Source organism: Streptomyces iranensis, assembly GCF_017874715.1.
Taxonomy (GTDB): Bacteria; Actinomycetota; Actinomycetes; order Streptomycetales; family Streptomycetaceae; genus Streptomyces; species Streptomyces iranensis.
The window spans coordinates 287,036-341,242 of record NZ_JAGGLR010000011.1 but is presented as its reverse complement, the minus strand read 5'-3'; the positions used below and the strand labels follow the sequence as shown (position 1 = coordinate 341,242).

Below are 54,207 nucleotides of genomic sequence, written 5' to 3'. Positions count from 1 at the left end.
TGCTCTACCGGGACAAGGAAGTCTCGCTGAGTGATATCCAGGCGATCAAGGACGGATGCCCGTCCGACTTCTCCTTCTACGTGGAGTTCGCGGACAGCGGGCCGCGCGTCCTCGGGCCCCATGAGTCGAACCCGCGCCTGAACGACGACGGGGACCAGACGGACGAGGGCAGGCCGCCCGTCCTGTCCTGGGAGCCTCCCTGCTCCTGGGACAACGAGGTGTTGGACTTCGACGACGTGCCCGTCACCAAGGTTGCCGCGGACGCCGGGGACCTCGACCAGGCGGGCTGCCAGGCCGCCGCACGGGCAGCGGTCGGCAACGGCACGCATGTCGACCGCTACAAGACCCGGGCCCTGGCGGTGGGAGACCGGTTCTGCGAGGACTTCGCCGCGGGCGGGCGCGTGGTCCTCCTGCGCGTGGTGAAGGTGAGCGGATCCCCCGTCGGGGAGCTGACATTGTCGGCGACCCTGTGGGCCGGGCCGGCGAAGACCGAGGGCGCGCCGCCGCAGCCCGGTGACAAGGTCTACGAGAACCAGCCCGTCACGGTGTCCGACGACGTGGCCAAGGCGCACGGCTGCGTCCTCGGCAGCGTTGGGCTCGGTTCGGACATGCCGGTCGCTACGTACAGGAGCAGACTGAACGGCGGCGGGGGAGACATCGAGTACTCCCCGAGCTGTCTGTCCGGAAGCCCGAAGATGCGGTTCCGCGGATACGTGGCCCGGGTGGAGGGCACCGCCGACCCGGACCTCACCGCTTGCCAGGACGCCGCGGCGCGCGGCGAGAGCAACGAACTCGAGGTACCGGTCTCCGAACTGCGGGCCGGGGACCGGTTCTGCAGGTTCGACAGTCTCGACAGGGACGTCGCTCTGCTGAAGGTGACCGCCGTAACCGCCAAGCGCCCCGCCTCGGTGACCTTCTCGGTCACCCGCTGGAAAGCTCCCGAACCGTCGTAGCAGCGGCCCAGGGCGGCCTGCCACCGGCAAGCCGCCCCCCGCTCACCCCCCCCAAAAAAAAGACACACACAGACGCGCTGTTCCAGCAGTGGATCGGGCATGGAGGCAGGGTTACGTCCATGGGTGGTTCCGCGAGAAGTAGCGCTTCGACCGGCGTTTGTTCCAGGGGCAGCGCTATGACGGGCCATGCCTCCCTTCGATGGTGAACGAACCACGGGTGCCGGACAGCCGCAGGATGCGGGCGAGGAAATGCGGGACGGCGCACAGCCGCAGCTCGACGTCACCGGCTTGAGCGGTGCGGGCGGCGGCCAGCAGCGCGCTCAGCCCCGTGCAGTCGCAGAACGTCAGCCCGCCGAGGTCGACGACCACCACACGGTTCTCCCCGACGGCGTTCTGGAGGGCCTGACGCACGTCGCCGGCGGTCACAAGGTCAAGCTCCCCCGACACCGCGACCCGGCAGCTGTCGGGCCCGGTGGCTTTCCGGTCCACCCTGATCGTCTCGTGCACCGGCCTGCCCCCTCGGCGCGAGGCAGTCTTCAAGGGCCTGCGTCCAGGAAACCCCCGGACCAGCGGCCCTGTCCACTTCCGCCGGGTACGTCAGCGGTCATACGGGGTCGGGGGCGCGCGTGCACGATCGGCCGCATCTGCGCAGAGCGGTGACCGACAGTGGTCCACTTTTTCCCGCTCTACCTCGTTCTGGACCGTCCGACGGCCGGCACTGGAGGGGGATCAGATGTCGCGCAGCTGCCAGCAGGCTGAAGTGGCGGCAATCGCTTCATTCCAGTGCCAGCGCCGCCAGCACCGTGGCGGCCAGCGCCGCACGTGTGACCATGCCCGACACCGAGGTGTTCTCCGAGCGGGCGTGTGCGCCCGAGCCCACCGCGCCGATACCGTCCAGGACCGGCGTGCCCTGGGCCACGACGAAGTTGCCGTCGCTGGCTCCGCCGACCGACGCCTCGGGCAGGTCGTGTCCGAGCAGCGCGGCGCAGCGCCGCGCCAGGTCGGCGAGTGCGGCGACGCTTTCCGTCCGTTCGAACACAGGGCGGTTCCAGCCCCCCGTGACCTCCACGCGGGTCCGCGGGTCGACGGGACGCAGAACGGCCAGGGCCTCTCCGACGCGTCGTTGTTCGGCGGCGGTGGCGACGCGGACGTCGATGCGGCCGACGGCGTGTCCCGCCGTGACGTTGCTGCGGGTGCCTCCCGCCACCACGCCCACGTTCAGCGACGTGCCCGCGTCCGGGGAGCGCAGGTCCGCCAGGCGCAGGATCTGGTGGGCGAGTTCGTCCACGGCGCTGGCTCCGGCGGTCGGGTCCAGTCCGGCGTGGGCCTCGCTGCCGGTGACCGTGACGGTGAAGAGTCCGACGCCCTTGCGGGCGGTCTTGATCGCGCCGTCGGCGGCGGCCTCGAAGACCATGGCGAGCCTGCTGTCGCGGGCCTCCTCCACGATGGCGTCGCGGGAGGCGAGGCTGCCGGTCTCCTCGTCGCCGTTCAGCATCACGGTGCAGGCCGGGCGGGGCAGGTCGAGGGCGTCGAGGGCGCGGAGTGCCCAGACCGCCTGGACGAGGCCGGCCTTCATGTCGAAGACGCCGGGTCCGCTGATGCGGTCGCCGTCCCGCTGGAAGGGCCAGGTGTCGAGGGTGCCGGTCGGCCATACGGTGTCGTAGTGCCCGAGGAGAAGTACCGGGCGGTCGTCCTGGGCGGTGGTGTCCCGGGCGGTGGTGTCCCGGGCGGAGTAGCGGCGGACGAGGATGTCTCCGGTTTCCTCGCGCGCGAGGGTCTCCTCGGCGTCCGGTTCGCCGAGGCGTCGGTCGAGCCAGCCGCGCAGCCAGCCGAGGCAGGTGTCCAGTGCGTCCAGGTCGTCGCTGGCGCTGCCCTGGGAGGTGTAGGCGGCGAGGTCGGCGACCATGTCCTCGCGGCGGGCGTCGAGCCATTGCCGGACCGCCTCGGCCTGTGCGGAATTGAGGGGAAGCGAGGGTGCGGGGGCCTGGGCCAGGCGGTCCAGTTCGTCCAGCCGTGCCTCCGACATGTCGTGCGCGGCGCCCTCCAGTTGGCGAAGGCCGTTCACGACCGTGCGCAACAGGGTCGTGGGCAGGCCTTCGCGTGCCGCGTGGTGGAAGACGTCGGTGTAGTGGGTGGGGGCTTCGACGGGCCGGTGGCGTACGGCGAGGTCACGCCAGATACCGCTGCGGTCCTTCGTCTGGGTGCGCAGCCATGCGGTGAGGCGGTCGAAGGCGGCGTTCCGGGCAGCGGGGTCCGCTCCTGGCCGGAAGGCGTGCGGCTCGAAGGCGTCGAACGCTTCCAGGGTGACGCCGAGGCGGTCGGATACGGCGAAGACCTCGCCCGTCAGGGCGGCCATGGCGGGGCGGTGCCGGTCGATGAGGTCGGCCATGGGGGCGTCCGCGAGGGCGGTGGCGGCGAGCATGGCGCCGAACCCGGCTTTGGCCCACAGGTATCCCTCGACGTTGTCACTGGTCACAGCCGGGCCCCAGCTCCGCAGGTCGGCCACCAGGGCCCGGACTCTCGGGCTGACCGGCGCGCCGTCGGGCTCGCCGATGACGAGGGCTCCGGCGCCGCCGTCCTGGATGACGCCCGGTTCGATGACGTCGGCGAAGATGTTCACGAAGGCCGCGACGGTGCGGGCGGCGCCCACACGCTGGGCGATCGAAGCCTCGTTGAAGCCGTTCTGCAGGGAAACGACGTAGCCGTCCGGGGCCAGGCGGGGCGCGATCCAGTCGAGCGCGGTACCGGTGGCCTGTGCCTTCACGGCCAGCAGTACGCGTCCGAGGGGGCCGGCGAACTCGTCCGGGGTGGTGGCGGTGACCGGCACGCTCTCGCGGGTGCCGCCGCGGGCGACGACGAGTCCGTGGCGGCGGATGGCGTCCACGTGGGTGTGGTCGGCGTCGACGAGGGTGACCGGGTGGCCGGCGCGGGCGAGGGCGAAGGCGAGGGTGCCGCCGATCGCTCCCGCGCCGACGACGGTGTATCCGGGCCTCTTCGGGTGGGTGTCGTTCACCGGGTGGGTGTCGTTCATCGGGTGTGTCCTTCCGCGGTCGCGGTCGCGGCCGCCGGCACGGGGCCGGACAAGGTGGCGCGGGTGTCGTCGGGCTGCCAGATCCGGGGCAGGTGCAGGGCGCCCGTGCTGGATCCACCGTCCACCCGCAGGATCTCGCCGGTGATCCAGGAGGCGTCGGGACCGGCGAGCCAGCACACCGCCCGCGCGATGTCCCGCGGCGTTCCCGGGCGGCCCAGTGGGTTGGTGCCGATGGCCTCGGCGTACTGGGCCGATACGGGGTTGCAGTCGCTGGCCACCAGGACGAAGCCGGGGCTGACCGCGTTGACGCGGATGCCGTGCGCGCCGAGTTCCAGGGCCGCGGCGCGGGTGGCCATCTCCAGGGCGGCTTTGGAGCTGGCGTAGGGGCCCCCGCCGGGGCGGGCGCGCTGCGCGGCACCCGAGGAGATGTTGATGACCGAACCGGACCGTCCATGCCCGCTGGCGAGCCGGGCGAAAGCGGCGGTCGCCAGGACCGGGGCGCGCAGGTTGACGGCGAACAGCCGGTCCCAGGCCTGCGCGTCCACGTCGGCCATGTCGAGGGAGGGGTAGACGCCCGCCGCGTTGACGAGGATGTCCACGGGGCCGTGCTCCGCCCAGGCCGCCTCGACGACGGCGGTCGGCGCGTCGGGGTCGGTCAGGTCCGCGTCCCGTGTCGCGGTACGGGTTCCCAGACGTGCCCTGGTCCGCTGGAGCGCGGCGGGGTCGCGGTCGACGAGGGTGAGGAACGCGCCCTGGGCGGCGAACTCCTCGGCGATCGCCCCGCCGATACCGCCCGCGGCGCCGGTGACGAGGATGTGGGTCATCAGCTGAACTCCTTGTCCTTGGTCTCCGGCATCGTGAGGTAGACCACGAGGGAGATCAGCGAGGCCGCCGATACGTAGACCCACAGCAGGTCGCTGTGGCCGCTCTCGTGCAGCCAGGTCGTCAGATAGGGCGCCGTGCCGCCGAAGAGCGCGACTGCCAGGGCGTACGGCAGGGCGATACCGGTGGCGCGTACCTCCGGCGGGAACTGCTCGGCCATGATGACGGCGCAGTTGGCGGAGTAGCCGAGGATCAGCAGCATGCCGATGAGCTGGACCAGGAACAGGCTGAGAAAGCTGTTGCCGAGCAGGTGCAGCAGAGGCCAGGCCAGGACGGTGAAGCCGCCGGCGAACGCGGCCATGGTCGGCTTGCGTCCCACGCGGTCCGAGACCACGCCCATGAGGGGCAACGCGATGACGAAGACGACCAGGCAGAGGGTCTGTGACAGCAGCGCGGTCTTCAGTGGGATGCCGGTGGTCAGATTCGCGTACGTAGGAAGGTAGTTGACCCAGATGTAGTAGGTGAGGGTGCCCGCCACGGTGATGCCGGCGACGCGCAGGGCGGCCGCGGGGTGCTCCACGAACATGGCCTTGACGGGATTGGCGCGGGTGCGGCCGGCGTCCTGGACCTGGGCGAAGGAGTCGGTGTCCGCCACGGAGATCCGCAGCCACAGGCCGACCAGTCCGAGCAGGCCGCCGAGGATGAACGCGACGCGCCAGCCCCAGGAGTGCAGGGCGTCGTCGCTCAGTGTCGAGGTGGCGAGCGTGCCCAGGAGGGAGGCCACGAGCACGCCGCCGGCGACCGACACCTGCTGCCAGGACCCGGCGAACGCGCGCCTGCCGCGAGCCGCCGACTCCACGAGGAACGCGGAGGAGGAGCCGAACTCGCCGCCTGCGGAGAAACCCTGCACGAGCCGGGAGGCCAGCAGGATCAGCGGCGAGGCGATGCCGATGCTTTCGTAGGACGGGGTGACCGCGATGACGAAGCCGGCGCCCGCCATCAGGCCGACCGTGAGGGTCATGCCCTTCTTGCGTCCGTGGCGGTCGGCGTAGGCGCCGAGCACGGCCGCACCGACCGGACGCATCACGAATCCGACGGCGAAGACGGCGAGCGTGGACAGCAGGGCCACCGCGCCGTGGCTCTTGGAGAAGAACTCATCTGCGATGATCTTGGCGAAGATGGAGTACAGCGCCCAGTCGACCCATTCGACGGTGTTGCCTATGGTGCCGGCGACGATGGCCTTGCGCTGGGCGCGGCTCAGCCGGAGCGTGGCGGGGGCGGCGCCGTTTTCGCGCAGGGGGCCGGTGGGCGTGGCGGATCCGGTGTTCATGGTGTGTGCTCCGGGGTGTCGGCGGCGGAACCGGCCGCGGTCCGGCCGTGCAGCACGCCACGGGCCGTGTCGGCGAGCTGGGCGTGCGTCGCGTACCAGACGCCGGGGTGAGCGGCGATGTGGTCGAGAAGTTCCCGCAGTGCCACGAGGCGCGAGCGGTGACCGATGACGTGCGGGTGCAGGGTGAGCTGGAAGACGCCGCCGTCCCGGTACGCGGCGTCGAATTCGTCGGTCCAGATCTCCCGTACGTCGCGCGGGCGGCTGTGCGGGCGGACGGACCCGTAGCGGTCCATCGTGAAGTACGGGGCGTCGTCCCGGATCCAGTCGACGGGGATCTCCACCAGGCCGGTGGGCCGGCCCTCGGCGACGATCTCGTAGGGCTCGTCGTCGGCCATGAGCGAGGAGTCGTAGGCAAAGCCCAGCTCGAGCATGATGTCGAGGGTCGAGTCCGAGAAGTCCCAGGACGGGGTGCGGATGCCGACGGGGCGCCGGCCGGTCAGCGTGGTGAGGGTGTCGAGGGCGCGCACCGTGAGTTCCTTCTCATCCTCGCGGTCCAGCAGCATGTTGCGCTCGTGGATCCATCCGTGGACGGCCAGTTCGTGGCCGTCACGGGTATAGGCGCGGGCCTCCTCGGGGTGGACGAGGGCGGAGACGGCCGGCATGAAGAAGGTCGCCGGGACGCCGTAGCGGGCCAGGAGGTCCAGGATCCGTGGAGCGCCGGCACGGGCGCCGTACTCGCCCTGGGCGAGTCGGCCGGGGCTGGTCTCGCCATCGCGCAGCGGGATCGTCTCGTGGTCGGAGTCGAAGGAGAGGGCGACCGCGACCCGGGCACCGCCGGGCCAGCGGTCGGGGACCAGCCGCCGTCCGGCGCGAACCGCGTCGATATGGCCGCGCCAGGTGCGCTCGGGCCAGCGCCAGCTCTCCGAGGGCAGGCCGAAGTCGTCTGTGGGCATGGTGGTCTCCACAAGGATCGGGGGGCGAGAAGGATCGGGGAACGGGAAAAGGACCGGGGAACGGGAAGAGGGCGGATGGCGGTACGGCGGGGCCGCCACCGGGCGGTGTGCCCGACAACCGGCCGGGGGCTCAGGCGGCGCGGACCATCCGGTGCCAGGAGTACTTCAGGGTGGCCAGGTGCAACGTCACGTCGGAGGCGATCAGTCCGGGCAGTGCCCCGATGATGTCGCTGGTGTAGCGCAACAGATCGGTGCGGCGGGGCAGAACCATGTGTCCGACGAGGTTGAAGCGCCCGGTCGCCGCGCACAGGAACTTGGTTCCCGGATGCCGCGCGAGCTGCCGCCCCGCGGCGTCGAGCCGGTCGGGCTCGATCGACAGCCACACCATGAACTCCGCGTCGTACCCGAGCAGGGTCGGTTCGACGAGAGTCCGGAACTGCAGGATGCCGCGGGAGATGAGCCGGTCCATGGCCCGTGCGACACCGGACTCGGTGTGGCCCAGGCTCCGGGCCAGGGTGCTGACCTGGGCGCGGCCGTCCTCCTTGAGGGCCGCGGCAACCTCCTGCTCCAGACCGGTCAGCGCTTTTGGCGCCTCGTCCCAGTCGGCGCGGTCACACGACGACGCGAGGGTGGCGGGCCGCAGGTCCGCGGCCGCCTCAACGGGCAGCAGCCCGGTGTCCCACATCGACGCGGAGGTGAACGCACGGATGACGGCGACCGCCTCGGTGCTGGTGATCAGGTCGGCCCCGGGCAGGTCGGTGAAGAGCATCCGCATCATCTCCTCGTTGTCGCGGGCAACGAAATCGACGATGAGATCGGCGGCACCGGTGACGACGGCCAGGAAGCGCACGTCCGGGCTGACCGCGAGCCGGTCCGCGAGGTCCAGCCCGCGGCCGGGCCTGGCCTGCACCCGGACCAGCATGGAAGAGCCCTCCCGCGTGCGGTCCAGCTCCAGACTGCCGACGACCCGCAGCACTCCCCGCTCGCGCAGGGCCTTGTAGCGCCGCTGGGCGGTCGTCTCGCTCGTACCCACCCAACGAGCCACCGCGCCCCACGGAGCGCGACCGTTGAGCTGGAGCGCCGCGATGACACGGCGGTCCAGGTCGTCGATGGTGTCCACGGGGGCTCGGTGGGTCATGGGGCGGACGCTAATCAGCGCTTTTCCGCTCGTCAATGACGGAATCCTGCATCACTCCAGGTCACAGCCGGGTGATCCAGCACCACCCGGGGTTACGAAGGTGTAACGCCCGCAGTTCCGGTACGCACGTACGGATGACGTCGAGCGTGACGGATTACGTCACACGAGAATCCGAAAAAGTTCACCCTCACGGTTCCGGCCCAACGCGTTGGCGTGCTCCAACGGTGCGGGCACCGGATCGGGTCGGCCCAGAAGGCGTAGACCGGGGCCAGCCGGTGAGGCGAGCGATGTTCCGGAACCCGGGCTTGACGCCGGTCGACAGTGCCCGGTCTCCTCCCGCTCCACAAGAAGTCTACAGTTGTATACTTACGTGAGAGTTACTTCGCGTTACCGCAGAGTGCGGACGTGTGAAGCGGGCCCATGAGAGGGAAATACGAGATGAACCTCAACCTGACCGGTAAGCGCGCGCTCGTCACAGGTTCGAGTGCGGGGCTCGGGGAGGCCACCGCGAAGCTGCTGGCGGCCGAGGGTGCCACGATCGTGGTCCACGGCCGGGACGAGAACCGCACGGAGAAGGTCGCGCGGGAGATCCGCGAGGGTGGCGGGACGGCCGGCGCGGTCGTCGGTGACCTTGCCGACGACCGCGCTGCCGCCGACGTCGCCCGTGCCGCCACCGCGGACGGCCCCGTCGACATCCTGGTCAACAACGCCGGCTTCTACCGACACCTGTCCTGGGCCGAAGCCACCCCCGAGGAGTGGCGCGACACCTACAACGTCAACGTGGTCTCAGGCGTCCGCATGATCCAGCACCTGGTCCCCACCATGCGCGAACGCGGCTGGGGCCGTGTCGTCACCATCGGCGGCGGACTCGCCTCCCAGCCGATGAACACCCACCCCCAGTACAACGCCACCCTGGCCGCCCGGCACAACCTCGCCGTCTCCCTCGCCCGCGAACTCAAGGGCACCGGCGTCACATCCAACGTCGTCTCGCCCGGAGCGATCCTCGTCGAAGCCACCAAGGATCTCGTCATCGGCATCGCGCCCGCCCGCGGCTGGGGCCGGACCTGGGACGAGATCCAGCCCAACGCCGTCCAGGCCCTCATCCCCAACGACCAGGAACGCTTCGGCGAACCCGATGAGATCGCCGCAGCCGTCGCCTACCTCTGCAGCGACTACGCCCAGTACGTCAGCGGAGCCACCATCCGCGTCGACGGCGGGCTCATCCGCTCCGCCTTCTGAGCGCACACCCCGCCATCCCGCGTGCCGGTGACGGATGGCTACCCGTCGGTGCCGTCGAGACCGGTTCCGGGCACAGACGTGCCGCCCGCCTCGTGGATGACCGGTTCGAGCATATCGGCGAGGAGGGCTGCGAGGCGGCCGTCGTCGGCCGTGACGAGCGGGGTGGTACCGACGACGCTGCGCAGCAGCCATGTTCCGGCGACCAGCGCGAGGGCGAGCTGCGCGCGGAGGTCGGCGTCCGATCCGTCGAGCAGCCCCGCGAGGCGGGCGCCCACATGGGTTTCCACGCCCTGCCGGACGATGTCCGCCGCCTCCGGATCCGGTGCCGAGCGCAGCAGCAGGAGAAACGGGTCGAGCCGCTCGGCGCCGGACGCGGTGCGCTCGGCGAGCGTGTGGGCGATGGCCCCCGCCAACCCGGTGCGTTCGTCGCCGACGACGGTCGGCGGTGCGAAGGCACGATCGACGGCCTGCGCGAACAGGCCCTCTTTCGAGCCGAAGTAGCGGTTGATCATCATCGCCGTCACGCCCGCCCGCTCGGCGATCTGACGCACCCCGGCCCCGGCGTATCCGTGCTCGGTGAACTCCACGACCGCGGCGGCGAGAATCGCCTCGCGTGTCGCGGCGCCGTCGCGCCTGCGGGCAGGATGTGCGGTGCTCATGGGCAGGAGCATACGGGGCGCTGACGCACGGACTTCGGGACGGTGGAGCCGCGAACGGCCCGCTGAACGAGGAAGACCGATCGCAAGACGAGGCGACCCACCGGCGGTGATGCCTGTGTCGGCGTCTCATCCGGGTCGAACCGCTGGCGGCGGAGTCCGGGAAAACTGGTTGACCGGCTGCCGGCGGGTCCGGCGAGAATGGCGCGGTGATAGCCACGTCGCCTCAAGGACCGGTCGAGCTTCCACGGATCGTCACCGAGTTCGCGGCGGGGCGGCCGGTGCGGGCCGTGTGGAAGAACGAGCTCGGCGGCCTGACGTTTCGGATCGGTCTGGGAGATGCGCAGCAGTTTGTGAAGTGGACGCCACCCGACAGTGGTATCGACCTCTCGGCCGAGGTGGTGCGCTTGCGCTGGGCAGCGGCGTTCACTGTTGTGCCGCGCGTAGTCGACGAGGAGGCGGACGAAACAGGGTCCTGGATCGTCACAGCCGGCTTGCCCGGACGCATGGCGGTGGACGACTACTGGAAGCGCGACCCCCGGACCGCAGTACGCGCCATCGGCACTGGGCTGCGCGCCCTGCATGAGGAACTGCCCGTTGCGGACTGCCCGTTCGACTGGTCGGCCGAACAGCGGCTGGAGACGGTTCGGCCACGAGCGGCGGCGGGCCGGATCAATCCGGCGGACTGGCATGAAGACCTTCAGCACATCGGGACCGTGGAGCGTGCGCTCGGCGTGCTCGCCGACATCCCGCCGGTCGACGAGATGGTCGTCTGCCATGGCGATGCCTGCGCCCCGAACACCCTCATCGGCGACGACGGCACGTGCAGCGGCCATGTCGACCTCGGTGCGCTCGGTGTCGCCGACCGCTGGGCCGACCTCGCCATCGCCACATGGAGTACGCAGTGGAACTACGGTCCCGGTTGGGAGGAGTCGCTACTCGAAGCCTACGGGGTGGTACCGGACCCGGAGCGGATCATGTATTACCGGCTGCTGTGGGAACTGTCGGACTGAGCCGCTGGACCTGCTCGGTGCGGTGAAGCGGTTTCAGCTGTCGCAGCGGCGGCGACCTTTGGTGTGTCCGCACCCGGCGCGCATCCCACCGTGCTCAGATCGTGGGTTCGGGCCGGACCGCACCGCCGACCGTGTGCATGTGCCGCAGCCCTTGCCGGTACGAGTCGAGCAGCCCGGTCTCGGTGTACAAGAGCCCGAGGTCGCGGCAGTGCTCCCGGACCAGGGGCTGTACGAGCCTGAGGTGGGGCCTGGGCATGTTCGGGAAGAGGTGGTGTTCGATCTGGTAGTTCAGCCCGCCGAGGAGCCAGTCCGTGACCGGCCCGCCCCGGACGTTCCGCGAGGTCAGGACCTGGCGGCGCAGATGGCCCCAGCGCTCGCCCGCCGGGTCGGGCATGTCCATGCCCTTGTGGTTGGGTGCGAAGGCCATTCCCAGGTGGAGCCCGAAGAGCGCCTGATGGAGCAGGGCGAACGCGACGGCCTTGCCCACCGGCAGGCAGGTGAGCAGCAGGGCGCCGTAACCGACCGTGTGCAGTGCCAGCAGCGCGCCCTCGACGGCCCGCTCGCGCATCGGCTGCCGCCGCAGGTCCTGGACGCTGCTCACCTTCAGGGCGATGCCTTCGAGCAGCAGCATCGGGAAGAACAGCCAGGCCTGGTGGCGGGTGACCCATCGGGCGAATCCGCGGCGCACAGCGGCCTGCTCCGCGGTCCACACGAGTGCGCCGGCGCCGACGTCGGGGTCCTTCTCGATGTGGTTGGGGTTGGCGTGGTGCCGGTTGTGCTTGTCGTTCCACCACGCGTAGCTCATGCCCAGGAGCAGATTGCCGTGCAGCAGTCCGATGGCGCGGTTCGCCCGGCGGCCGACGGCGATCTGGGCGTGCCCGGCGTCGTGGCCGACGTAGGCGGTGCGGGCGGACAGGATGGCGAGCGGCGCGGCGAGCAGCAGCGTCCACCAGGTGTCCCCGGCCAGGACGAACCCCGTCACCACGGCGGCCAGGGCGAGGAGGTTCACGGCGATCATCCGCGCGTACCAGCCCTTGCGGCGCTCCAGCAGCCCCTGTCCCCTGACCTTCCGCAGCAGGGGAGTGAACTCACTCCCCTGCTGCGTGGTGGCGCCGACGGGTGCGGCGGATGTAGACGGCGCGGTGGTCTGAGGCATGGAGGACTCCGGTCCTGAATCGGCCAGCAAGGCTCTGACCTGCTTAAACGTACGGACCGGGGACCATGCGGCACCATGGCGTCAACACCCCGGCCGCACGGGGGCCAGCCCCAGGGCCCCGAAGGGGGTTAGCGACACCCCCACCCGGCATCCAGACGACCACCACGTGCCGGGGGGGGCGAAGAGGCGGCCGAGGAGGAAGCTGCGGACGCCGTGCTTGAACAGTTCCGGCCGGGGGTCGGGTTTGCCGGTACGCGGATCGCGCGCGGGCGATCAGGACGTGCTCGTGCCGCCCGCCAGCGTGCGGTACGCCTCGAGGACGAGGCCGTGGAAGTGGTGCACACCGTGCTCGGAGAGCCCCGGTGCCCGCTCGGGGTCGTAGACGATCCGGCCCTGGTCGAAGGCGGGCGTGCCCATGCCGCGCTGGACGCTCTCGACCAGACCGATGTCCTGCACTTGCAGCACCTCGTCGATGTACCGCACCGACTGCTCCTCCGCCTCGTTGAGCTCCGGGCTCTCCAGGAAGAAGTCCCAGGTCTCCACGGTTCGGTCGGGCCCGGCCGGCAGCACCTGGAAGATCATGAAGTTGCCCCGCCCGGGGTAGCGCAGCAGGCACGTGTTGGGCCACAGCCACCACACCGCGTGCTCCTTGACGGTCGCGCCGGACACGTCGTATGCGATGTTCTCGGACGTGCCCGCGTCCGCGAAGTGGCTCGACCAGATGCCGTGGGTCTGCACGTCGTAGGTGTCCATGTCCACGAGCGACACGAACTCCCTGTGCGCGATGTGGCAGTGGTAGCACTCCAGGAAGTTGTCGATGACGTTCTTCCAGTTGGTCTTGACGTCGTAGTTCAGACGCCTCGCATGGGTGAGCCCGGCGATGTCCGGTGCCCGCTGGGTGATCTCGGCGGCGAGGTCGGGAGCCTGCTCCGCCAGGGGCCGGGCCGCCGGGTCGAGGTTGACGTAGACGAAGCCGCAGAACTCCTCGACCTGGATCCGGTCGAGGCAGATCCCCGACCTGTCGAAGGTGTCCATCCTGGCCGTCTGCCGTGCCCCCACCAAGGCGCCGCCCAGGTCGTACGTCCACGCGTGGTACGGGCACACGATGGTGCGCGTCGTTCCCTCGCCCGACAGGAGTTCGTGCGCCCGGTGCTTGCAGACGTTGTAGAAGGCGCGCAGCCGCTTCGACCGGTCGCGGATCACGACCACCGGCAGCTCGGCGACGGTCGTGGTCACGTAGCTGCCCGGCCGCGTCAGCTTCTCCACATGACAGACCCACTGCCACGTGCGGCCGAGAATGGCCTCGAGGTCCACTGTGTGCCACTTCGGGTCGGTGTAGGCCTCAGACCGGAGGGACATGGAGTTCGCGGGATCCTGGTCATAGCCGGAGGCGATCGTCTCGGCCTCTTCCGCGGTGAGAGTAGCCATGTCCCGGAAGATAGGCCGGATTGGACGACCGTTCAATCCTTCGGTCGGTGGTCGTCGGAGGTCGTACCGCGCCCCGCCCGGGTCAGCGGCCGCATGGGATCGCCCTGAGCAGGGAAAACGACTGTTGGATGGGCGCCGGTTCACACGCGTCGAAAGTCCGGCTTAGCTATCCGCAGCGCCACCCCAGAAACTGGACAATCGTTCAATGAAGCGCGTCATTCCTCGGCCGGGGCGGGGGCTTGGGGAAGGCATAGCCGGAAGCATGCTCCGAGGGTCCGAGGGGTGAGGGTGAGGGTGCCTCGGTGGCGGTGGGCCAGGTCGCGGGCGATGGCGAGGCCCAGGCCGGTGCCGCCGTGGTCGCGGGAGCGGGCGTCGTCGAGCCGGACGAAGCGTTCGAAGATGCGCTCGGCGTCCTCGGTGGGCACGCCCGGTCCGTCGTCGTGCACCGTGAGGACGACCCAGGCGTCCTGGTTTCGGATGGTGATCTGGATGCGGTGTGCGGCGTGGCGGGCGGCGTTGTCGATGAGGTTGCGCAGCAGCCGTTCGTATTCGTCGGGGTTTCCGTGTGCGTGTGCGGGGGCGGTGCTGTCGCAGGTGAGGGTCAACGGTCGTTCGGTGAGGGGGTATTGCTCGGTCAGCCGGGAGGCGAGGGCCGTCAGGTCGACGGTTTCGGGGTCGGCTGTGGGGGTGCGGGTGTCGAGGCGGGCGAGGAGCAGCAGGTCTTCGGCGAGGGCGTGGAGGCGGCGGGTCTGTCGTGCGGCGGTGGTGGCCGTGGCGGGCCAGTCGGTGCGTTCCGGGTAGGCGAGCGCGACTTCCAGGCTGGCGAGCAGTGTGGTGAGGGGGCTGCGCAGTTCATGGGCGGCGTCCGCGACGAAGCGGCGTTGCTGGGCGGCGGCGGTGTCGAGGCGTTGGAGGGTTGAGTTGATGGTGGTGGCCAGGGCGGTGATCTCGTGTCCCGTGGCGGGGACGGTGACGCGTTCGCGAGGGTCGTTCGGGGTGACCGAGGCGGTGAGGACGCGGATGGCTTCGACCGGCCGCAGCGCGATGCGGACGGTGAAGTAGGCGGCGGCGGCGATCAGTACGAGGCTGACGAGCCCGGCCCGCAGCAGCAGGCCGTCCGTGGTCTTGGTGATTGCCTCGGCGGTGTCCGGAAGCACCACCACGTAGGCCCGCAGCGTGGCGTCGGCGGTGACGCCCAGAGCGGCGGCTTTGTCACTGCTCAGTTCACCGGCCCAGATATCGGCGTACAAGACCGGGTAGGTCCCGCCGGCCACGTCGAATCCGTTCCCGGGGTCGTAGTCGCGGCGCAACGGTATGCGGATGGGCCGGACCGTATAGGACCAGGCCGCATTGTCATCCGGTGGGGCGGCGGAGAGCGCGGATGGGGCGGGCAGCACATGGCGGGTGCCGGGATCGAAGTTGTCCATGCCTCCGCCGCGGGCGACAGCGGAGCGTCGGCCGGTCGCGACGACCTCGTACGGCACCGCGCTTCTGCGAACGGGAACCACCCCCTCGTTCAACTGATCGACGAGAGCGAGGAGATGCTTCCGGGCTTGTTCTTCGGCGATCTGCGTGCTCTGGCGGTAGACCTCGCGGTGTACCCACCAGCCGATGCCGACCAGGATCACGGCGGCGGTGACGGCGGCGGCCAGGGCCGCGCGGGCTCGTACCGAACGCGGCCACCAGCGGCGTCGCGGCTCAGCCGCGTTCACGGTCGTCCACCAGCCGGTAGCCGGTACCCCGTACGGTCTGCAGGGACTTCCGGTGGAACGCGGCGTCCACCTTCTTGCGGAGGGCGCTGACGCGCGCCTCCACCAGGTTGGGATCCTGGGCTTCGTCGGGCCACGCGTGATAGAGCAGATCCGTTTTGGAGACCGCCTGGCCCGCCCGGCGGGCCAGCAGCTCCAGCACGGCGAACTCCCGGGGTGTGAGTTCCACCCGGGCCCCGGCCCGGCGGCAGACCCGGCCGGCGACGTCCAACGAGAGGTCGCCCACGGCAAGGACGGGCGGGGCGACCGTGGCGGCTCGTCTGACCAGGGCCCGCAGCCGTGCGACGAGCACCATGTAGGAGAAGGGTTTGGCCAGGTAGTCATCGGCCCCCGTGTCCAGGGCCTCTGCCTGATCCCACTCCCCGTCCTTGGCGGTGAGTACCAGGATGGGGGTCGCGTTGCCCTCCCGGCGCAGCTGGGCACAGACCTTGTAGCCGTTGAGTCCGGGCAGCATCAAGTCCAGTACGACAAGGGCGTATTCGCCGGTCCGGGCCATCCACAGTCCATGCCGGCCGTCATGGGCGAGGTCGACGCTGTAGCCCTCGGCGGTCAGACCGGTGTGCAGGGTGTGGGCAAGGTCAACCTCGTCTTCGACCACCAGGATGCGCATGTGGTGCAGCCTCGCACAGTGCCGGCCCGCCTTCCTGATCGGCCGGTCAGGTTGGGTCAGCATCCCGTCAATGAGGTCCGGGCACGCTGGCGCGGTGTCTTCGCCACTGCTGAAAGGCCCTGTCGCCGATGTCCGTTGCTGAACGTGGCCCCGCCGTGGCCAGGACGGTTTCCCCTCCCGTACTCGCCCGTCGACAATCACCGAGCCCGGCCAAAGCCGTTGTCGTCATCGCGCCCTCGTCGCTGACCATCGCTCTGGGGCTCTGGGGTATCCGCAGGAAGAACACCATGTGGGGGGACGAGTCCGTCACCTATCAGCTCGCGCACCGCGATCTTTCGCAGATATGGCACACCGCCCACCATGTTGATCTGGTCCATGCCCTCTACTACGCCGTGATGCATGAGATCTTCGGTCTCTTCGGCGGAGGGCTGCTGACGTTGCGGCTGCCGTCTGTGCTGGCGATGTCCGCGGCGGCGAGCGGAGTCGGGCTTCTGGCACTACGCCTGGCGGGACCCCGTGCCGGGCTGCTGGCCGGGCTGGTGTTTTCGCTCCTTCCCCAGGTACAGAAATACGCCCAGGAAGGCCGCTCGTATGCCATGGTCTGTGCCCTGGTCACCTGGGCCACCTATGCGCTCGTGGTCAGCGTCCCGCATCGCGCCCGGTGGCGGTGGGCGGTCTATGGCTCCACCATGCTGCTGGCCTGTCTGCTCCATGAGTTCGCGGTCCTCGCCCTGGTCGCACACGGCGTCACGCTGGTCGTCTCCCGTGTTCCACGAGCGGTGCTGAGGGCGTGGAGTGCGGCTGCCGCGGGCATTGTGGCCGGGCTGTTGCCGCTGGCGATCTGGAGTGCGGGGCAGTCGGGGCAGGTGTCCTGGATCGGCGGACCGGTGCGGCTTCGTGGTGTCCTGGTGGTGGCGGTCCTGGGCGTGGCGTGTGCCCGAGCGCCCCTGGGGGTGAGGGGGCCCGTGCGGCTTTCCGTGCTGGCTGTGCCGATTCTTGTGCTTCCGACCTTTCTGCTGCTGATCGCTTCACCGGTCAAGCCCATTTTCGTCGACCGGTACGTGCTCTACAGCAGTATCGGAGGTGCGTTGCTGCTGGGCGCCTGGATGGACTACTTCCACCGGCGGCAGCAGTCTCGCCGCAACGTGTGGATCGCGGCGGTTGCCGTACTGGCCGCGCTCGTCCAGCCGAGCATATCGCTGAGGACTCCCCAGAGCCGGAGCAATGACGTCACCGCCATCGGCGCCGCCGTACGCAAGGAAGGCCGTCCCGGCGACGGACTGCTCTATCTCTCCGGCCAGCACCGGATCTTGACCGCGGCCGACCCCGAGGACACCCGTTTCCTGACGGATCTGGCCCTGGCGCAGGATCCCGTTTCGTCGAACACACTCGCAGGTGTCGAGCTTCCCGCCCGGGACATTGCGGCACGCATGCTGGAATTCGACCGGATCGTCACGGTCCGCGACCCAGCGGGTGCGCACTCGCCGGCCAACCCGCGGGAGCAAGCGAAAACCAGCACCCTGCGGCGCCACTTCCGCGAGTACGGAACAACCCATGTCAACGGGGCGCGAGTCACCGTCTATGTCCGAGACCACGACCCATCTCCGAAGGCCGGTCTGGATCCAGCAGACCGGGAGCGAGCGGTTGGGTGACGAGGTGACCGCAGGTGGTGCCGACCCCGCCAGCACCACCGCCGGCACACTGTCTCGACCCGGAGCCACGCCCGCCACTGGCCATGGACGGAAGAGATCACCGACACGATCAGTCGGCTCGGCACCTTCCCGGACCCCAGGCTGACCGACAACGGCCCGGGGAAGATCGGGGATGTCGGGGATGCCGGCGATGTCGATCTCCTCGAACCCCGACGAGCAGCAGAGCCACCGACCGGACCGTGGCAACCGGCGCCCACCCGATGCGACGAGCGGGCCGCCTGCGTGCCCGCACACGCAGCGCGACGACGGATGGGGCGGCCCGTGGCTGTCGCCGAGCGCGTACCTCGGACCGGCCGCCGGTGCGTGGACACGAGGTCGACGCGGGGTGGTCCATGCGTGGTCTGGTCCAGTAGCGGCTAGTCTCATGCGGGTGGGCGACACGACTGCGGAGCATGAGAAGAAGCTCGACCGGGAGGAGCAGATCCTCGACGCCGTTCTCACCCTCTTGTCACAGCAGGGAATCTCGGGTGTCAGCATGCGTGCGGTGTCGCGGCAAGCCGGCGTCTCACTGGGGCTGGTCAACTACTACTACGGCGACAAGGACACTCTCATCTGCGCAGCCCTGCGCCGCATCGAGAGACAGGACATGGCCATGGTCGCCCCGGATCCGGCCAAGACCCCGGAGGACAACCTCCGGGCGGTCCTCCGTCGTGTTGCCAGGTCCGAATTCCTGACGACGGAGTATCTCTCCCTGCGCCTGCAGCTGTGGTCGCTCGCCCAGGTTCACCCGGTCTTCGGAGAGATCAACACAGCCGCCCAGAGGCGCTACCGAAAGGCCCTGGCGACGCTGATCCGTACCGCCCGGCCGGAGCTGCCGAGGACCGAGGCGAACAAGCGGGCCGCCGACATCGACATCGTTCAAAACGGCATGTGGCTCACGGCGCTACTCGGCCTCGACCGCGCTTCGATCCGCCGAAGCGTCGCCCGATGCGAAGAGATCGCCTTCCGATGACCAGCGAGATCGTTTCAGGACCCCTCCCCCAATTCAGCCGGGCCACCGAGCGGGTGCCTACGCCGAGGGCGCGCGGCTCGGTGCGCCCACCGTGATCCAGGTCGCCGACCGGTTCTCCCTGTGGCAGGGGCAGGACACTCTCCGGGAGAACCAGCCCCGGCCCAGCCGACTGGCCCCCTACAAGCCCTACAGGCGTCCTCGGCTCGATGCGAGTACCTGAACGGTGCCTGCGACAGCCGCGAGAGCAGCAGAGCAGTGTTGCCATCGCCTCCAAGAAAAGCCTTTGCGCATGCCGGCGTCCGGATGTTGGGTGGCACGGTGACCAACCACGATGAGGCGGCGGCCGTCCGACCGTTGACCCTGGCTTGGGTGAACCGGCACCTGAAGACCGGCGAACGGATCGTCAAAACAGAGGCACTGCACGGCGGCATCACCGCCGAAATGCGGAGGCTGACCATCAGCACACGGGATGGAGGTACCCGTGACCTGGTGCTGCGGGCCTTCGTCGACCCGTTCTACAGGGAGCGCGCCGAGGACTTGCTGAGCAGGGAGGCCCACGCTCTGACCCTGCTCACGGGGACCAGCGTGTCGGCTCCTGGACTGGTCGCGGCTGATCCGACCGCCGCGCATTGCGAGTATCCGTCGCTCCTGATGACACATCTGGCGGGCCGGACGGTCCTCGACGATGAGGGATTGGAGACGCGCGTCCCTCTACTGGCCCGTCAACTCGTGGCGATCCACGCATTGCGACCCACCGAGCGGCCCCGGGGATATGTGGCGTTGACGACCGCCGACACCGTCGTCACTCCGAAGGGCGCCGACGCGGCCGCATGGGCTGCGGCGATCGACGTGATCCGCAGGCCCGCACCGCCCTATGAAGGGCGATTCCTGCACCGGGACTTCCAGCCCGGCAACGTGCTGTTCGACGTGGAGCCCTCAGGGCCGGCAGGTGCCCGGATCACCGGCGTCGTCGACTGGGCAGCGACCTCCTGGGGCCCGGCGGATCTCGATGTGGCGCACTGCTCCACCAATCTCGCGGTACTGCACGGCCCGGCGTGGGGTCTGCGGTTCGCTGAGGCGTATGAGGAGGCCGGCGGGGTGCTGGCCGCGACCGCGAGCGAGCGGCTGTACTGGCAGGTGCGGGACGGGCTGGCGTTCTCGGAAGAAGTGCGGTTGGTGTCGCGGCCATGGCGGGAAGCAGGGAGGACAGAGCTGACGACGCGAGCCGTGGAGGAGCGCCTGGATGCCTATGTCACCGCCCTGATGGACGCGCTGGGCTGAACCGGAGCAGCCCGGGGTGCGGGCACGGTGGCGAGCGCCGGGCCAGGCTGCCACGTCCGGACATCGGCGCCGAGCGGCCAATGCCGTCCAGGAGCGCTGGAAGCGCGGGCTATCCCTCCAGCGCTGCCAGCGCCTCCTCGTCGAGCATGACGTCGCCGACAGCGAGGTTCTCCTCGAGGTGGTCGATGCTGCGGGTGCCGGGGATGAGAAGTGTCTGCGGCCCCCGGGTGAGCACCCATGCCAGCCCGACCTGGGACGGGGTTGCGCCCAGCCGCGTCGCTACCTCCCGCACGGCAGGCTGGTCGGCGACCTTCGGCAGCTCCGGGAACCCCGATCCGAGTGGGAAGTACGGCGCCCAGGCGATGCCGTGCTCGCGGCAGAGGGCGAGAACGGGCTCGGACGAACGGTCGACGAGGCTGTAGGCGTTCTGTACGCAGACGACACCGGCCGGCAGGGCGTGCCGTAGCTGGTCGGCGTCGACGTGGCTGAGGCCGATTCCGCCGAGCAGCCCGGCGTCGCGCAGGGCGATCAGCTCGGCGAGCTGATCGTCGAAGTCGACCCGCTGGCCGGCGGGGATTCCTTGCGTCCGGTACATCGGGTAGATGTTGACCACGTCGAGGCGCTCGGCGCCCAGCGTGCGCAGGTTCGCCTCCAGCTCGGAGCGCAGTTCGGCGGGCTTTTGCGCCGGGCGTAGACCGTACTGGCCGTTCGGGTCGCTGGTGGCACCGACCTTGCTGGCCAGCACCAGGTGCTCGGGGTAGGGGTGCAGGGCGGCTCGGATGCGCGCGTTGACGCGGCCCGCTCCGTAGAACTCGGCGGTGTCGATGTGGTCGACGCCCAGCTCGACGGCCCGGCGCAGCACGGCGAGGGCGCGCTCGTCGTCGCCGTGCTCGAGCTGCATCGCGCCGTAGCCGATGCGGGAGACGGGACGTCCGGCGAGAGACGTGAGCCCGCCGGGGTGTGGGCGTGCGTCCGAAGTGGTGCGGGTGGTGGTCATGGTGGGACTCCCGTGGGACGGTAGGCTCACGATTAAGCGGAGGGACCTCCGCAACGTATCACAATCGGAGGTGCCTCCGTTTCATGGCTGCTGTCGACCGTGAACCACGCCTGCGGGCCGACGCCCAGCGCAACCGGGACCGCCTCCTCGAGGTGGCCCGCGGCGCCTTCACCGCCGGACAGACGCCGACCCTGGAGGCCGTCGCCCGCGAGGCCGGCGTCGGGATCGGCACGCTCTACCGGCATTACCCGACCCGCGAGGCGCTGATCGAGGCGGTCTATCGCGCCGAGCGCGCGCAGTTGTGCTCCCGCGTGGAGCCGCTGCTCGCCGAGCACGAGCCCGTCACCGCACTGCGCACATGGATGGACGACTACGCCGACTTCATCGCCACCAAGCGCGGCATGGCCGAGACGCTCAAGGCGATCACCGCCGAGGGCACGGCTGCCTCCGCCCGCGCGCGGGCGAACATCAACGGCGCCGTCGGAGCACTGATCGCCGCCGGGGCGCGGGAGGGCACGCTCCGGGCAGACGTGCGTCCCGACGACGTCGTCAGCACCCTGGTAGGGATCTTCCTCGCGACCGAAGACCGTGAGCAGGCCGGGCGGATGCTCGACCTGCTCGTCGACGGCTTGCGAGTCGGGGCATCAGCGAAGCGCGACTGACGGGGCCGGGCACCTCTCCCACGTCCCGGGTTGCAGGGGCCGTCGCCGCGACGATCGCCCCGAAGACCTCACCCGGCAGGGACAAGTCGGCCGGCAGCGGCGCCCTGATCGGCCGCTCCGCCTTCGTCGGCGTCGACAACGGCGGGCATTACGTCTACGACGCGGGTTCCGCCTGCGCCGACAAGGCCACCGTTGGCTTCCTGGCCATCGGCCGCCTGCCGGGCAAGGATGTCTACTGCACCGACGCCGCGCGGAAGCGACCCGCGCCGGTGAGCGGAACGACGCCACAACATGTGGTGGTCCGAGGTCACGGTCGGTCCTCTCCACGGCGAGTGGACGACCTGGGGCCGAGACCAACCCGACCACCACACGCCCTCTGGCGCTCGAGCTCACGATGGCCGCGGGATCCGGCGGCGCCCTACACAGTCGGCACCCATGGCCCGCAACGAATGCTCGGAGCCTCACAAAACGCCATATGCGTTGCGGAAGCTCGGCCTGAATTCCGAAGCGGCCAGGAAGGCATTGCCAATAGGCTGATCGCATGTTCACAGTTCGTCGCGCTGGCCAGTACGACGGGGACGTCCTCGGCGAGATCCACGCCGCTGCCTGGGAGGCGGCTTATGCCCCCTTCTTCGCTCCGGAGTTCGCCGCACGTGCGGTCCAGAGCAGACGAACACGATGGCACAAAAGGCTCGCACAGGGAGCAGGGACGATCCTGCTAGCCGAACACGACAGTCGTCCACTGGCGATGTCCGCCTTCGGCCCATCCTCAGCTCGGCCCGGTCTTGCCGAGATCCTCACCTTTTACAGCCACCCCGACAGCTGGGGCAGCGGTGTCGCCGCCGCGTTGATGACCGAGACACTGCGCCATCTACGCAACGACAAGTTCGCCCAGGTGCACCTGTGGACGCTGCGCGACACCCCGCGATCCCGTCACTTCTACGCCAAGTGCGGCTTCACCGAGCGCGGCACCGCACGCACCCATGACTTTGGCGATGGGACCCCCCTTGACCAGGTCGAATACGAGCGGGTGTGCTGATACTCGCAGAGGGACTCTCGCCGTCTCCGGACCTGCCGAAGCTCCAGCGATATTTCATGATCTGCGTGCGGGCTGCATCGGCCGGCCAGCGCATGGTGGGGCGGGATTGCGGCAAACCTGGGGCATTCTCTACATTCAGCCCGCTGTTGGGGATACCTACTGGGTCTCCGGCCCTCTTCGAAGCCGGACAGTCGGCCCGGCAGCTACAGCACAGGAGGCCATCGCCATGGTGGTCCAGCGCCTTCCGGCTGACTGCGGTCCTGCCTTCCTGGGCAACCCGGAGGAACTCGCGGCTCATGAAGCCACAGCGGAGTGGCACCAGACCGACGAAGGTTAAATGACACGTTGAGGGCCTGTTGCGAAAGTGCCGACCGTGATGTCTGATCCCCGCCAGCACGGTGAGCCTTCGCCGGTCATGCTGGCGACATGACGATGCCATCCACTACAGACTCCGTAACCGTCCTCACCGGTATGTATGCGGCTGAGGCGGAGTACCTGGCGACCGGAGGCCCCGGCGAGGCTTCATTCGACTTGCTCGCCCCCTTCTTCGCACCGAATGTCGAGCTGCATCAGGCAGATGCTCTGCCATACGGAGGCACCTGGCGTGGGCACAACGGAATGACGCAGTTCTTCCTCGCGATGGGACAGGCCTGGGAAACGTTCGACATGGTGGAGCAGGAGTTTCTTGCCACCGGTGAGACCGCGGTCGTGCTCACTCAGGTCCGTGCTCGCGCTCGTGCGACCGGCCGTCAACTCAGCTTCCCAATCCTGCAAACGATCACAGTCAAGGACGGGCAGATCACTGAGGTCCGTCCGTTCTACTGGGATACTCAGGCCATCGCCGACGCCTGCGCCGGGTCCGCGCCAACAAGCTGAGGCCGACCGCGAATCCACTCGCGGTCACACCGGCCGTGATCACCACCGCCAGCGGCCTCTGCCCCTGCTCGACTGCCAGGTGGATCTTGCGGGTCAGCCGACCGCGAGACCGACCGAGTCCGTGGTCGGTCGGCTCGACACCAGTGCCGCCAGGTGCTCAACGGCCCTCCGAGGCCGGTCCTCCGTCACCGCCAGGGCCTTAGCGCCTGCTCCGGCACGGCGAGCGCGGATGTCCTCGGCCGTCGGTCGACCGGGGGACAGGTGTACCGCGAGTCCGAGCCCCTATCCAGGAGTGAGGTTCTCACTCATCGGACCGCGCCCTCGGGGCGGTCGATGATCGGAAGGGAGAAGGGCATGGCCACGTTCAACACGGAGATCTTCACCGGCGGAGGGGGCTGGCAGCAGGACGAGCCCCTCAGCATCAGCATCGGCAACCGCGAGGAGGTCGTCCCGCAGAACGGCGGCCCCGCGACGGGGACCAGCGTCACCTGGCACAGCCCCAACGCCGGGTCGGGCAGCGTCACCTTCTTCGACGACGGCAGCCGCTTCGAGGGCACCGCTCAGTTCCCGAACGAAGGGCCTGTCGGCTACCGGGGAACCCTGAGCGACTGACCAGCCGCCTTCCGGCGGGGCCGCCGTTCTCGATAGCGCCTTCTTCGTGGGCGGGTCATCGGCCGAAGGGGCCTGAGCTGCCGGAGCCGATGGCTCCGAGTCCGCCGGGCCCCTTCTCCGGAGCAGCGCGCCTGGACGGTAGTCCGCCGGATCGTGGGGCGGCGGCTGGAGGCCGAGGACCGGCCGCCGGCGTTCGTCATTGCCCAGGCGCTCGGCTTCCACGGCAAGAGCACCACCCATGTCGCCACCGCCGCCGGAGCCCCTGGAAGAACTACGCACCCGGCGACCACAAACGACGATGTCCACGGCTCCGGTGAGGCACCGGTGAGGCACCGGTGAGGCACCTGCCAGGTGGACCGGCCTTGGGGTTACGCCTGCAGGCGCTTGATCCAGGGATGAGGTCCGTACGTCTTGGAGATCGCGTCGACGAGCCAGCGTCGCTGCCGATCCGTGAGCACGGGCAGCACGGCGTCGAAGTCCTCTTCGTCCTTGGGCCGAGGTGTCTTGGCTTTGTAGTAGAGCTGCACGTCCGGGGCGAGAAAGGGAACACCGTCAGCCGAGGTCATCCCCAGCGTGCTGATCGGCCTACGCACCCGAGGGTCACGCCGTGACACCCACTCCTGGCCGCGGGACTCGTCGATCATGATCTGGATGCGCCATGGATCGTCGGCCCCGGCTCGGCACCAGATGTCATGAACCCCCAGGGACAGGATCTCGTCCGGCGCCCACGGACGCAGGCTTCCCGGCGGATCGGCGGCCCACCATTGCCAGCCCGGCAGAGCCTGCTGGACCACGAGCTGGTCACGCCGCAGCAGCAGGACATCGAAGTCTCCATGGCTCCGGATCCGGCGGCCCACCGCGAGCTCGATCGCGAAACCCCCAGCTACCCACCAGCAGGACTCCAAGCCGGAGAACCTCGCGACGACCTCGCTCAGAGATGCGGGATCCCATCTGCCGAACGGACCCCGGAGACGTGTCATGCCGCTCATTCTTCCCTGGCTGTCCTTGAGCCGACGCACACCACCATTGATCACGAGCAGTATCGGACACGGGAGCCGAGAGGCCGTCAGGAGCGCGGAACCGACCTCCCGCTCCCCCGCCCTCGCCGGTGTCTGTCAGCGGCCAGTCCGGAATGGCTCTGTCGCGATTTCCGTGATCCCTCTTGTTGATCTTCATCGGGTGAGGAGTACGCGTTTGCGGAGGAGGTCGTGCTTCGCGCGGCCGAACATCTGCCGTTTCAGCATCTTGATGCGGTTGACGTGGCCTTCGACGGCGCCAGAGTTCCAGTGCAGGGTGAGGCCGGCCATGACCGCGTCCCAATCCTTGCGGAGCCCAGAAGCGAAGCCTCGCAGCTCAGGGTGCTGGCTCTGCTCGGCATCGTCGGTCCACTGCTTGAGCTTTTCCCGGCCCTGACGGTGGACGAGGATCTCGGCGAACCGCGCGACGAGCTGACAGGCGGCGTCCAAGTCGCTGCTGCGGTCGCGGAGTTCCTTGAGGACGACGCGGTCGGATTCGGGCCGGTTGTCGGGGTGGGTGAGGATCAGGGTGGTCACCTCCCGGACCTTCGGGACCGGCGGCCAGGTGGTGGGTTTGGCGTTCTCCTGGAGCCGCAGGAGGAAGCGGCGGACGGTCCGTTCGCTGACGGTCAGTCCGCGGTCGGCGAGTTCGCGGTGGAGGCGGCTGGTGCTGGTGCAGCCCTCGGCCCAGCGGGCGGCGAGGTAGGCGGCATGACCGTCGAGGCTGCTCTGCCTGCCGGTGGGGCTGGCACCGATCAGCTCGTCCGCCGTGGCTGCGCGCATGTTCTTGCGGACGGTCTTCGGGTCGAGACGGAGTTCGGCCACGATGCCGCCGATGCTCATCCCCTTGTCCATCAGCGCGTGCACCGCGGCGTGACGTTCGCGGATGCGCTGGGCCCGCAGTCCCTCGGGCTTCTCCGGCACGGTGACCTCGGGTTTCTCCGGCGGGGACGGGACCCACTGCGGCCGGAGCCGGGCGACGAGCCGCTCGGCGGCGTCGCCCAGGTTCTGCCACAAATGAAAGCGATCAGCGACCTGGACCGCGTCGGCAGCGCCCTGATCGGCGCCTTCGGCGTAGTAGCGGGCCCGGTCACGGCAGATGACCTCGACGCCCGGGTGGCGGGTGAGCCAGTCGGCCAGCGCGTCGGCGGAGCGTTCGGGTAGCAGGCCCACTGGCCTGCGGTTTTCCATGTCGATCAGAACAGTGCCGTAGTGGTGGCCGCGCTTGAGTGCGAAGTCGTCGACGCCCAAGACCCGCACCCGGCCGACCTCGGGGTCGGGCAAGGCACGGATGAGCCGCAGCATCGCGTCCTTGCCGACGGCGATCTCCTGGAGCTCGGCGAGGCGGGCGCCGGCCCGGCCTCCGAGGGCCAGCGCGATGGCCTCCCGGACGGTGCGTAACAGCGTAGTGCACCGGCCGTGCCGGAAGGTCAGCCCCGGGATCTGCTCGGCGAACGTCTTCTTCGGGCAGTTCGAGCTGCCGCAGAAGAACCGGCGAACCCGCAGGTGAAGGACGGTCTGCTGGTTCGATATCGCGGTGTCGGACATCTTCCGCTCGTAGCCGCTGTGCACCCGCTCCGACACCGTGCCGCAGCCGGGACAGACCGCCGACGGCTCCCGCCCTCGCGCCTGGATCCGGACGGTACGGCCCGTCGCCCGGATCAACTCGACGTGCAAGAGGGCGAAGTGCGGGAAGAGGACGGCGAACAGATCATCAACGAACACCTGGAATGATCACGAGCCGCCAAGATCGACATCTCAAGTTTCACGAAAATCGCGACAGAGCCTCCGGAATCCCCATGTACGGCCAGTTGAGATGTCACTCTCGGTTTCGGATTGACCGGTTCCTGATGTGGCCGGTCACGTACAGGTGGACGCGATGGGATGCCGGCCAGGTCGGTACCGGGCACAGGCGATCAACTGTCTGCGCAGGCGTCTTGGCCGACGAGTTGTGCCACGCGCTCCATGCAGCGCAGCCGGGCAGGAGAGAAGTCGTAGGGCATCTTGGTGATCGCCTCCGCGGCGCCCATCCGCGTGTCCTCCTCCTCTGCCAGGTCGGCGTCGTAGGTCTCGAAGAGCTCGTCATCGGCGGTGTCCAGCCCGGCTGCCGTGATGGCCTGCATGAGGGCCATGTGGTGGGTGTATCGCTGTACGGCGATTTCCTCGACGCGCGGGTCATCGGGGTCGACGCCGTCGTCGAGGGCGGCCTCGGCCTCGTCGAGACGGTCCTCCTCGGCCCGTAGATCGGGATGGGTGGCCAGCACGATGTACACGCTGGCCTGTATTGCGGAGCCGAGCGGACCGAAGATCCGTTCCGTGACCAGCAGGGACTCCAGGTCGGAGGTGCGCAATGCGCCAGGGGGCAGGTGGCTGAGCCGATCCGTCACCAGCTCGGAGAGCAGGCCCTGCGGGCTGCCCACAGCCCGCAGGCGCCCGACGGCCGCGCGCTGACGTTTGATGTCGGCCTCCTGGGTAGCCAGGGATTCCTCCAGCCGGCCCAGGGTCTCCTCGATGTCCCCGGATTCGTCGAAGGCAGCTCGCATGTCGTCCAGACTGATGCCGACCTCCGCCATCCTGCGGATCCACAACAGACGGATCATGTCGTCGTAGCCGTAGCGGCGGCGGCCGTCTCCACCGCGCTCGGGTTCCGGCAGCAGACCGATCTGGTGGTAGTGGCGGATAGCGCGTGGGGTGGTCCCGGCGAAGGCGGCAGCAGCGCCGATCATGACCTGGCGGGGCGGTGTGATGGAGGGGTACATCGCAGACGGAGCCTTTCGTGCTGTGGTACCTCGACGACACCACATGCCGCTACGGCAGGTGCAACAACACACCACCCGGGGGACCGACCGCGAGGCCTTACACGCAGAGTGACATCGGCGGCCAGAAAACTCCCCACCAAGTGGCCGCCGCCGGGGGGGAATTCCAACTGGCCGCCGACAGGTGTCCCGGGCGGCGACCTCGTCCGCCTTCATCGCGGCAATGCACACCGTCTCGTAGAGGCCGTCGGCGGATCTTGCGCGGGCCGGGCCCGGTAGGTTGCCCGCATGCCTTCTGTACTTGTTGTTGGTTACGATCCACAAGCGATACCCGGCCTCGACGGGGACGCTCTTCGCGCCGCTCTTGACGCGGAGCTGGCCCGGTTCGGCGACCACGGCATCGACGCGTCCGCGACGGTGGTCGTGTTCGACGACTCGGCCGAGTCCACCCTCGTCGAATCGCTGACGAGGCACCCGTGGGACGTCGTGGTCGTCGGTGGCGGGATCCGCAAGGCCGAGCCATTGCTTCCGCTCTTCGAACAGGTCGTGAACCTGATCCGCCGCCATGCGCCCCAGGCCGCCGTCGCGTTCAACACAAGTATCGGGGACAGCTTCGAAGCCGCACAGCGGTGGCTGTGAATTCCGTCCGCCGTGGACCACGCGCCTGACCTCGTGCACCGCTACCGAGCAGCGGCCGAGAGGACACTCTCAGTCGCTATGGGCGACCGGCTCGGGACCCGCGTCGAGCGCGTCGAGCACCGCGTCGCCGTTCGCCCTCGCCCACTCGGTCAGCATGTGGATCGGATCGATCAGCGTCGCCCCGAGCGGGGTGAGCTCGTACTCGACGCGGGGCGGCACCTCGGCATAGGCGTGGCGGCGGATGAGTCCGTGCGCCTCGAGCCGTCGGAGCGTCTGGGTGAGCATCTTGCGGGAGATGCCGCCGATCAGCTCGATCAGCTCGCCATGGCGCACCGGGCCCTGGCTGAGGCCGTAGAGCACGACCACCGTCCACTTGTCGGCGATCAGCTCGACCGCCAGACGCGCCGGACAGTCGGCGAGAAAGGCATCACCGGGACCGAAACCGCTCATGGCGCCAAAGGTACCTGTGCCAGAGGTACCTGCTGGTTCCTATCGGAAACCTAGCCTGGGTTCTCTCCCCCTCCAAAGCCAGGAGAGTCATGCGAGTCATCAGCCAGCAGACGCTCGGCGGTCCCGACGTGCTCACCATCGTGGACGCGCCCGAGCCCCAGCCCCTCCCGACCGAGGTTCTGGTCCGCGTCAAGGCGATCGGGCTGAACCCGCTGGAGGCGCGTCTGCGCGCCGGCGAGTTCCCGCTGATCGGCCGGCCGCCGTTCATCCTCGGCTGGGACATCAGCGGCGTGGTCGAGGAGGCGCCGCAGACGTGGCGGTTCAGGCCCGGCGACGAGGTGTTCGGGATGCCGCTGTTCCCACGGGCGGCGAGCGCGTACGCCGAGGTCGTGTCGGCGCCGGCGTTGCATCTGGCACCCAAGCCGGCGTCGCTCTCGCACGTCGAGGCATCGGCGCTGCCGGTCGTCGGGCTTACGGCGTGGCAGGGCCTCGTCGACCTCGGCGGCGTGACCGAGGGCGATCGCGTCCTGGTCCACGGCGGTGGTGGCGGGGTCGGCCATGTCGCGGTCCAGATCGCGAAAGCGCTCGGCGCGCACGTGATCGCGACCGCCGGCGGGAGCAAGCGGAAGTTCGTCGAGGGGTTCGGCGCCGACGAGGTGATCGACTACACGGCGGTCGACTTCACCGAGTCGGTCCGCGACATCGACGTCGTGCTCGACACGATCGGCGGCGACACCGTCGAGCGGTCGCTCGGAGTGCTCCGCCCAGGCGGTCACCTGGTGACGGCGGTCGCCGAGGAGGATTCGGAGCTCATCGCCAAGTACGAGGCGGCCGGCATGCGCTTCAGCGGTATCGCGGTCGACCCCGATCCGGTCGCCCTGCGAGGTCTCGTCGAACTCGTCGAACAGGGCAGGCTCCGGGTTCACGTGCAGGAGACGTTCCCGTTCGAGCGCGTCGCCGACGCGCACCGGCTGCTCGACGGCGGTCACCTCCAGGGCAAGCTCGTCCTCACCGTCTGATCCCGTCGTGGGGCCTCGTGCGAGCGAGGCCCCACTGATGAACGGCTGGTCACCTCCCGCGCCTGGGGCGAACCCGGCAAGCGTTGATGAGACGAGAGATCCGCGACGCAGCGGCCCGACTCTTCACGCAGCGAGGGATATCCGCGGTCGGCTCAAGGACGTGGCGGCATAGGTTGGCATCTCCAAGGCCGCGATCTGCCACTACATCGAGGACATCTCATTTGGCGTATTCGGCAGTTCTCGCTGGCGGGGTCGAGGTCGAAGCGTGCGACCGGGGCGTCTTCGACGCCGCCGACGCATTCGTTGAACAATCGCTCGGCTTCAGGCAAGAGCCGTGCGCGCGCGGCGATCTGGTCGTGGTCGCGATGTTGCATGCCCCGCTGCTCGCTGTGGCGGCGTGAAAACTCGACTGCGGGTGGCCCCCGCCTCCCCTTAGGCTTCCGCTCACGGGGCCGAAGTGCCTTGCCGACAGTGGTCGGTCAGTGGATCGGAGATGCACGGGGCCATGACTTCTCAAGTGTTCGCGGTCTGCTTCGGCGCGAGCCAACCGCTGCGTCTGGCGCAGTTCTGGTCCGGGGTTCTGGGTTGGGAGCCAGCCGACGATCCCCACGGTGGCATCGCGCTGTTGCCCAGTGATGACACCGGGTTCCGAATCCGTGTTGTTCCGAGCCAGAAGCAGAAGGTGGGACAGAACCGGATGCACTTCGATCTGACGAGTGCGTCCCTGGAGGACCAGCAGCAGACGGTGGCCAGGGCGCTGGCGCTCGGCGGACGCCACATCGACGTCGGCCAACGCCCGGAGGACGGGCACGTGGTACTGGCCGACCCTGAGGGCAACGAGTTCTGCGTCATCGAGCCGGGCAACGAATTCCTTGCCGACTGCGGCTTCATCGGAGCGCTGGCCTGCGATGGTTCGCAGGCGGTCGGGTACTTCTGGAGCGAAGCGCTGGGGTGGCCGTTGGTCTGGGATCAGGACCAGGAGACCGCGATCCGCTCGCCGCACGGCGGTCCGAAGTTCACATGGGGCGGTCCGCCGGTAGCGCCGAAGAAGGGCGAAAACCGGCTGCATTTTGACCTCGCCCCACCTGCCCACGCTGACCTGCAGGCAGAGGTCGAGCGCCTGCTCTCCCTGGGGGCGACTCGAAGCGACACCGGCCAGGGCGAGGCCGGCGGCCGGGTGGCGATGGCTGATCCCGACGGCAACGAGTTCTGCGTGCTGACGCCCAGGTAGCGCGGCAACGGACTTCGGTCATGACGGACCGTGTTCGAGAAGTTGGGCCGGGCGGTGGTACTCACCTCTGAGTCCGGCAGCGCTTCGCGGTGGACCTTGCCCCGCTCGTCGCCGTGAAACCGTACGAGCCCACCCCGTAAGCGGGATGGGCTCGCCTTCTGAGCGCCGGGCAGACCTTGCACCCGCATCTCCCCGCGGGAAGCGGGGCGTCTTTCCTTGGACCACCAACGCGCGTTCGGCTACCTGGAGTTCGGGCGACCGCGACAAGATCGGGGTATAGCGCACGGCACCTGTCGGGACGGTCTCCGGACCCGGGCCCGGGACAGCACCGCGCGCGTCGGACTACCGGCGCCGCAGCAGCCGGTGCATGGCCTCCGCGGACTCGGTCATGGCGGCCAGCGAGCAGGATTCATCGGTGACATGGGCCTGTTCCGGGTCACCCGGTCCGTACACCACCACCGCCGGATCGCCGAGCCGGCCGGTCAGCACCGAGGCGTCGGTGAAGTAGGTCGCGTACTCGGCCGGGCGGGCCGAGGAGCCGGGGGCCAGGATCTCCCGCGCGGCGGCGGCAGCCGACGGGTCGGTGGCGACGCCGGGCAGGTCCAGCAGCTGTTCGAGGGCGATGCCGTCGCCGCACAGCCGGGCGATCTCCGCGACCGCCTCGTCCCGTCCGAAGCCGGGAACGGTGCGCACGTCCAGCCGCATCTCGGCGTGGTCCGGCACCAGGTTGGGCTGCTCGCCCGCGTGGAACGTGCCGATGTTGACCGTGGCCGGGCCGTGGGTCGGGCTCACCGGCCAGTCACGGTGCCCGTGGATCCTGCTCGCCGCGGCGGCGAGCGCGGCGATCGCGTTACGGCCCAGCTCCGGGCGGGAACCGTGCGCGGAGACCCCACGGGCCGTCGCGGCGAGCCACAGCACGCCCTTGTGGCCGAGGACGGTCCGGTTGCCGGTCGGCTCGGCCACGATGAGCAGGTCGGTGGGGGTGAGCGACGCCGCGTCGATCTCCTCGGCCCCATGGCAGCCGGTCTCCTCGCCGAAGGTGAAGATCAGCTGTACGGCGGTGTCCCGCGGGCTTTCCCGGACGGCCCGTATCGCCGCCTCGACCTGGCAGGCCACGCCCGCTTTCATATCGCTGCTGCCGCGGCCGAGCAGCCGGCCGTCGCGCAGCTCCCCGCTCATCGGGTCGAACGACCAGCCCGACGGGTCGGCGGGCACGGTGTCCAGGTGTCCGGTGAAGGTGACCGGCATCCGTGGGACCGCGGGCCCGAACCGGGCGATGACGTTGGCCCGGCCGGGTATCGGCTCCTCGACCCGGACGTCGAACCCCGCGCCGTCCAGCCGGTCCGCCACCAGTGCGGCGGCCGGTGCCTCCCGGCCGCCCCGGGTGTCGATCCGCACCAGCCGCCGCGCGAGGTCCGTCGCACCGCGCCAGGTGTCCGCGTCGTCCATCGGGGTCCTCCTCGGGTTGTGGTGAGTCGCCGTCATATGCGGTCCGGGGGCGTTTGCGTGGCCCGGGTGCTGTCGCGCACGACCAGGGTCGGCACGAGTGAGATCCGCGCGTGCGGACCGCGCTCGGCGTCCTTGGCCAGGCTCGCCGCGGCCAGCAGCCGTACCGCCTCCGCGGCGATCCGGTCGCGGGGCTGATGGACCGTGGTCAGGGCCGGTTCGGCCAGCCGGGAGAACTCGATGTCGTCGTAGCCGGTCACCTGCACCTGCTGGGGCACCACGAAACCGTGGGCCCGGCACGCGCGGGTGGCCCCGAGCGCGATCAGGTCGTCGGCGCATACGAGCGCGTCCGGCAGGCCGCCCTCCGCGATCAGCCGGGCCACGGCTGCCTCGCCCCACTCCACGCTGTAGTCCCCGAGCAGCACCTGGTCCGGCTTGACCTCGATGTTCAGCTCCTCGGCGCGCCGCCGGAACCCGGCGAACCGCTGCTCCGTGGAGGAGTGGGTCATCAGCGAGCCGATGAAGGCCGCCGACCGTGCCCCGCCGTCGTGGAGGTGGTCCATGACCTGCCGCATCGCGGCGACGTCGTCGACGCCCACCCAGTCGGTGGTGGTGCCGTCGACGAACCGGTCGAGCTGGACGAGCGGCAGCCGGTCCGCGGTCTGCTGCACGGCGGGCCGGCTGTCGACGCCATGGCTCGGGCTGACGATGATGCCGTCGACGTTGCGCGCGGCGAGCGAGGCCAGCCGGCGCGCCTCGATCCGCGGGTCGGAGCGCGCGTCGCACAGGAACAGTTCCTTGCCCTCCTTCCCCAGGGCGTGTTCCACGCTCTCCACCAGGGAGGTGAAGAACGGGTTGGTGATGCTGGGCACGACCATCCCCACGGTGTCGGTACGACTGTTGCGCAGTGCCCTGGCGATGACATTGACCTGGTATCCCAGGTCGTCGGCGGCGCGGCGGACCTTGCGTTCGACCGCGGCCGAGACCTGGCCCCGGCGGGAGAGCACCCGCGACACGGTGGCGGTGGAGACACCGGCCCGCTCGGCGACCTGAGCGATCGTGACCCGTTGCAATCGATTACCTTCCTGCCGGGAAACATGGCGGTCACCTGGCTCCAACACCGATGTGACCTGACGCGTTGAATCAGCATAGAGCCTTGACACGGCAGCTGACCCCTGCCTACGGTCCTCCGCAACTCGACTGTAATCGATTGCATTGAGGTGGCGCGATGACGACGTCCGGGAGCACGAGCGGCCTTGGGGTGTTCCCGCCCCGGCCGAACGCGGTCAAGGAGCTGTTCGGCACCCCGAAGGTCGTCATCGGCGTGGTGCACCTGCCGCCGCTGCCCGGCAGCCCGCATTACGAGGGCGCCCCGCTGGACGAGATCTGCGCCTTCGCGGTCGAGGAGGCGCGGGCCTATCTGGAGGGCGGCTGCCACGGGCTGATCGTGGAGAACCACTGGGACATCCCGTTCCTCAAACCGGGCGAACACGGTTATGAGACATCGGCGGCGATGGCCGTGGTGACCGACCGGGTGCGGCACGCCGTGCTGGAGGGCGCCGGCGGCAGGCTCGGGGTCAGCGTGCTGTCCAACGCCGCCGAGTGCTCCATCGCCTCCGCCTGGTCCGGCGGCGGCGGATTCGTACGGGTCAACCAGTGGGCCAACGCCTATGTCGCCAACGAGGGCATCATCGAGGGCCAGTCGGCACACGCCAGCCGCTATCGCAGCCGGATCGGCGCCGGCCCGGTCAAGGTCTTCGCCGATGTGCACGTCAAGCACGGCTCGCACGCCATCGTCGCCGACCGCACACTGGCCGAACAGACCGAGGACGCCGAGTTCTTCGGCGCCGATGTGCTGATCGCCACCGGCTCCCGGACCGGGGACGCCGCCTCACTGGAGGAGGTCGAGGGCATCTCCGCCCACACCACCCTGCCGGTGGTGATCGGCTCCGGTATCACCGCTGCCAACATCGGCGGCCTGCTGCCCGCCTGCGACGGGGTGATCGTCGCGTCCTCGGTGAAGGACAACGGCCGCTGGTGGGGCCGGGCCGACCGGGCCAAGGTCCGCGAGCTGACCACCGCGGCGGCCAAGGCCGGAGTGGTGCTCCCGTGATCGTCTTCTGCGGGTACGCCAACATCGACCTGACCGTCGGTGTGCCGGCGCTGCCCGCTCCCGGTGACCGCGTGCAGGCGACCGCCATCCGCCACGGCCACGGCGGGATGGCCGCCAACGCCTCGGCGGCCGCGGCCCGGACCGGGGCCGACGCGTGGTTCGCCGGTGTGGTCGGACCGGAGCCGCGGAGCACGGCGTTCCTCGCCGCACTCGCCGCCGACGGGGTCCGCACCGACTGGACCGCCCGCACCGGTACCCTCACCACCGCCGTCGTGCTGCTCACCCCGGACGGCGAACGCGCCGTGATCAGCCAGGACGACGAGCTGGACGCCCGGCACATCATCCGTACGGTACGGGCCGCGCGCGAGGCCGGGGCGGACTGGCTCTACCTCGACGGCTACCGCTTCCCCGAGGCCGCCGCCGCGCTGGCCGAGGCCGCCGCCGACGCCCCGCCCGGGACGCCCGGACCGGGCCTGGTGGTGGACCTCGACGGCTGCGACCGGGCGGAGGCGATGCGCACCGCGCTGTCCGCGGCCGATCACGCCGTCGTCGGCCGGCCGCTGGCCGTCGCGCTGCTGGGCGGAGAACCGGCCCTGGTCCGGGCCGCCGCCGACATGGACGTCCATCTGGTCGTGACCGACGGTTCGCGCGGCTGGACCCTGCTGACCCCGGCCGGTGAACGCCACGACGGTCCGGCGATCGAGGTGGACACGGTCGACGCCACCGGGGCCGGAGACTGCTTCACCGGCGCATACTGCGCCGAACTGGACCGGGGCCGGTCCCCGCTGGAGGCGGCGCGCTTCGCCGCCGTCGCCGCCGGTCTGTCCTGTACCCGGCCCGGCGCCCGTGACGGGCTGCCCGACCGGCGGGCCATCGACTCCTGGCTCGCGGCCCATCCCACCCCCGGAACCCCGGAGCCGACCCGCACCAGGTAGGACAAGGAGAAGCAGATGCGCCAGAAAGTGACGGCCGTGGTCGCGCTGGGCCTGCTGCTGACGACCGTCGGCTGCGACACCCAGGCCCGCCGCGAGATGGCGGCCGAGAAGAAGTCCACCGAGCAGGGCCCGCCGCCGCCCGCGGAGGTCGCCCGGTCCTGTACCGTCCGCGGCCACGCTCCGAAGATCGGTATCGTGCCCATCAACCTCCAGGCGCTGTTCTTCAACCAGATCAACACCGGCGCCCGGACCGTGGCCCGCAAGGCCGGGGTCAAAACCCAGATCGTCAACGGCAACGACGACTCCGCCACCCAGTCCAACGCCATCGACGACCTGGTGGCCAACCACTACGACGCCGTCATCGTGGACGCGGTCGACACCGAGGGCATCAAGCCCGCCATCCGCCGGGCCAAGGCGGCGGGCGTGCCGGTCGTCGCCGTGGACGCCACCGTCGACGACCCCGCGGTCTCCGCCCAGGTCGGCGTCGGCAACGCGGAAGGCGGCCGGCGGATCGGCGAGGCCCTGCTGAAGACGGCCGGCAACCGCGGTGGGATCGGCGTCGTCGGCGCGCTCAACAGCACCATCCAGAACGAGCGGCAGAAAGGATTCACCAACACCGTCACCGCCAAGGGCATGAAGATCCAGAACGTGGTCGACGGCCGCAACATCCAGGAGAACGCCCAGACCGCCGCCGAGAACCTGCTCACCCGCGACCCCGGGCTGAAGTACGCCTACGCCACCGGCGAGCCCGCCCTGATCGGCCTGGCCGCCGCCGTGGTCAGCCAGCACCGCACCAAGGACCTCAAGGTCGTCGGATGGGACCTGTCCAGCCAGGCCGTCGACGGGCTGCGGGCCGGCTGGATCACCGGTGTGCTGCAGCAGAACACCTTCCGGTTCGGCTACGAGGCCATGAATTCCGCGATCGACCTGGCCTGCGGCCGCACCACCCGCCGGCAGGTGCCCGTCCCCACCCAGCTGGTGACACCGGACAACGTCAAGGACTACCTCTACTACCTGGAGAAGTGATGGGCGAGAGCGCGCTGGTCTCCCTGCGAGGAATCACCAAATCGTTCGGCGCCGTCCGCTCGCTGCGCGGCGTCGACCTGACCCTGGCCCCGGGCGAGGTGCTCGGCCTGGTCGGCGACAACGGCGCCGGGAAGTCGACCCTGATGAAGGTCCTGGCCGGTGCGGTCCAGCACGACAGCGGGCAGATCTCCATCGACGGCCGCGACGTCCGCTTCACCAGCCCCGCCGACGCCCGCCGCGAGCGGGTCGGCATCGTCTACCAGGACCTCGCTCTGTGCGACACCCTCGATGTGGCCAGCAATCTGTTCCTCGGCCGTGAACCGCGCAGGGGCCCCTTCATCGACCGCGCGACGATGCACGCCCGAGCGGCCGAAACCCTCTCCGAGCTGCACGTCCGGGTGAAGTCCACCTACCAGGAGATCGGCGAGCTGTCCGGAGGGCAGCGGCAGGCCGTGGCGATCGCCCGTGCGGTGTCGTTCCGCCCGCGCGTGCTGATCCTGGACGAGCCCACCGCCGCCCTCGCCGTCGCCGAGGTCCGGCAGGTGCTGAAGATGATCCGCGACGTCGCCGCCCAGGGCGTCGGCGTCATCCTGATCACCCACCGGCTGCAGGACCTGTTCGAGGTCTGCGACCGGATCACCGTGATGTACGAGGGACGCAGCGTCGAGGACGCCCCGATCTCCGATCTCGACATCGAACGGCTCGTCGCCATGATCACCCGATCCGGCGCCACGAACGGCGGGCCCGGCACCGAGGAGGTGGCCTGATATGAGCGCCGACACCGCGACGCGCCCCACCGCCGTACTGGGCCGGCCCCCGGGCCGCTGGCAGCGCGCCAACAAGGCCACCCTGGCCATGCTCGGCGTGGGAGTCGCGCTCTTCCTCGGCTTCGGCATCGCCGCCCCCAACTTCCTGACCTTCAACAACCTGTCCAACCTGGCCACCCAGGTGGCGATCACCCTGATCGTGGCGGTCGCCATGACCTTCGTGATCAGCACCGGTCAGATCGACCTGTCCGTGGGATCGATCCTCGCGTTCACCGCCACCTGCGCCGCCGAGATGCTGCAGGCCGGCTGGGACTCCTCCGTGGTGATCGTCGTGGCGCTGCTCGCCGGGCTCTTCTGGGGTGCCGTCAACGGATGGCTGTCGGCGTATCAGAAGATCCCCCCGTTCATCGTCACCCTCGCCACCATGTCGGTCGTCCGCGGTCTGGCACAGCTGTGGACCAAGGGGTTCTCCGTCCCCATCGACGCCCGGCTCTTCGTGGCCAAGCTCGGCGACGCCTCCTTCCTCGGACTGTCCGCACTGGCCTGGATCGCCCTGGCCACGGTCGCCGTAGGTGCGGTCCTGCTGTCGAAGCTGCCGTTCGGCTCCTACGTCAACGGGATCGGCTCCCAGGAGGAGTCCGTGCGGCGGGCCGGGGTGAACACCGCCCGGATCAAGATGATCACCTTGATGCTGACCGGAGTGGCCGCCGGAATCGCCGGGCTGCTCACCGCGGCCCGGCTGGGGTCCGGCTCCGCCAACTCCGGACAGGGTTTCGAGCTCACCGTGATCGCCGCGGTCGTGCTCGGCGGCACCAATCTGTTCGGCGGCCGGGGCACCGTGCTCGGCACCGTCATCGGCGCCCTCATCACCGGAGTCATCGCCAACGGCCTCAACCTGCTCGGCGTGAGCCCGTTCCTCACCCCCATCGTCACCGGACTGGTGCTGCTCGCCGCGATCTGGCTCAACCTGCGCGGCCGGGCGATGGCCGACCTGTTCACCCATCTGACGGGCCGCTCATGAGCGGCCCCTCCCCCAGCACCGTGACCACGGTGACCGGGCCCGTGCCCAGCACCGGGCTCGGCCTCACCCTCACCCATGAGCATCTGCGCAACGACGTCCGCAAGGCCGTCACCACCCCGGCCGACCCCCGGCTCGGCCAGCTGCGCGACGCCCGCACCACACCCGAACTGGCCTGGCTGCTGCGCGAGCAGCCCTACGCCTGCCTCGACCACTGTGTGCTCGACGACACCGAAGGGATGCTGGCCGACCTGCGCGCGTTCGCCGCCGCCGGGGGCGGCACGATCGTCGACGTCACCCCGGGCGGACTGGGCCGCGACCCGGCGGCGCTGCGCGCGTTCTCCGAGGACAGCGGCGTACGTGTGGTCATGGGCAGCGGCTGGTATCTGGAGCCCTACCATCCCCGGCCACTGTCGCCGGCGGACGAGCGCGGCCTCGCCGTCGCGTTGCTGGCCGAGTTCACCGAGGGAGCCGACGGCACCGGGATCCGGCCGGGCGTCATCGGCGAGATCGGGGTCTCCCCGCGGTTCACCGAGGGGGAGCACACCGCGCTGCGCGCCGCCGCGCGCACCCAGCGCGAGACCGGTGTCCCGCTCTACGTCCATCTGCCCGGCTGGCAGCGCCGCGCCCACGAAGTCCTCGACCTGGTACTGGGCGAGTACGGGGTGGCGCCGGCCGCCGTGGTGCTGTGCCATATGGACCCCTCGCACGCCGACCCGGACTATCAGCGGTCGGTGGCCGACCGCGGCGTCTGGCTCGAATTCGACATGATCGGCATGCCGTTCCGCTACCCCGGCGAGGGGCAGTCCCCGGCACCCCACGAAACGGCGCACGCGATCGCCGGGCTCATCGCCCGCGGACACGGCGACCGGCTGCTGCTCAGCCACGACGTGTTCCTCAAGAGCATGCTCACCGCCTACGGCGGCAACGGCTTCCGCTATGTGCCGGAGCTGTTCCTCTCCCGGCTCGTCGAGCACAGCGTGCCCCGGCGGACCGCCGCGGGCCTGCTGCACACCAACCCGGCCCGGCTCTTCGAGCACGCCGCCGCGTCCTGACGTCCTGACCACCGTCCCGGCGTTTCGCCCCATCCCCGTTACGAAGGAGCACCCTGTGAGCCGCGTCCTGATAGCCGGTGAGAGCTGGATCTCCCAGTCCACACACATCAAGGGGGTCGACTCGTTCACCACCAGTACCTATGTGACCGGAGTCGAGCCGTTGCGCCGGGCGCTGGAGGGCCGCGGGCACGAGGTCACGCACCTGCCCGCGCATCTGGTACCCGGGCAGTTCCCGGGCGATGCCGAGGCGCTCGCCGGCTACGACGTCGTCATCCTCTCCGACATCGGGGCGAACTCCCTCCAGCTCTCCCCCGAGGTGTTCGAGCGGGGCACGCCGGGGGCCGACCGGATCGACGCACTGCGCGGATGGGTCGGCGACGGCGGCGGGCTGCTGATGGTCGGCGGCTATCTCTCCTTCACCGGCTTCGAGGGCAAGGCCGCCTACCGCAACACCGCGCTGCACGAGGTGCTGCCGGTCGAGCTGCTGCCCGAGGACGACCGCGTCGAACTCCCCGCGGGTGGCCGCCCGTCGGCCGTCGGTACCGGCCATCCCGCCCTCGGCGGGGTGACCGGCGAATGGCCGCCGCTGCTCGGCTACAACCGCGTCCGGCCACGGCCGGGGGCCGACGTCCTGGCCACCCTGGGCGGCGACCCCCTGGTGGCGGTGGCGGAATACGGCGCGGGACGCTCGGCCGTCTTCACCTCCGACTGCTCCCCGCACTGGGCGCCCGCGGCGTTCTGCGAGCAGTGGGACGGCTACGCCCGGGTCTTCGGCGGCCTCGTCGAATGGCTCTCCCGGTGAGCCGGTCCGAGCGGCTCCTGAAGGCCGCCGCACCGGTCATGGAACAGGCGCTGCGCATGCGCTTCGTCACCGAGGTCACGGCCGGCACGATCAGCGACGCCGACTACGCCGACTACCTGGAGATCGAGGCCGCGTTCGTGGAGACGGCCACCCGGCTGCACGGACTGGCCGTGTGGGGCGCCCCCGGCCGGACGGCGCTGGAGCGCAACGCCCGTGCGGTCCACGCGCTGACCACCACCCAGGCGGACTACTTCCGCGAAACCCGCGCCGCCTGGCCCGTCCCCGCCCGGCCGGACGCCGCCCGGCGGGCCGAGGTGCTGTCGCGGTACGCGCTCGACGTGGCGCGCGAAGGCGGCTACCCGGCGGTGATGACCATGCTGTTCGCCGCGGAGAGGCTCTACCTCACCTGGTGCACCCGGGCACATGAGCACGGCGCCGTCCCCGACGGCGCGATGAGCGCCTGGGTGGCGCTCCACGCCGACCAGGCGTTCCGGGACGGGGTACGGGCTCTCGCGGCGGAGGTCGACGCCCTGCCGGACGACATCCCCCAGGAGCGGCTGACCCGCTGGTTCACCGGCATGCTGGAGGCGGAAATCGCGTTCCACGACGCGGTCTTCGGGTGACCGGTCCCCGGCGGGGCCGAGTCCCCGGACAAGGCCGATCAGTCGTCCGTGGGCTCCTCGTGCAGCCGCTGGGTAAGGTCGTCGGCCCAGTCCCGAGCCCAGGCTCGCAGGGTGTCCGTGTCCGCCTCGGTAAGGCCGTAGGCGATGAATTCCTCGTCCTCGTACCACTCCGCACCCGCCAGACGCGCCTGGAGATCCTCGAGACAGAACTCGTCGCGGGCGTGGCGGCGGCCGAGTCGCTCCAGATCCGCGGTGGTGTGGAGGCGGGAAGCTGCGTGGACGTCGATGAGGTCACGCACGGCGCCGCGGTCGGCCAGCGCGCGCACCTTCGTGCCGATGACGTCGTCCAGGGCGAGGACGGGTCCGTACTCGGTCGCCGTGGGTGGGCGCCAGAACGCCTCTTTGAGGATGTCGACCTCGCACTGCTCACCGCTGGCGGGATCCGTGACCACGAGGCGGCCGGAGAGCGGGTCCACGCCCACCTCTCTCACCTGCCAGCCGCGGTCGGCCAGTCCGGCGATGAGGGAGCGGGTGATCTCCGCCATGGGTGCGGGGTTCTCCGTGGCTACGTCGAGGTCCTGGCTGAGCCGGTCGACCAGGCCGTGCGCCTGGACGGCGTACCCGCCGGTGATGACCAGGGGGTAGGGAGAGCCGATGGCCAGGACGTCGGAGAGGAGCCTGCGGTGGAGCTCGCTGAGGTTCACGCCGCGGCTCCCGGACGGGCCGAAGCCAGTTCGGGGAAAGCCTCCTCCCACACGTCGCGGATGGCCCGGCTGATCAGCGTGCGCAGGACGGGCCACTGGGCGATGAGGAGATCCCGGTTCAGCAGGGCGATCAGGTCATCGTGCTGCCCTTCGGCGAGCACCGTGCGGTACATGCTCATCCTCGACCGCGGTCGGTCCAGATCGAACCGTGTCAGTCCCGACCACGCCACATGCAGCGGCAGCTGGACGGAGCCGTGGGTCGGCCCGGCCAGCCGGCCGAGCACGTCGGGGAGCCTTCGCGCGTAGCGCTGGCGCAGCACCTCGGCGGCGGGCGGTGACGGCTCGGCGGCAGGCATGGCGGACATGCGACCAGTATGAATGACGCAGGCCCTCCCGGGCCTCACACCCGGCGAGGACGCCGATCGGTGGCCATGCCCGACCTGGCGCGGGATGCGCCACGACGTGGCCGCGTCGGCTTCAGACGGGCAGGAAGTCCCTCGCCATGCGCGCCGCCACCCGCTCCAGCAGGGGCCCCGCCTGTGCGAGGCAGCGGGGGACGTCGGGCTCCAGTTCGGTCAGAGCGTAGGCCCGCTGGATGCCGACGGCTTTCAGGGAGGCCGGATCCAGGGACAACCGGCCGCAGACGCAGCCCGAGCGTGGCGAGGCCGGCGGGGGTGGGCTCGCCGAACAGCCGGAGCCGCGCCAGGCCACCGTCGGGATAGATGTCGAGCCTAACGCGGCTGACGGGGCGGGAGGCGCCGATACGGAAGCGGTGCCGGGTGTCCCGCTGCAGCCGGGTGCGCGGCAGCAGGTCGGACCAGGCCCCGGGATCGTCCGGGTCCGCCACCGTGGCGTCGATGCCCCGCAGCCGTGCCGACCCCGGGGAGTTTCCGATGAAGTACGAGGTGTCGAGCGCCGCTTGGGTGAGGTGTCCGTGCCCGCGGCGAGTTCGACGATCACCCAGTCGTTGCCGCCACCGCGGCGTCGGCGGGTTTCCCATCCGTCGCCCATCACCCGGGGAAGCCCCGGGGACCAGCAGGTTGTTGGGCGGGGATTGACATCCTCACCCGCCTAAAGGAGGGCGATTCCCGCCTGCCGCGCGGTTGTCGGGCGCGACTTCGGGTGGGTTCCTGCTTCAACGCGCTGTGCCGGTACGGATACCGGTCTTACCTGCGCTCCGCGGGCTGACACGGCCAGTCCGGCCGCCTTGGCGACGTTGACCGCCGCATTGATGTCTCGGTCCAGGACGGTCCCGCACAACTGGCACATCCATACGCGGACGTGCAGGGGCTTGGGGCCGTCCTTGATGCCACAGGCCGAGCAAACCTGAGAGGTCGGCTCGAATCGGCCGATGCGCACGAAGGTACGCCCGTACCGGCTGGCCTTGTATTCGAGCATGGTCACGAACTGCGACCATCCGGCGTCGTGCACAGACTTGGCCAGGCGTGTGCGGGCGAGTCCCTTGACCGCCAGATCTTCCACCGCGATGGCTTGGTTTTCGCGGATCAGCTTGGTGGAGAGCTGGTGGTGGAACTCGCGGCGCGCATCGGCCACCGTCGCGTGAGCGCGGGCGACACGAAGCCGGGCCTTGTCTCGGTTGGCGCTCCCCTTCTCCTTACGGGAGAGGGAGCGCTGAGCCTTCTTGAGCTGCTTCTCAGCCCGGCGCAGGAAGCGCGGACTGTCGATCTTCCGGCCGTCCGAGAGAACGGCGAAGTGCCCCAGTCCGAGGTCTATGCCGACCTCGGGTGTGACTGGCGGCAGGACTTCCTCGCAGCCGGTCTCCACGACGAACGAGGCGAAGTAACGACCCGCGCTGTCCTTGATCACGGTCACGGTGGACGGGATGGACGGCAACATACGCGACCACTTCACGGGCACATCGCCGACCTTGGGAAGGCGCAGCTTGCCAGCGGGGGTGATCTTCCATCCGGCGTTCGCGGTGAACCTGATTGCCTGCCGGGTGTCCTTCCGGCTCTTGAAGCGGGGCGGCCCCATCTTGGGGCGCTTGCCCTTGAGGCCGTCGAAGAAGTTCCGGTACGCGATGTCCAGGTCCCGCAGGGACTGCTGGAGGATCACCGAGACACCTCGGTCATCCATGCCTCGCACCGGGGTCTTCTTCGACGCTGTGAGCCGCTTCGACAGCTCACCGGCAGTGACGAACGGCAGCCCGACGGCGCGGGCGTCCTCACGGACGCGCAACGCGTCGTTGAAGACCACCCGCGCACACCCGAACGCCCTTGCCAGCGCAGCACGCTGACCGGCGTTCGGGTACAGACGGAACCCATACCTGAGCTGCATAGCGATCACCATACATACATGATTCATGTCACCACGCTGGAACCCGAATCCCGATATACGCACGGGCCGTCACGTTGTCTACAACCTGCAGTTCACTTGGTTTTCGTCACGAAGTACCGGCGCAAGGCTATGACGGACACCATGCTGACGCGCGGCTTGGCCGCGACGACACCGCCGCCGAGGGCACGGGCGGCGAGATCGGGAAGCCGGGTGAAGTCGCTCATGCTCTCTCTCCTGTTCCCGGGGGTCAGCCGAGGGCCACGCGGAGCGCCGTCGGGGCGTGGTGGGGGCCGGTGGCCACTTCCTCGAACTCCGCGACGTTGTCGAGTTCGGTTCCCATGGACACGTTGGTGACGCGTTCGAGGATGACCTCGACGACCACCGGTACCCGGTGCTCGGCCATGAGCTTCTTGGCCTCCTCGATGGCGGGCGCGATGCGGTCGGGCTCGAGCACGCGGACGGCCTTGCAGCCCAGCCCCTCGGCGACCTTGACGTGGTCGACGCCGTAGCCGCCCAGCTCGGGGGCGTTGACGTTGTCGAAGGACAGCTGGACGCAGTAGTCCATGTCGAAGCCGCGCTGCGCCTGGCGGATCAGACCGAGGTAGGCGTTGTTGACGACGATGTGGAGGTAGGGGATCTGGAACTGGGCGCCGACGGCGAGTTCCTCGATCATGAATTGGAAGTCGTAGTCGCCGGAGAGGGCGACGACGGTGGCGCCCGGATCGGCGGTCGCGACTCCCAGGGCGGCGGGCACGGTCCAGCCCAGCGGCCCGGCCTGGCCGGCGTTGATCCAGTGCCGGGGGCGGTAGACGTGGAGCATCTGCGCGGCCTGGATCTGGGAAAGGCCGATCGTGGAGACGTAGCGCGTGTCGGGCCCGAACGCCTTGTTCATCTCCTCGTAGACCCGCTGCGGCTTGACCGGCACCTGGTCGAAGTGGGTCCTGCGGAGCATGGTGGCCTTGCGCTGCCGGCAGCTGTCGGCCCAGTCGCCGCGGTCCCTGAGGGCTCCGTCGGCCTTCAGCTCCCGCGCCGCCGCGACGAAGAGCTCCAGCGCGGGCCCGGCGTCGGAGACGATGCCGTAGTCGGGGGGAAAGACCCGGCCGATCTGGGTGGGTTCGATGTCGACGTGGACGAAGGTGCGGCCCCGGGTGTACGTGTCGAGGCCGCCGGTGTGGCGGTTCGCCCAGCGGTTGCCGACACCGAGGACGAAGTCGGACTCCAGCAGGGTGGCATTGCCGTAGCGGTGGGAGGTCTGCAGACCGACCATGCCCGCCATGAGCGGATGGTCGTCGGGGATGGAGCCCCAGCCCATCAGCGTGGGCACCACCGGCACCCCGGTCAGCTGGGCGAACTCCACCAGCGATTCGCTCGCGTCGGCGTTGATGACGCCGCCGCCGGCGACGATCAGCGGCCGTTCGGCGGCCTGGAGCAGCTGGACGGCCTTGTCGATCTGCGCCCGGGTGGCGACCGGCCGATGGGCCGGAAGCGGCTCGTACGTCTCCAGGTCGAACTCGATCTCCGCCATCTGGACGTCGATCGGCAGATCGATCAGCACCGGACCGGGCCGGCCGGAACGCATGAGGTGGAACGCCTGCTGGAACGCGCCGGGCACCTGCGCCGGCTCCAGCACGGTCATCGCCATCTTGGTCAGCGGCCCCGCGATGGAGGCGATGTCGACGGCCTGGAAGTCCTCCTTGTGCAGCTTGGCCACCGGTGCCTGGCCGGTGATGCACAGGATCGGGATCGAGTCCGCCGCGGCCGAGTACAGACCGGTGATCATGTCGGTGCCCGCGGGGCCGCTGGTGCCCACGCAGACCCCGATGTTCCCGGCCTTCGCGCGGGTGTAGCCCTCGGCCATGTGCGAGGCCCCCTCCACATGCCGGGCGAGGACATGCGTCAGGCCGCCGTTGGTGCGCATCGCGGAGTAGAAGGGATTGATCGCCGCACCGGGCAGACCGAAGACATGGGTGGTTCCCTCACGCTTGAGGATCTCCACCGCCGCCTGGGCCGCGGTCATTCGAGCCATGGGGATGCTCCTGTCGATTGGACAATCGGGGGTGGGTTCAGTGGGTGGCGCGGCCGGCCAGCCGCTCGACGCCGCGCAGCAGGGCGGAGTGGTCGAGCCCGCCGTCGCCGCGGGCGCGGGCCGAGGCGACCAGTTGGGCGACGAGAGCGCCGACCGGCAGGGGCGTCCCCACGGCCCGTGCCGCGTCGGTGACGATGCCCATGTCCTTGTGATGCAGGTCGATACGGAAGCCGGGCTTGAAGTCGCGGTCGAGCACCGCCTGCCGCTTGCGGGCCAGGACGGTGGAGCCGGCCAGGCCCCCGCCCAGGACCTCCAGTGCCGCCTCCAGGTCCACGCCCGCGTTCTCCAGGAAGACCACGGCCTCGGCCAGGGACTGCAGGTGGATGGCCACCATCAGCTGGTTGGCGGCCTTGACCGTCTGCCCGGCCCCGTGCGGGCCGACGTGCACGATGGTGGTGCCCAGTGCCTCGAACACCGGCCTGGCGTCGGCGAAGTCGTCCGGGTCGCCGCCGACCATGATGGACAGCACTCCCTCGATGGCGCCCGCCTCGCCGCCGGACACCGGGGCGTCGAGCGTACGCAGGCCCTTGTCCCGCGCGGCGGCGGCCACCTCCAGCGAGGTCTGCGGGGTGATACTGCTCATGTCGATCAGCAAGCTGCCCGGCCTGGCGTGTTCCAGGACGCCGCCCTCGCCGAGGACGATCTCCTTCACCTGCGGGTCGGCCGGGACCATGGTGATCACGACCTCGGCTTCGCGCACCGCCTCGGCGATGCTGTCGGCGCCCCTGCCACCGGCCGCGGCCAGGGTGTCCACGGCCGCGCGGCTGCGGTTGTGGCCAGTGACGGTGTGTCCGGCCTTCACCAGGTTGGCGGCCATCGGGCCGCCCATGATGCCCAGGCCGATGAAGGCGATCTTCCGGGAAGTGGCGATCATCGTAGGTTCCTTCGAGTCGTCCGTGTCGTCCGTGTCGTCCATGTCGTCGTGGTGGTCCGGAACGGCGGGTCAGGGACCGGGTCAGGCGTGGCGGTCGCTGCCGCGCCGCTCGCGTGGGAGCCAGTCGAAGCTGTCCGCGCTCGGGCCCTCGGACTTGTACTCCAGGCCCACCCAGCCGCCGTAGCCCGCGGCCTGGAGGCGCAGCAACAGCCCGTCGAGGTCCAGCCGTCCCGTACCGGGCGCGCCCCGCCCGGGTGCGTCGGCGATCTGGACATGGCCGATGCGGTCGGCGTGAGTGGCGATCACCCCGGCCACGTCGTCACCGTTGACGGAGAGGTGGTAGAGGTCGGCCAGGAGACGGAGGTTGCGGCTGCCGGACTCGGCCGCCACCCGGTCGATGACGGCGGTCGTGTCCGCCGCGGTGAGCAGCGGATACGCCGGGGCGCCGCTGACCGGCTCCAGCAGGATCGTGCCGCCTACGCGCTCGGCGGCCTTGGCCGCCAGCGCCAGGTTCTCCACCGCCAGGTCGTCCTGCTCCGCCGGGGCGGCGCCGTCGACCCGGTTGCCGTACAGCGCGTTGAACGAACGGCATCCCAGTTGCTCGCCGATCGCCATGGTGACGTCGATGTTGTCGCGGAACTCCGCGGCCCGGCCCGGCCAGGACACCAGGCCCCGGTCGCCCCCGGGCATGTCCCCGGCGAAGAAGTTCAGGCCGGTCAGGCGGACACCGGCGGCACGCACCGCCCGCACGAAGGCATCGGCCTCCGCGTCCGTCGGCACGGCCGTCGGGTAGGGCCACCAGAATTCGACCGCGTCGAACCCCGCGGCCTTCGCGGCGGCCGGACGCTCGAGCAGCGGCAGCTCGGTGAACAGGATTGACAGATTGACCGTGCAGGGAAGTCGGCTCTTCATCAGTGCTCCCGGCCGAGGCTCTTCAGGTACGGACGCCAGCCGCCGAAGTCGGTGATCTCCTTGTGAACGCCCCTCTCCAGCTCGCCGCGGCGAAGGACCATCGAGAAGGACGAGGAACCGTCCGGGAGCCGGATGATCCCGAACTCCAGTTCCGGCGGCTCGGCGGGCAGCAGGTGGTCGCGCAGCACCTCGTCGGGGACGTCGTAGACCTCGCCTTCCACCGCGGTGCCGGCACCGGGGTCGGGCAGCAGCCCGGGGCAGGTGTCCCGGATCGAGAAGAGGCGGTAGCCGGGGGCGGTGCGGGTCCGGGCCACGAGGGGGGCTCCGCGCAGGTGGTGATGGAAGGGGCCACCCTCCATCGCCTGGCCGTTGAGGAACATGCGTGCCATGAGATCTCCCCTTTCTTGAGGGCGTGCGAGTACGGGTGATGGGCCGGAACCGGAGTGGGGTGCCGGCCAGCCGGGGGCGGCAGAGCGTCGGGGTCTTCTGCGATGTGGATAGTATTTTCTGCAATGCGGAATAACAACCCCCCGACCCGTCACTCACCCCGAACACCCCCACCCCACGCCCCGCGCTTCGGTGGCAGACTCATCGGCACGGTGGCGACGTCCGGACGGATGGGCGGAGCGGGGACGCGAAAAGCCTTGACAGGCCACCACGGCGGACCTATACATCTGCCAATCGAAAAATAAATTCCGCATGGCGAAAAGCACTTCGGCCCCGTCCTCACCTGCCGCCGAGGCCTTGGTCGGCGGCCCCCGGTCGGCGGGCCTGGTCAGCGGCCCCGGTCAGCGGTAGGCGACCAGCTGATGCGCCGTCTCTCCTACGCCATGCGCGGCGTCTCAACGGCCCCGTCCCGGCCGCACCGCGCGAGACGTGCCACCCCGCCCCAGACGGCCTCGCCCCACCAGTGGAGTACGGCCCGGCCCAGGAGGTTCTCTACGTGAAACCCATCCATCTGCTCGGCGCGATCCCATTCCTCGGGATCCTCGGGGGAATCTTCTTCGCGAACCGGGTGACGCCTTACGTCCTCGGTATGCCGTTCAACCTCTTCTGGCTGGTCATGTGGGTCGTGCTGATCTCGGCGACCATGGCCGTCATCTACCGCCTGGACCCGGCGAACCGGGAGGAGCAGAGCTCATGATCGCCCTCTCCGTCATCTTCGCCTTCCTGCTCGCCGCCCTGGGCCTGGGACTGCGCGCCCGCCGTGGCAGGGACATGGATCTCGAACAGTGGTCGGTGGGCGGCCGTGGCTTCGGGACGGTCTTCGTCTTCCTGCTGCTGGCCGGCGAGATCTACACGACCTTCACCTTCCTGGGCGCCTCGGGATGGGCCTACGGCAAGGGCGCGCCCGCGTACTACATCCTCTGTTACGCCTCACTGGCCTACGTCCTGTCGTACTGGCTGCTCCCGGCCGTGTGGCGCTACGCCAAGCAGCACCGGCTGATCTCGCAGTCCGACTTCTTCGTCGCCAAGTTCAACAGCCCGCTGCTCGGCGCGCTGGTGGCCCTCGTCGGAGTCGTCGCGATGGTGCCCTATCTCGTCCTCCAGCTCAAAGGGCTGGGGATCATCGTGTCCATCTCCTCCGACGGCCGTATCTCCTCCCACTGGGCCATCGTGATCGGCACGGTGGCGCTGACCCTCTATGTGACGATCTCGGGCATCCACGGCTCGGCCTGGACCTCGGTGCTCAAAGACGTCGTCATCCTCGCGATCGTCCTCATCCTCGGCATCTATCTGCCGATGCACTACTTCGGCGGCGTCGGGGAGATGTTCCACGCGGTGGACAAGGCCCACCCCCAGCTCCTCACGCTGCCCTCCAGCGGCATGAGCACCTCATGGTTCGCCTCCACCGTGCTGCTCTCGGCGGTCGGGTTCTACATGTGGCCGCACAACTTCAGCGCCTCCTACAGCGCCCAGAACGAACGCGTCTTCCGGCGCAACGCCATCCTCATGCCGCTCTACCAGCTCATCCTGCTCTTCGTATTCTTCGTCGGCTTCACCGCCGTCCTGGTCGTGCCCGGCCTCAAAGGCGCCGACGCCGACCTGTCCCTGCTGCGCATCACCACCGCCACCTTCCCCTCCTGGTTCGTCGGCATCGTCGGTGGCGCCGGGATGCTCACCGCGCTGGTCCCCGGATCCCTGCTCCTCATGACCTCCGCGACCTGCCTGGCGAAGAACGTCTACCGCCTCGCCCGGCCCCACACCAGCGAGAAACACATCGCCCGCCTCGCACAGCTGCTGGTGCCCGCCCTCGCCCTGATCTCCCTCTACTTCACCTTCAACGGCGGCAGCTCGATCGTCTCGCTGCTGCTCATGGGCTACGCGCTGGTCACCCAGCTCTTCCCCGCCCTGCTGGCGAGCTTCGCGCCACGGCAATTCGTCACCAAGGAGGGAGCGGCGGCGGGCATCATCGCCGGAGTCACCACGGTCGCCGTCGTCACCCTCTCCGGAGCCACGGTGGGCAGCCTCCTGCCGGGACTCCCCCAGGCGGTGAAGGACCTCAACGTCGGCATCATCGCCCTCGTCCTCAACACGGTGGTCATGGTGGCCACCTCCGCCGTCACCCGCACCGCGAACCCCGCCCCCGTAACCACCGCTCCCCTGCGCCCCGAACCCGAAGCCACGGCCGGCACCGGCTGACCCGCTCCCCGGGTCGGGGCCTCATACGGGCGCCCCCGGCCCGGGGCTTCGGTTACTCCTGGGAGGGAATCCCCGGGCAGCGATGGCCGTGCGCAGGCGCGCGGCCATATCGGCGGCCTCCTCCGGTGGCACGGCACGGACAGGACCCCGCTCTCGGTCATCAGGGCGTGGAACTGCTGCTGCTCGTAGGGGACGCCTGCCGGCGTCCTCGTAGACCGTCTCGTGCGAGTAGCCCGGATGTCCGGCCAGGAACGAGCAGACGAAGCACGGCCCGCTCCGCGCGCGAGCCGTGTATGCCTCAAGGTCCGTGGCCTGCCGGTCAGTTGACATCCGCACTCCTCTCATCGGGGTGTTTCAGTGTGCGGGTTGTCGCCCACAGCAGCAGGGCGGCGAGGCTGAACGACGCGCCGAGGACCGTCACGGCGGGCCACCCCGCCGTCGCGTAGGCGAGGGAGGAGCCGAGGGCGCCGAGGCTGCTGCCCGCCGAGTAGAAGACCATGTAGCCGCCGATGATCCTGCTGCCCGCGTCGGGCCGGACGGCGTGGATCAGGGTCTGGTTGGTGACGTGGACGGCCTGCACGGCGAAGTCCAGCAGGACGGCGCCGATCGCCAGCGCCCACAGCGATTGCCCGGTCAGGGCGATCGGGAGCCAGGAGAGCGCCAGCAGGGCGAGGCCGGCGCCGGTCGTGTGCTCGGCGAGCCCCCGGTCGTTCCAGCGCCCGGCCACTCCGGCAGCGACAGCCCCGGCCGCCCCGGCGAGCCCGAACGCTCCGATCGCGGTGTGCGACAGCGACCACGGCGGACCGCTCAGGGGCTGTGCCACACCGCTCCACAGCGTGCTGAAGGCCGCGAACACCAGCAGTGCGAGCACGCCCCGGACCCGCAGCAGCGGATGGCGGACGAACAGGGTGACGGTCGAGGCCACCAGCCGTCCGTACGACGCCTCGCGCATCCCGGCGGACGGCGCGCCCGGGGGCAGAACACGACGCAGCGACAAGGCGAGGACGGCGGTGACGCCCGCGGACGCCAGGTAGACCGCCCGCCAGCCGGCGAGGTCGGCGAGGACGCCCGCGGCGGCGCGGGCCAGCAGGATTCCGGTGACGATACCGCCGGTGACCGTCCCGACGGCACGGCCACGCCGGGCGGGCGGGGTCAGGGCGGCAGCCGCCGCGACCATCGTCTGGGCGACAACGGCGAGCAGTCCGACCACGGCGAGCGCGCCGAGCAGCGCCGCCACGCCCGGCGCAAGCCCGGCGGCCAGCAGTGCCAGTGCCAGCAGTCCGAGCTGACCGGTGACCAGCCGTCGGCGGTCGAGCAGGTCGCCGAGCGGCACCAGCGTCAACAGGCCTGCCGCATAGCCGAGTTGAGTCACGGTGACGATCACACCGAGCAGCCCCGAGCCGAGCGCGAACCGCTCGCCGAGGGTCACCAGCAGGGGCTGGGCGAAGTAGACGGTGGCGACGGAGCTGCCGCAGGCGAGTGCGAGCAGGGGCACGAGCTCGGCGGGTGGCGACGCGTCCGGCGCCGGTGCCGTGGCAGGCGCCCGGTGGCCGCCGGTCCCGCCGCACCCGCCGACCGCACCGACCGCACCGGAGCGCTCGATCGCCATACCGACACACCTTCCGTTCGGTTGCATCTTGCTACCGACGCGACAGTAGCCGTGCGAGGTAGCATGTTGCAACCATCCCTGGGAGGGATCCGGGGAGCTGGAGGAGAGGAGCCACGGATGGTCGCCCGCACCCGTTTCGACGCCGCCCCCTGTCCCGTCGCCCGGACGGTGAACGCCATCGGCGACTGGTGGTCGCTGCTGATCGTGCGGGACGCCTTCGACGGCAGCCGCCGCTTCGGCGAGTTCCAACGCGGTCTCGGCATCGCCAAGAACATCCTGGCGGCACGGCTGCGCGCGCTGGAGAAGGCCGGGGTGCTGCACGCCGAGCCCGCGCCGGACGGCGGGTCCCACCGCGAGTACCTCCTCACGGACAAGGGCCGCGCCTTGTTCCCGGTGATCGTCGCTCTGCGCCAGTGGGGCGAGGAGCAGTGCTTCACCACGGGCGAGGACCACTCCCGCCTGCTGGACCGCCGGACCGGCCGCCCGTTGCGCCCTTTGCGGATTCAGACGGCGGACGGACGGCCGGTGGAGCCGGAGGACACGGTCGTGGAGAAGGTGCCGGAGAAGGAGGGCGGGAAGGGCGGGTGATCTCCGGGTGTTGACAGGGGTGTTGCCGCATCCGCGTCCCACGCATACACCGGTGGCAATACGATGCGGTCACACGACCCGCCTCTCCATCACGGTGGCATTCATGAACAGCGTGTACTCGCCCATCCTGGAGCTCAATCTCCTCCGGGAGTTCGACGATCAGTTCGGGACGCACAGCTACGCGGATGGCTTCGAGCTGCTCGACTACGACGACAAGAGCGAGCTCAAGGGCTGGCTGGACGATCCGGAGAACCCCAGCCGCGCCGAGTTCTTCGACCAGCTGATCCCTTTCGCACACGCCACCGGCAGCGGTTCGGGCTACGCGCTGTGGCGGTTCGACGACCGGGCCGACCTCGCGGACCTTCCCGTCGTGTTCCTCGGCGACGAGGGCGACGTGTGGGTCCATGCGCGCAACCTGCGAGAGCTGCTCCGGCTGCTCCCCGTCGAACGTGACGTCGCCTACGAGGACGAGGACCTCGACGAGCTCTTCCCGGCGCGGCAGGAGTACCTGACGTGGCTGGAACGGAACTTCGGTCTCACTCCGCCCGACGAAGACGAGGAAGTGGCCATCGGCAAGGCGGCCATGTGCGCGTTCGGCCCGCGGTTCGCCACATGGCTGGCACGGTTCACGAACGAAGGCGTGATCGATGACATGGTCAAGATGCTGGACTGAGGCCCCGGGCGGCCGCTCAGGCGGTCTCGGCCCGGCCACGGTGGTCGAGGACGTGGCGGCGTTCAGCGCGGAATGACCCAGCCCGGCGCCCAGGTCCCGGTGGCGTCGTGGCCGGTCGCCGTGGTGGCGAGGTGGGCGCGGAGGGTGGCCAGCGCCGGGTGGGGGTTGTCGCGGTGCCAGAGGAGCGAGTGCGGGTAGACGGGCGTCGGGTCGGTCACCGGGATGCGGCGCAGGCCGTGGCCGGCGGGCCAGACGAGGCGGGTCTGCTCGCTCATGAAGGTGGCCAGGGCCGGGGTGTCGGCGATGGTGTCGAGGAGTGCGTCGGAGCCGAAGTTGGGGCCCGTCGCCTCGATGGTGAGCCCGAACTCGGCGACGAGGTCGTCGTAGTAGGCGGCCCATTCGGTGCCGGGGACGATGCCGGGCATCCAGATCCGGTGCCCGGCGAGCTGGGCGACGGTCACCGACCGGGCGCCCGCCAGCGCGTGGGCGGGGCCGGTGAGGAGCTGGAGCGGCTCGTCGAGCACCCGGACGGACTCGATGTCCTCGGGAAGGGGCCGACCGGGCATGGCGACGGCTCGGAAGGAGGCGTCGATCGTACCGGACCGGATGGCGGCGACGGCCGTCTCGACATCGAACAGCATCACCACGTCGAGGTCGATCTCGGGGTGCGCGTGGTGGAAGCCGCGCATCAGGCT

56 protein-coding genes and 3 pseudogenes (2 of these 59 only partly in view) are annotated in these 54,207 nt (G+C 70.0%); 29 read left to right on the top strand and 30 right to left on the bottom strand.

Going from position 1 to position 54,207, the window contains the following annotated elements:
• Positions 1-953, top strand: partial view of a hypothetical protein gene (locus J2Z30_RS22145; RefSeq protein WP_209468783.1) — the 3' portion only. It extends 112 nt beyond the left edge of the window; only the last 953 of its 1,065 coding nucleotides appear in the window; its start codon lies beyond the left edge, outside the window; it ends in the stop codon at positions 951-953.
• A gap of 174 nt (positions 954-1,127) precedes the next feature.
• Here the strand turns inward: J2Z30_RS22145 and J2Z30_RS22140 are convergent, their stop codons facing one another.
• From J2Z30_RS22140 to J2Z30_RS22115, 6 genes are all read right to left on the bottom strand, one after another.
• Positions 1,128-1,442, bottom strand: coding sequence for an STAS domain-containing protein (locus tag J2Z30_RS22140; protein ID WP_308280010.1), 315 nt, complete (start codon positions 1,440-1,442; stop codon positions 1,128-1,130).
• A 286-nt stretch (positions 1,443-1,728) separates the two neighbouring features.
• Positions 1,729-3,984, bottom strand: coding sequence for a 2-dehydropantoate 2-reductase (locus J2Z30_RS22135; RefSeq protein WP_044566596.1), 2,256 nt, complete (start codon positions 3,982-3,984; stop codon positions 1,729-1,731).
• Complete coding sequence (locus J2Z30_RS22130; RefSeq protein ID WP_044566598.1) at positions 3,981-4,808, bottom strand: SDR family NAD(P)-dependent oxidoreductase; 828 nt, start codon at positions 4,806-4,808, stop codon at positions 3,981-3,983. The genes J2Z30_RS22135 and J2Z30_RS22130 overlap by 4 nt, the downstream gene beginning before the upstream one ends.
• Positions 4,808-6,136 (bottom strand): MFS transporter, encoded by a 1,329-nt coding sequence (locus J2Z30_RS22125; protein ID WP_044566599.1) that lies wholly within the window; start codon positions 6,134-6,136, stop codon positions 4,808-4,810. The genes J2Z30_RS22130 and J2Z30_RS22125 overlap by 1 nt, the downstream gene beginning before the upstream one ends.
• Complete coding sequence (locus J2Z30_RS22120) at positions 6,133-7,089, bottom strand: polysaccharide deacetylase family protein (RefSeq protein ID WP_044566600.1); 957 nt, start codon at positions 7,087-7,089, stop codon at positions 6,133-6,135. Before J2Z30_RS22120 ends, J2Z30_RS22125 begins: the two co-directional genes overlap by 4 nt.
• Before the next feature lie 130 nt (positions 7,090-7,219).
• Positions 7,220-8,227: an Lrp/AsnC family transcriptional regulator gene (locus J2Z30_RS22115; protein ID WP_044566602.1), complete on the bottom strand. Its 1,008-nt coding sequence runs from the start codon at positions 8,225-8,227 to the stop codon at positions 7,220-7,222.
• A 438-nt stretch (positions 8,228-8,665) separates the two neighbouring features.
• Here J2Z30_RS22115 and J2Z30_RS22110 point away from each other — a divergent pair, with 438 nt between their 5' ends.
• Entirely contained in the window at positions 8,666-9,466 is an 801-nt protein-coding gene (locus tag J2Z30_RS22110) for an SDR family NAD(P)-dependent oxidoreductase (RefSeq protein WP_044566604.1), read from the top strand.
• 38 nt (positions 9,467-9,504) lie between these two features.
• Here J2Z30_RS22110 and J2Z30_RS22105 read toward each other — a convergent pair whose 3' ends face one another.
• Positions 9,505-10,125: a TetR/AcrR family transcriptional regulator gene (locus J2Z30_RS22105; protein ID WP_245388265.1), complete on the bottom strand. Its 621-nt coding sequence runs from the start codon at positions 10,123-10,125 to the stop codon at positions 9,505-9,507.
• A gap of 287 nt (positions 10,126-10,412) precedes the next feature.
• On the opposite strand from J2Z30_RS22105, the gene J2Z30_RS22100 reads away from it, so the two are divergent.
• Positions 10,413-11,135 carry an aminoglycoside 3'-phosphotransferase gene (locus J2Z30_RS22100; RefSeq protein ID WP_308280004.1) on the top strand — a complete coding sequence of 241 codons (723 nt, stop codon included), beginning with the start codon at positions 10,413-10,415 and terminating at the stop codon, positions 11,133-11,135.
• Positions 11,136-11,229: 94 nt separating this feature from the next.
• Here J2Z30_RS22100 and J2Z30_RS22095 read toward each other — a convergent pair whose 3' ends face one another.
• From J2Z30_RS22095 to J2Z30_RS22080, 4 genes are all read right to left on the bottom strand, one after another.
• Positions 11,230-12,291: a fatty acid desaturase family protein gene (locus J2Z30_RS22095; RefSeq protein WP_044566605.1), complete on the bottom strand. Its 1,062-nt coding sequence runs from the start codon at positions 12,289-12,291 to the stop codon at positions 11,230-11,232.
• Positions 12,292-12,564: 273 nt separating this feature from the next.
• Complete coding sequence (locus tag J2Z30_RS22090) at positions 12,565-13,719, bottom strand: aromatic ring-hydroxylating oxygenase subunit alpha (protein ID WP_044566606.1); 1,155 nt, start codon at positions 13,717-13,719, stop codon at positions 12,565-12,567.
• Between the two features lie 215 nt (positions 13,720-13,934).
• Positions 13,935-15,431, bottom strand: coding sequence for a sensor histidine kinase (locus tag J2Z30_RS22085; protein ID WP_044566608.1), 1,497 nt, complete (start codon positions 15,429-15,431; stop codon positions 13,935-13,937).
• Positions 15,418-16,098 carry a response regulator transcription factor gene (locus J2Z30_RS22080; protein ID WP_044566610.1) on the bottom strand — a complete coding sequence of 227 codons (681 nt, stop codon included), beginning with the start codon at positions 16,096-16,098 and terminating at the stop codon, positions 15,418-15,420. The genes J2Z30_RS22085 and J2Z30_RS22080 overlap by 14 nt, the downstream gene beginning before the upstream one ends.
• Positions 16,099-16,226: 128 nt before the next feature.
• On the opposite strand from J2Z30_RS22080, the gene J2Z30_RS22075 reads away from it, so the two are divergent.
• The 3 genes from J2Z30_RS22075 to J2Z30_RS22065 all read left to right on the top strand — a co-directional run bounded on the left by J2Z30_RS22075 (position 16,227) and on the right by J2Z30_RS22065 (position 20,043).
• Positions 16,227-17,750: a glycosyltransferase family 39 protein gene (locus J2Z30_RS22075; protein WP_044566611.1), complete on the top strand. Its 1,524-nt coding sequence runs from the start codon at positions 16,227-16,229 to the stop codon at positions 17,748-17,750.
• 430 nt (positions 17,751-18,180) lie between these two features.
• Positions 18,181-18,762: a TetR/AcrR family transcriptional regulator gene (locus J2Z30_RS22070; protein ID WP_044580662.1), complete on the top strand. Its 582-nt coding sequence runs from the start codon at positions 18,181-18,183 to the stop codon at positions 18,760-18,762.
• A gap of 369 nt (positions 18,763-19,131) precedes the next feature.
• The gene (locus J2Z30_RS22065) at positions 19,132-20,043 is read left to right on the top strand and encodes a phosphotransferase family protein (protein ID WP_308280003.1); all 912 of its coding nucleotides are present in this window, start codon (positions 19,132-19,134) and stop codon (positions 20,041-20,043) included.
• A 109-nt stretch (positions 20,044-20,152) separates the two neighbouring features.
• On the opposite strand, the gene J2Z30_RS22060 is transcribed toward J2Z30_RS22065, so the two are convergent.
• The gene (locus J2Z30_RS22060) at positions 20,153-21,040 is read right to left on the bottom strand and encodes an aldo/keto reductase (protein WP_044566613.1); all 888 of its coding nucleotides are present in this window, start codon (positions 21,038-21,040) and stop codon (positions 20,153-20,155) included.
• A gap of 83 nt (positions 21,041-21,123) precedes the next feature.
• Here J2Z30_RS22060 and J2Z30_RS22055 point away from each other — a divergent pair, with 83 nt between their 5' ends.
• The 6 genes and pseudogenes from J2Z30_RS22055 to J2Z30_RS22030 all read left to right on the top strand — a co-directional run bounded on the left by J2Z30_RS22055 (position 21,124) and on the right by J2Z30_RS22030 (position 24,229).
• A complete protein-coding gene (locus tag J2Z30_RS22055; protein WP_044566614.1) occupies positions 21,124-21,702 on the top strand; it encodes a TetR/AcrR family transcriptional regulator in 579 nt (192 codons plus the stop codon).
• Positions 21,684-21,929, top strand: a pseudogene (locus J2Z30_RS51375) (alpha/beta hydrolase); the annotation flags it as partial. The gene J2Z30_RS22055 and the pseudogene J2Z30_RS51375, both read left to right, overlap by 19 nt.
• Before the next feature lie 314 nt (positions 21,930-22,243).
• Complete coding sequence (locus J2Z30_RS22045) at positions 22,244-22,741, top strand: GNAT family N-acetyltransferase (RefSeq protein ID WP_044566616.1); 498 nt, start codon at positions 22,244-22,246, stop codon at positions 22,739-22,741.
• Positions 22,686-23,078, top strand: a complete 393-nt coding sequence (locus J2Z30_RS49765) for a DUF6193 family natural product biosynthesis protein (protein WP_308280001.1) — start codon at positions 22,686-22,688, stop codon at positions 23,076-23,078. Before J2Z30_RS22045 ends, J2Z30_RS49765 begins: the two co-directional genes overlap by 56 nt.
• An 89-nt stretch (positions 23,079-23,167) precedes the next feature.
• On the top strand, positions 23,168-23,617 hold the full coding sequence (locus J2Z30_RS22040; protein WP_044566618.1) for a nuclear transport factor 2 family protein: 450 nt from the start codon (positions 23,168-23,170) through the stop codon (positions 23,615-23,617).
• 354 nt (positions 23,618-23,971) lie between these two features.
• Positions 23,972-24,229 (top strand): hypothetical protein, encoded by a 258-nt coding sequence (locus J2Z30_RS22030; protein WP_044566619.1) that lies wholly within the window; start codon positions 23,972-23,974, stop codon positions 24,227-24,229.
• Positions 24,230-24,597: 368 nt separating this feature from the next.
• Here the strand turns inward: J2Z30_RS22030 and J2Z30_RS22025 are convergent, their stop codons facing one another.
• From J2Z30_RS22025 to J2Z30_RS22015, 3 genes are all read right to left on the bottom strand, one after another.
• Positions 24,598-25,209: a nucleotidyltransferase domain-containing protein gene (locus J2Z30_RS22025; protein WP_044580665.1), complete on the bottom strand. Its 612-nt coding sequence runs from the start codon at positions 25,207-25,209 to the stop codon at positions 24,598-24,600.
• A gap of 192 nt (positions 25,210-25,401) precedes the next feature.
• On the bottom strand, positions 25,402-26,970 hold the full coding sequence (locus J2Z30_RS22020) for an ISL3 family transposase (protein ID WP_044566622.1): 1,569 nt from the start codon (positions 26,968-26,970) through the stop codon (positions 25,402-25,404).
• A gap of 191 nt (positions 26,971-27,161) precedes the next feature.
• Positions 27,162-28,004 (bottom strand): MerR family transcriptional regulator, encoded by an 843-nt coding sequence (locus tag J2Z30_RS22015; protein WP_044566624.1) that lies wholly within the window; start codon positions 28,002-28,004, stop codon positions 27,162-27,164.
• 285 nt (positions 28,005-28,289) lie between these two features.
• Between J2Z30_RS22015 and J2Z30_RS22010 the strand changes: the two genes are divergently transcribed.
• Positions 28,290-28,640: a hypothetical protein gene (locus J2Z30_RS22010; RefSeq protein WP_044566625.1), complete on the top strand. Its 351-nt coding sequence runs from the start codon at positions 28,290-28,292 to the stop codon at positions 28,638-28,640.
• A 69-nt stretch (positions 28,641-28,709) separates the two neighbouring features.
• Here the strand turns inward: J2Z30_RS22010 and J2Z30_RS22005 are convergent, their stop codons facing one another.
• Positions 28,710-29,090: a winged helix-turn-helix transcriptional regulator gene (locus J2Z30_RS22005; protein WP_044566627.1), complete on the bottom strand. Its 381-nt coding sequence runs from the start codon at positions 29,088-29,090 to the stop codon at positions 28,710-28,712.
• Positions 29,091-29,179: 89 nt separating this feature from the next.
• On the opposite strand from J2Z30_RS22005, the gene J2Z30_RS22000 reads away from it, so the two are divergent.
• The 3 genes from J2Z30_RS22000 (at position 29,180) to J2Z30_RS21990 (ending at position 31,340) form a co-directional block, all read left to right on the top strand.
• Positions 29,180-30,109 (top strand): NADP-dependent oxidoreductase, encoded by a 930-nt coding sequence (locus tag J2Z30_RS22000; RefSeq protein ID WP_044566629.1) that lies wholly within the window; start codon positions 29,180-29,182, stop codon positions 30,107-30,109.
• A 221-nt stretch (positions 30,110-30,330) separates the two neighbouring features.
• Positions 30,331-30,510, top strand: coding sequence for a hypothetical protein (locus tag J2Z30_RS21995; RefSeq protein WP_044566630.1), 180 nt, complete (start codon positions 30,331-30,333; stop codon positions 30,508-30,510).
• Positions 30,511-30,614: 104 nt separating this feature from the next.
• Complete coding sequence (locus J2Z30_RS21990; protein ID WP_044566634.1) at positions 30,615-31,340, top strand: VOC family protein; 726 nt, start codon at positions 30,615-30,617, stop codon at positions 31,338-31,340.
• 342 nt (positions 31,341-31,682) lie between these two features.
• Here J2Z30_RS21990 and J2Z30_RS21985 read toward each other — a convergent pair whose 3' ends face one another.
• Entirely contained in the window at positions 31,683-32,789 is a 1,107-nt protein-coding gene (locus tag J2Z30_RS21985; RefSeq protein ID WP_044566636.1) for a M20 family metallopeptidase, read from the bottom strand.
• Between the two features lie 32 nt (positions 32,790-32,821).
• Entirely contained in the window at positions 32,822-33,859 is a 1,038-nt protein-coding gene (locus J2Z30_RS21980) for a LacI family DNA-binding transcriptional regulator (protein WP_044566638.1), read from the bottom strand.
• Positions 33,860-34,014: 155 nt separating this feature from the next.
• Here J2Z30_RS21980 and J2Z30_RS21975 point away from each other — a divergent pair, with 155 nt between their 5' ends.
• The 8 genes from J2Z30_RS21975 to J2Z30_RS21940 are packed head-to-tail and all read left to right on the top strand — an operon-like array spanning position 34,015 to position 41,125.
• Positions 34,015-34,899: a BtpA/SgcQ family protein gene (locus J2Z30_RS21975; RefSeq protein ID WP_044566639.1), complete on the top strand. Its 885-nt coding sequence runs from the start codon at positions 34,015-34,017 to the stop codon at positions 34,897-34,899.
• Entirely contained in the window at positions 34,896-35,834 is a 939-nt protein-coding gene (locus J2Z30_RS21970) for a carbohydrate kinase family protein (protein ID WP_044566640.1), read from the top strand. Before J2Z30_RS21975 ends, J2Z30_RS21970 begins: the two co-directional genes overlap by 4 nt.
• 15 nt (positions 35,835-35,849) lie before the next feature.
• Complete coding sequence (locus tag J2Z30_RS21965) at positions 35,850-36,860, top strand: substrate-binding domain-containing protein (RefSeq protein ID WP_044566642.1); 1,011 nt, start codon at positions 35,850-35,852, stop codon at positions 36,858-36,860.
• A complete protein-coding gene (locus J2Z30_RS21960; RefSeq protein ID WP_044566644.1) occupies positions 36,860-37,627 on the top strand; it encodes an ATP-binding cassette domain-containing protein in 768 nt (255 codons plus the stop codon). Before J2Z30_RS21965 ends, J2Z30_RS21960 begins: the two co-directional genes overlap by 1 nt.
• A gap of 1 nt (position 37,628) precedes the next feature.
• Positions 37,629-38,648, top strand: coding sequence for an ABC transporter permease (locus J2Z30_RS21955; protein ID WP_052701102.1), 1,020 nt, complete (start codon positions 37,629-37,631; stop codon positions 38,646-38,648).
• Complete coding sequence (locus tag J2Z30_RS21950; RefSeq protein ID WP_044566646.1) at positions 38,645-39,700, top strand: phosphotriesterase family protein; 1,056 nt, start codon at positions 38,645-38,647, stop codon at positions 39,698-39,700. The genes J2Z30_RS21955 and J2Z30_RS21950 overlap by 4 nt, the downstream gene beginning before the upstream one ends.
• Positions 39,701-39,755: 55 nt before the next feature.
• Entirely contained in the window at positions 39,756-40,502 is a 747-nt protein-coding gene (locus tag J2Z30_RS21945) for a glutamine amidotransferase (RefSeq protein ID WP_044566648.1), read from the top strand.
• The gene (locus J2Z30_RS21940) at positions 40,487-41,125 is read left to right on the top strand and encodes a TenA family protein (protein ID WP_044566650.1); all 639 of its coding nucleotides are present in this window, start codon (positions 40,487-40,489) and stop codon (positions 41,123-41,125) included. Before J2Z30_RS21945 ends, J2Z30_RS21940 begins: the two co-directional genes overlap by 16 nt.
• Positions 41,126-41,163: 38 nt before the next feature.
• Here the strand turns inward: J2Z30_RS21940 and J2Z30_RS21935 are convergent, their stop codons facing one another.
• The 5 genes and pseudogenes from J2Z30_RS21935 to J2Z30_RS21915 all read right to left on the bottom strand — a co-directional run bounded on the left by J2Z30_RS21935 (position 41,164) and on the right by J2Z30_RS21915 (position 44,127).
• Entirely contained in the window at positions 41,164-41,829 is a 666-nt protein-coding gene (locus tag J2Z30_RS21935; RefSeq protein WP_044566651.1) for a nucleotidyl transferase AbiEii/AbiGii toxin family protein, read from the bottom strand.
• Positions 41,826-42,185, bottom strand: coding sequence for a hypothetical protein (locus J2Z30_RS21930; RefSeq protein ID WP_107073464.1), 360 nt, complete (start codon positions 42,183-42,185; stop codon positions 41,826-41,828). The genes J2Z30_RS21935 and J2Z30_RS21930 overlap by 4 nt, the downstream gene beginning before the upstream one ends.
• Positions 42,186-42,229: 44 nt before the next feature.
• Positions 42,230-42,793: a hypothetical protein gene (locus tag J2Z30_RS52260; protein ID WP_505011428.1), complete on the bottom strand. Its 564-nt coding sequence runs from the start codon at positions 42,791-42,793 to the stop codon at positions 42,230-42,232.
• Positions 42,781-42,840 (bottom strand): annotated as a pseudogene (locus J2Z30_RS51735) (hypothetical protein); the annotation flags it as partial. The pseudogene J2Z30_RS51735 and the gene J2Z30_RS52260, both read right to left, overlap by 13 nt.
• Before the next feature lie 60 nt (positions 42,841-42,900).
• The gene (locus J2Z30_RS21915; protein ID WP_044580667.1) at positions 42,901-44,127 is read right to left on the bottom strand and encodes an RNA-guided endonuclease InsQ/TnpB family protein; all 1,227 of its coding nucleotides are present in this window, start codon (positions 44,125-44,127) and stop codon (positions 42,901-42,903) included.
• Positions 44,128-44,152: 25 nt separating this feature from the next.
• Here J2Z30_RS21915 and J2Z30_RS52135 point away from each other — a divergent pair.
• Positions 44,153-44,280: pseudogene (locus J2Z30_RS52135) on the top strand (IS200/IS605 family transposase); the annotation flags it as partial.
• On the opposite strand, the gene J2Z30_RS50985 reads toward J2Z30_RS52135, so the two are convergent.
• The 5 genes from J2Z30_RS50985 to J2Z30_RS21895 are packed head-to-tail and all read right to left on the bottom strand — an operon-like array spanning position 44,220 to position 48,388.
• Positions 44,220-44,351: a hypothetical protein gene (locus tag J2Z30_RS50985; RefSeq protein WP_281062725.1), complete on the bottom strand. Its 132-nt coding sequence runs from the start codon at positions 44,349-44,351 to the stop codon at positions 44,220-44,222. The pseudogene J2Z30_RS52135 and the gene J2Z30_RS50985 overlap by 61 nt on opposite strands.
• A gap of 23 nt (positions 44,352-44,374) precedes the next feature.
• On the bottom strand, positions 44,375-46,153 hold the full coding sequence (gene gcl, locus J2Z30_RS21910) for a glyoxylate carboligase (protein WP_078956382.1): 1,779 nt from the start codon (positions 46,151-46,153) through the stop codon (positions 44,375-44,377).
• A gap of 37 nt (positions 46,154-46,190) precedes the next feature.
• Positions 46,191-47,129: a 2-hydroxy-3-oxopropionate reductase gene (locus J2Z30_RS21905; protein ID WP_281062724.1), complete on the bottom strand. Its 939-nt coding sequence runs from the start codon at positions 47,127-47,129 to the stop codon at positions 46,191-46,193.
• A gap of 39 nt (positions 47,130-47,168) precedes the next feature.
• On the bottom strand, positions 47,169-47,999 hold the full coding sequence (locus J2Z30_RS21900) for a hydroxypyruvate isomerase family protein (RefSeq protein WP_044566658.1): 831 nt from the start codon (positions 47,997-47,999) through the stop codon (positions 47,169-47,171).
• Positions 47,999-48,388, bottom strand: coding sequence for an allophanate hydrolase-related protein (locus J2Z30_RS21895; RefSeq protein WP_044566660.1), 390 nt, complete (start codon positions 48,386-48,388; stop codon positions 47,999-48,001). The genes J2Z30_RS21900 and J2Z30_RS21895 overlap by 1 nt, the downstream gene beginning before the upstream one ends.
• A gap of 554 nt (positions 48,389-48,942) precedes the next feature.
• On the opposite strand from J2Z30_RS21895, the gene J2Z30_RS21890 reads away from it, so the two are divergent.
• Entirely contained in the window at positions 48,943-49,143 is a 201-nt protein-coding gene (locus J2Z30_RS21890; protein WP_044580669.1) for a DUF3311 domain-containing protein, read from the top strand.
• Positions 49,140-50,642 (top strand): sodium:solute symporter family protein, encoded by a 1,503-nt coding sequence (locus J2Z30_RS21885; protein ID WP_044566662.1) that lies wholly within the window; start codon positions 49,140-49,142, stop codon positions 50,640-50,642. The genes J2Z30_RS21890 and J2Z30_RS21885 overlap by 4 nt, the downstream gene beginning before the upstream one ends.
• Before the next feature lie 319 nt (positions 50,643-50,961).
• On the opposite strand, the gene J2Z30_RS21880 is transcribed toward J2Z30_RS21885, so the two are convergent.
• Entirely contained in the window at positions 50,962-52,251 is a 1,290-nt protein-coding gene (locus J2Z30_RS21880) for an MFS transporter (RefSeq protein WP_052701103.1), read from the bottom strand.
• Between the two features lie 117 nt (positions 52,252-52,368).
• Here J2Z30_RS21880 and J2Z30_RS21875 point away from each other — a divergent pair, with 117 nt between their 5' ends.
• The gene (locus tag J2Z30_RS21875) at positions 52,369-52,839 is read left to right on the top strand and encodes a winged helix-turn-helix transcriptional regulator (RefSeq protein ID WP_044566663.1); all 471 of its coding nucleotides are present in this window, start codon (positions 52,369-52,371) and stop codon (positions 52,837-52,839) included.
• A 103-nt stretch (positions 52,840-52,942) separates the two neighbouring features.
• Complete coding sequence (locus J2Z30_RS21870; protein ID WP_044566677.1) at positions 52,943-53,512, top strand: hypothetical protein; 570 nt, start codon at positions 52,943-52,945, stop codon at positions 53,510-53,512.
• 62 nt (positions 53,513-53,574) lie between these two features.
• Here the strand turns inward: J2Z30_RS21870 and J2Z30_RS21865 are convergent, their stop codons facing one another.
• Positions 53,575-54,207: the 3' portion of a LysR family transcriptional regulator gene (locus J2Z30_RS21865; RefSeq protein ID WP_044566678.1), read on the bottom strand. It continues 303 nt past the right edge of the window; the window shows 633 of its 936 coding nt (coding positions 304-936); its start codon lies off the right edge, out of view; its stop codon occupies positions 53,575-53,577.

Coding starts and splice junctions, on each gene's coding strand:
- J2Z30_RS22110 (WP_044566604.1), top strand. CDS start 8,666: ATGAACCTCAACCTGACCGGTAAGCGCGCGCTCGTCACAGGTTCGAGT.
- J2Z30_RS22090 (WP_044566606.1), bottom strand. CDS start 13,719: ATGGCTACTCTCACCGCGGAAGAGGCCGAGACGATCGCCTCCGGCTAT.
- J2Z30_RS22080 (WP_044566610.1), bottom strand. CDS start 16,098: ATGCGCATCCTGGTGGTCGAAGACGAGGTTGACCTTGCCCACACCCTG.
- J2Z30_RS22005 (WP_044566627.1), bottom strand. CDS start 29,090: ATGAGCGGTTTCGGTCCCGGTGATGCCTTTCTCGCCGACTGTCCGGCG.
- J2Z30_RS21940 (WP_044566650.1), top strand. CDS start 40,487: ATGGCTCTCCCGGTGAGCCGGTCCGAGCGGCTCCTGAAGGCCGCCGCA.
- J2Z30_RS22025 (WP_044580665.1), bottom strand. CDS start 25,209: ATGACACGTCTCCGGGGTCCGTTCGGCAGATGGGATCCCGCATCTCTG.
- J2Z30_RS22105 (WP_245388265.1), bottom strand. CDS start 10,125: ATGAGCACCGCACATCCTGCCCGCAGGCGCGACGGCGCCGCGACACGC.
- J2Z30_RS22040 (WP_044566618.1), top strand. CDS start 23,168: ATGACGATGCCATCCACTACAGACTCCGTAACCGTCCTCACCGGTATG.
- J2Z30_RS22045 (WP_044566616.1), top strand. CDS start 22,244: ATGTTCACAGTTCGTCGCGCTGGCCAGTACGACGGGGACGTCCTCGGC.
- J2Z30_RS21900 (WP_044566658.1), bottom strand. CDS start 47,999: ATGAAGAGCCGACTTCCCTGCACGGTCAATCTGTCAATCCTGTTCACC.
- gcl (WP_078956382.1), bottom strand. CDS start 46,153: ATGGCTCGAATGACCGCGGCCCAGGCGGCGGTGGAGATCCTCAAGCGT.
- J2Z30_RS22015 (WP_044566624.1), bottom strand. CDS start 28,004: ATGTACCCCTCCATCACACCGCCCCGCCAGGTCATGATCGGCGCTGCT.
- J2Z30_RS21915 (WP_044580667.1), bottom strand. CDS start 44,127: ATGCAGCTCAGGTATGGGTTCCGTCTGTACCCGAACGCCGGTCAGCGT.
- J2Z30_RS22000 (WP_044566629.1), top strand. CDS start 29,180: ATGCGAGTCATCAGCCAGCAGACGCTCGGCGGTCCCGACGTGCTCACC.
- J2Z30_RS22055 (WP_044566614.1), top strand. CDS start 21,124: ATGGCTGCTGTCGACCGTGAACCACGCCTGCGGGCCGACGCCCAGCGC.
- J2Z30_RS21950 (WP_044566646.1), top strand. CDS start 38,645: ATGAGCGGCCCCTCCCCCAGCACCGTGACCACGGTGACCGGGCCCGTG.
- J2Z30_RS22120 (WP_044566600.1), bottom strand. CDS start 7,089: ATGCCCACAGACGACTTCGGCCTGCCCTCGGAGAGCTGGCGCTGGCCC.
- J2Z30_RS21965 (WP_044566642.1), top strand. CDS start 35,850: ATGCGCCAGAAAGTGACGGCCGTGGTCGCGCTGGGCCTGCTGCTGACG.
- J2Z30_RS21985 (WP_044566636.1), bottom strand. CDS start 32,789: ATGGACGACGCGGACACCTGGCGCGGTGCGACGGACCTCGCGCGGCGG.
- J2Z30_RS21870 (WP_044566677.1), top strand. CDS start 52,943: ATGAACAGCGTGTACTCGCCCATCCTGGAGCTCAATCTCCTCCGGGAG.
- J2Z30_RS21990 (WP_044566634.1), top strand. CDS start 30,615: ATGACTTCTCAAGTGTTCGCGGTCTGCTTCGGCGCGAGCCAACCGCTG.
- J2Z30_RS21895 (WP_044566660.1), bottom strand. CDS start 48,388: ATGGCACGCATGTTCCTCAACGGCCAGGCGATGGAGGGTGGCCCCTTC.
- J2Z30_RS21905 (WP_281062724.1), bottom strand. CDS start 47,129: ATGGACGACACGGACGACACGGACGACTCGAAGGAACCTACGATGATC.
- J2Z30_RS22130 (WP_044566598.1), bottom strand. CDS start 4,808: ATGACCCACATCCTCGTCACCGGCGCCGCGGGCGGTATCGGCGGGGCG.
- J2Z30_RS22030 (WP_044566619.1), top strand. CDS start 23,972: ATGGCCACGTTCAACACGGAGATCTTCACCGGCGGAGGGGGCTGGCAG.
- J2Z30_RS22135 (WP_044566596.1), bottom strand. CDS start 3,984: ATGAACGACACCCACCCGGTGAACGACACCCACCCGAAGAGGCCCGGA.
- J2Z30_RS49765 (WP_308280001.1), top strand. CDS start 22,686: ATGACTTTGGCGATGGGACCCCCCTTGACCAGGTCGAATACGAGCGGG.
- J2Z30_RS22095 (WP_044566605.1), bottom strand. CDS start 12,291: ATGCCTCAGACCACCGCGCCGTCTACATCCGCCGCACCCGTCGGCGCC.
- J2Z30_RS22060 (WP_044566613.1), bottom strand. CDS start 21,040: ATGACCACCACCCGCACCACTTCGGACGCACGCCCACACCCCGGCGGG.
- J2Z30_RS50985 (WP_281062725.1), bottom strand. CDS start 44,351: ATGAGCGACTTCACCCGGCTTCCCGATCTCGCCGCCCGTGCCCTCGGC.
- J2Z30_RS22125 (WP_044566599.1), bottom strand. CDS start 6,136: ATGAACACCGGATCCGCCACGCCCACCGGCCCCCTGCGCGAAAACGGC.
- J2Z30_RS21880 (WP_052701103.1), bottom strand. CDS start 52,251: ATGGCGATCGAGCGCTCCGGTGCGGTCGGTGCGGTCGGCGGGTGCGGC.
- J2Z30_RS22115 (WP_044566602.1), bottom strand. CDS start 8,227: ATGACCCACCGAGCCCCCGTGGACACCATCGACGACCTGGACCGCCGT.
- J2Z30_RS21875 (WP_044566663.1), top strand. CDS start 52,369: ATGGTCGCCCGCACCCGTTTCGACGCCGCCCCCTGTCCCGTCGCCCGG.
- J2Z30_RS21885 (WP_044566662.1), top strand. CDS start 49,140: ATGATCGCCCTCTCCGTCATCTTCGCCTTCCTGCTCGCCGCCCTGGGC.
- J2Z30_RS21955 (WP_052701102.1), top strand. CDS start 37,629: ATGAGCGCCGACACCGCGACGCGCCCCACCGCCGTACTGGGCCGGCCC.
- J2Z30_RS21930 (WP_107073464.1), bottom strand. CDS start 42,185: ATGCCTGCCGCCGAGCCGTCACCGCCCGCCGCCGAGGTGCTGCGCCAG.
- J2Z30_RS21975 (WP_044566639.1), top strand. CDS start 34,015: ATGACGACGTCCGGGAGCACGAGCGGCCTTGGGGTGTTCCCGCCCCGG.
- J2Z30_RS22010 (WP_044566625.1), top strand. CDS start 28,290: ATGCCTTCTGTACTTGTTGTTGGTTACGATCCACAAGCGATACCCGGC.
- J2Z30_RS22075 (WP_044566611.1), top strand. CDS start 16,227: ATGTCCGTTGCTGAACGTGGCCCCGCCGTGGCCAGGACGGTTTCCCCT.
- J2Z30_RS21960 (WP_044566644.1), top strand. CDS start 36,860: ATGGGCGAGAGCGCGCTGGTCTCCCTGCGAGGAATCACCAAATCGTTC.